General features: G+C 64.5%; 51 protein-coding genes (1 of these 51 running past the window's edge). 26 read left to right on the top strand and 25 right to left on the bottom strand.

Translation table 11 applies throughout. The annotated features are described in order from the left end of the window. The 12 genes from GWP04_00760 to GWP04_00705 all read left to right on the top strand — a co-directional run. Positions 1-497: the 3' portion of a phosphoenolpyruvate hydrolase family protein gene (locus tag GWP04_00760; GenBank protein ID NIA24078.1), read on the top strand. Its footprint begins 325 nt before the window's first position; 497 of the gene's 822 nt are visible here — the last part of the coding sequence; the start codon falls outside the window, past its left edge; the stop codon is at positions 495-497. Between the two features lie 31 nt (positions 498-528). Next, the gene (locus GWP04_00755; protein NIA24077.1) at positions 529-2,316 is read left to right on the top strand and encodes a PEP-utilizing protein; all 1,788 of its coding nucleotides are present in this window, start codon (positions 529-531) and stop codon (positions 2,314-2,316) included. Beyond that, complete coding sequence (locus GWP04_00750) at positions 2,313-3,023, top strand: FCD domain-containing protein (GenBank protein NIA24076.1); 711 nt, start codon at positions 2,313-2,315, stop codon at positions 3,021-3,023. The genes GWP04_00755 and GWP04_00750 overlap by 4 nt, the downstream gene beginning before the upstream one ends. Then, the gene (locus tag GWP04_00745) at positions 3,016-3,198 is read left to right on the top strand and encodes a hypothetical protein (protein ID NIA24075.1); all 183 of its coding nucleotides are present in this window, start codon (positions 3,016-3,018) and stop codon (positions 3,196-3,198) included. Before GWP04_00750 ends, GWP04_00745 begins: the two co-directional genes overlap by 8 nt. 57 nt (positions 3,199-3,255) lie before the next feature. Beyond that, a complete protein-coding gene (locus GWP04_00740; protein ID NIA24074.1) occupies positions 3,256-4,134 on the top strand; it encodes a hypothetical protein in 879 nt (292 codons plus the stop codon). 75 nt (positions 4,135-4,209) lie between these two features. Further along, positions 4,210-5,070 carry a xanthine dehydrogenase family protein subunit M gene (locus GWP04_00735; protein ID NIA24073.1) on the top strand — a complete coding sequence of 287 codons (861 nt, stop codon included), beginning with the start codon at positions 4,210-4,212 and terminating at the stop codon, positions 5,068-5,070. Between the two features lie 17 nt (positions 5,071-5,087). Continuing rightward, positions 5,088-5,546 carry a 2Fe-2S iron-sulfur cluster binding domain-containing protein gene (locus tag GWP04_00730; GenBank protein ID NIA24072.1) on the top strand — a complete coding sequence of 153 codons (459 nt, stop codon included), beginning with the start codon at positions 5,088-5,090 and terminating at the stop codon, positions 5,544-5,546. Continuing rightward, positions 5,483-7,789 (top strand): molybdopterin-dependent oxidoreductase, encoded by a 2,307-nt coding sequence (locus GWP04_00725; GenBank protein ID NIA24071.1) that lies wholly within the window; start codon positions 5,483-5,485, stop codon positions 7,787-7,789. Before GWP04_00730 ends, GWP04_00725 begins: the two co-directional genes overlap by 64 nt. Further along, complete coding sequence (locus GWP04_00720; GenBank protein ID NIA24070.1) at positions 7,786-8,676, top strand: cyclase family protein; 891 nt, start codon at positions 7,786-7,788, stop codon at positions 8,674-8,676. The genes GWP04_00725 and GWP04_00720 overlap by 4 nt, the downstream gene beginning before the upstream one ends. A 12-nt stretch (positions 8,677-8,688) precedes the next feature. Then, entirely contained in the window at positions 8,689-9,732 is a 1,044-nt protein-coding gene (locus GWP04_00715; protein ID NIA24069.1) for an alcohol dehydrogenase catalytic domain-containing protein, read from the top strand. A gap of 19 nt (positions 9,733-9,751) precedes the next feature. Beyond that, complete coding sequence (locus GWP04_00710) at positions 9,752-10,237, top strand: hypothetical protein (protein NIA24068.1); 486 nt, start codon at positions 9,752-9,754, stop codon at positions 10,235-10,237. A gap of 510 nt (positions 10,238-10,747) precedes the next feature. After that, the gene (locus GWP04_00705; GenBank protein NIA24067.1) at positions 10,748-12,958 is read left to right on the top strand and encodes a pyruvate, phosphate dikinase; all 2,211 of its coding nucleotides are present in this window, start codon (positions 10,748-10,750) and stop codon (positions 12,956-12,958) included. Positions 12,959-13,024: 66 nt separating this feature from the next. Here the strand turns inward: GWP04_00705 and GWP04_00700 are convergent, their stop codons facing one another. The 15 genes from GWP04_00700 to GWP04_00630 form a co-directional block, all read right to left on the bottom strand. Next, entirely contained in the window at positions 13,025-13,861 is an 837-nt protein-coding gene (locus GWP04_00700) for a TIGR03560 family F420-dependent LLM class oxidoreductase (protein ID NIA24066.1), read from the bottom strand. Further along, positions 13,858-14,757: a hypothetical protein gene (locus GWP04_00695; protein NIA24065.1), complete on the bottom strand. Its 900-nt coding sequence runs from the start codon at positions 14,755-14,757 to the stop codon at positions 13,858-13,860. Before GWP04_00695 ends, GWP04_00700 begins: the two co-directional genes overlap by 4 nt. A 162-nt stretch (positions 14,758-14,919) precedes the next feature. Next, positions 14,920-16,146, bottom strand: a complete 1,227-nt coding sequence (locus GWP04_00690; protein NIA24064.1) for an MFS transporter — start codon at positions 16,144-16,146, stop codon at positions 14,920-14,922. 33 nt (positions 16,147-16,179) lie between these two features. Next, complete coding sequence (locus tag GWP04_00685) at positions 16,180-17,034, bottom strand: MBL fold metallo-hydrolase (protein ID NIA24063.1); 855 nt, start codon at positions 17,032-17,034, stop codon at positions 16,180-16,182. Positions 17,035-17,061: 27 nt separating this feature from the next. Continuing rightward, on the bottom strand, positions 17,062-17,877 hold the full coding sequence (locus GWP04_00680) for an SDR family oxidoreductase (protein NIA24062.1): 816 nt from the start codon (positions 17,875-17,877) through the stop codon (positions 17,062-17,064). A gap of 27 nt (positions 17,878-17,904) precedes the next feature. Beyond that, entirely contained in the window at positions 17,905-18,858 is a 954-nt protein-coding gene (locus GWP04_00675; GenBank protein NIA24061.1) for a transketolase family protein, read from the bottom strand. Continuing rightward, complete coding sequence (locus tag GWP04_00670; GenBank protein ID NIA24060.1) at positions 18,855-19,721, bottom strand: transketolase; 867 nt, start codon at positions 19,719-19,721, stop codon at positions 18,855-18,857. The genes GWP04_00675 and GWP04_00670 overlap by 4 nt, the downstream gene beginning before the upstream one ends. Positions 19,722-19,752: 31 nt before the next feature. Next, positions 19,753-20,154, bottom strand: a complete 402-nt coding sequence (locus GWP04_00665) for a cupin domain-containing protein (GenBank protein ID NIA24059.1) — start codon at positions 20,152-20,154, stop codon at positions 19,753-19,755. A gap of 55 nt (positions 20,155-20,209) precedes the next feature. After that, on the bottom strand, positions 20,210-21,112 hold the full coding sequence (locus GWP04_00660) for an LLM class flavin-dependent oxidoreductase (GenBank protein ID NIA24058.1): 903 nt from the start codon (positions 21,110-21,112) through the stop codon (positions 20,210-20,212). 130 nt (positions 21,113-21,242) lie between these two features. After that, positions 21,243-21,647 (bottom strand): cupin domain-containing protein, encoded by a 405-nt coding sequence (locus GWP04_00655; GenBank protein NIA24057.1) that lies wholly within the window; start codon positions 21,645-21,647, stop codon positions 21,243-21,245. Between the two features lie 336 nt (positions 21,648-21,983). Continuing rightward, on the bottom strand, positions 21,984-22,499 hold the full coding sequence (locus tag GWP04_00650) for a hypothetical protein (GenBank protein ID NIA24056.1): 516 nt from the start codon (positions 22,497-22,499) through the stop codon (positions 21,984-21,986). Next, complete coding sequence (pgk, locus tag GWP04_00645) at positions 22,496-23,746, bottom strand: phosphoglycerate kinase (protein ID NIA24055.1); 1,251 nt, start codon at positions 23,744-23,746, stop codon at positions 22,496-22,498. Before pgk ends, GWP04_00650 begins: the two co-directional genes overlap by 4 nt. Positions 23,747-23,765: 19 nt before the next feature. After that, positions 23,766-24,785 (bottom strand): type II glyceraldehyde-3-phosphate dehydrogenase, encoded by a 1,020-nt coding sequence (locus GWP04_00640; GenBank protein NIA24054.1) that lies wholly within the window; start codon positions 24,783-24,785, stop codon positions 23,766-23,768. Positions 24,786-24,811: 26 nt separating this feature from the next. Continuing rightward, complete coding sequence (locus GWP04_00635) at positions 24,812-25,897, bottom strand: 3-isopropylmalate dehydrogenase (GenBank protein NIA24053.1); 1,086 nt, start codon at positions 25,895-25,897, stop codon at positions 24,812-24,814. A 240-nt stretch (positions 25,898-26,137) separates the two neighbouring features. Next, positions 26,138-26,770 carry an alpha/beta fold hydrolase gene (locus GWP04_00630; GenBank protein ID NIA24052.1) on the bottom strand — a complete coding sequence of 211 codons (633 nt, stop codon included), beginning with the start codon at positions 26,768-26,770 and terminating at the stop codon, positions 26,138-26,140. A gap of 127 nt (positions 26,771-26,897) precedes the next feature. Between GWP04_00630 and lpdA the strand changes: the two genes are divergently transcribed. The 4 genes from lpdA to GWP04_00610 all read left to right on the top strand — a co-directional run bounded on the left by lpdA (position 26,898) and on the right by GWP04_00610 (position 32,512). Beyond that, positions 26,898-28,277: a dihydrolipoyl dehydrogenase gene (gene lpdA / locus GWP04_00625; GenBank protein ID NIA24051.1), complete on the top strand. Its 1,380-nt coding sequence runs from the start codon at positions 26,898-26,900 to the stop codon at positions 28,275-28,277. Between the two features lie 36 nt (positions 28,278-28,313). Continuing rightward, entirely contained in the window at positions 28,314-29,675 is a 1,362-nt protein-coding gene (locus GWP04_00620) for a dihydrolipoyllysine-residue succinyltransferase (GenBank protein NIA24050.1), read from the top strand. 84 nt (positions 29,676-29,759) lie between these two features. After that, positions 29,760-31,430: a lipoyl synthase gene (lipA, locus tag GWP04_00615; protein NIA24049.1), complete on the top strand. Its 1,671-nt coding sequence runs from the start codon at positions 29,760-29,762 to the stop codon at positions 31,428-31,430. Continuing rightward, complete coding sequence (locus GWP04_00610) at positions 31,427-32,512, top strand: M24 family metallopeptidase (GenBank protein ID NIA24048.1); 1,086 nt, start codon at positions 31,427-31,429, stop codon at positions 32,510-32,512. The genes lipA and GWP04_00610 overlap by 4 nt, the downstream gene beginning before the upstream one ends. A 253-nt stretch (positions 32,513-32,765) precedes the next feature. Here GWP04_00610 and GWP04_00605 read toward each other — a convergent pair whose 3' ends face one another. From GWP04_00605 to GWP04_00595, 3 genes are all read right to left on the bottom strand, one after another. Further along, on the bottom strand, positions 32,766-33,533 hold the full coding sequence (locus GWP04_00605) for a 3'(2'),5'-bisphosphate nucleotidase CysQ (GenBank protein ID NIA24047.1): 768 nt from the start codon (positions 33,531-33,533) through the stop codon (positions 32,766-32,768). Next, entirely contained in the window at positions 33,530-35,293 is a 1,764-nt protein-coding gene (locus tag GWP04_00600) for an SLC13 family permease (GenBank protein ID NIA24046.1), read from the bottom strand. Before GWP04_00600 ends, GWP04_00605 begins: the two co-directional genes overlap by 4 nt. 350 nt (positions 35,294-35,643) lie before the next feature. Beyond that, positions 35,644-37,374 carry a bifunctional sulfate adenylyltransferase/adenylylsulfate kinase gene (locus tag GWP04_00595; protein ID NIA24045.1) on the bottom strand — a complete coding sequence of 577 codons (1,731 nt, stop codon included), beginning with the start codon at positions 37,372-37,374 and terminating at the stop codon, positions 35,644-35,646. Between the two features lie 166 nt (positions 37,375-37,540). Here GWP04_00595 and tkt point away from each other — a divergent pair, with 166 nt between their 5' ends. After that, positions 37,541-39,487, top strand: coding sequence for a transketolase (gene tkt / locus GWP04_00590; protein ID NIA24044.1), 1,947 nt, complete (start codon positions 37,541-37,543; stop codon positions 39,485-39,487). Positions 39,488-39,688: 201 nt separating this feature from the next. Here tkt and GWP04_00585 read toward each other — a convergent pair whose 3' ends face one another. Continuing rightward, positions 39,689-41,035, bottom strand: a complete 1,347-nt coding sequence (locus tag GWP04_00585) for a hypothetical protein (protein NIA24043.1) — start codon at positions 41,033-41,035, stop codon at positions 39,689-39,691. 418 nt (positions 41,036-41,453) lie between these two features. On the opposite strand from GWP04_00585, the gene rfbC reads away from it, so the two are divergent. The 8 genes from rfbC to GWP04_00545 all read left to right on the top strand — a co-directional run bounded on the left by rfbC (position 41,454) and on the right by GWP04_00545 (position 50,127). Next, entirely contained in the window at positions 41,454-41,999 is a 546-nt protein-coding gene (gene rfbC / locus GWP04_00580; GenBank protein NIA24042.1) for a dTDP-4-dehydrorhamnose 3,5-epimerase, read from the top strand. 7 nt (positions 42,000-42,006) lie between these two features. After that, positions 42,007-42,975, top strand: coding sequence for a dTDP-glucose 4,6-dehydratase (gene rfbB, locus GWP04_00575; GenBank protein ID NIA24041.1), 969 nt, complete (start codon positions 42,007-42,009; stop codon positions 42,973-42,975). Continuing rightward, positions 42,972-43,838 (top strand): glucose-1-phosphate thymidylyltransferase RfbA, encoded by an 867-nt coding sequence (rfbA, locus tag GWP04_00570; protein NIA24040.1) that lies wholly within the window; start codon positions 42,972-42,974, stop codon positions 43,836-43,838. The genes rfbB and rfbA overlap by 4 nt, the downstream gene beginning before the upstream one ends. Beyond that, positions 43,835-44,680, top strand: a complete 846-nt coding sequence (gene rfbD / locus GWP04_00565) for a dTDP-4-dehydrorhamnose reductase (protein NIA24039.1) — start codon at positions 43,835-43,837, stop codon at positions 44,678-44,680. Before rfbA ends, rfbD begins: the two co-directional genes overlap by 4 nt. 215 nt (positions 44,681-44,895) lie before the next feature. Beyond that, positions 44,896-45,441 (top strand): cob(I)yrinic acid a,c-diamide adenosyltransferase, encoded by a 546-nt coding sequence (locus GWP04_00560; GenBank protein ID NIA24038.1) that lies wholly within the window; start codon positions 44,896-44,898, stop codon positions 45,439-45,441. Next, positions 45,438-46,892 (top strand): leucyl aminopeptidase, encoded by a 1,455-nt coding sequence (locus tag GWP04_00555; GenBank protein NIA24037.1) that lies wholly within the window; start codon positions 45,438-45,440, stop codon positions 46,890-46,892. Before GWP04_00560 ends, GWP04_00555 begins: the two co-directional genes overlap by 4 nt. Before the next feature lie 54 nt (positions 46,893-46,946). Next, complete coding sequence (locus GWP04_00550; GenBank protein NIA24036.1) at positions 46,947-49,199, top strand: SpoIID/LytB domain-containing protein; 2,253 nt, start codon at positions 46,947-46,949, stop codon at positions 49,197-49,199. A gap of 58 nt (positions 49,200-49,257) precedes the next feature. Beyond that, a complete protein-coding gene (locus GWP04_00545) occupies positions 49,258-50,127 on the top strand; it encodes a hypothetical protein (protein ID NIA24035.1) in 870 nt (289 codons plus the stop codon). Between the two features lie 93 nt (positions 50,128-50,220). Here the strand turns inward: GWP04_00545 and GWP04_00540 are convergent, their stop codons facing one another. From GWP04_00540 to GWP04_00515, 6 genes are all read right to left on the bottom strand, one after another. Next, positions 50,221-52,131 (bottom strand): hypothetical protein, encoded by a 1,911-nt coding sequence (locus tag GWP04_00540; protein ID NIA24034.1) that lies wholly within the window; start codon positions 52,129-52,131, stop codon positions 50,221-50,223. A gap of 85 nt (positions 52,132-52,216) precedes the next feature. Then, positions 52,217-53,149, bottom strand: coding sequence for a hypothetical protein (locus tag GWP04_00535; protein NIA24033.1), 933 nt, complete (start codon positions 53,147-53,149; stop codon positions 52,217-52,219). Next, on the bottom strand, positions 53,146-54,006 hold the full coding sequence (locus GWP04_00530) for a glycosyltransferase (GenBank protein ID NIA24032.1): 861 nt from the start codon (positions 54,004-54,006) through the stop codon (positions 53,146-53,148). The genes GWP04_00535 and GWP04_00530 overlap by 4 nt, the downstream gene beginning before the upstream one ends. Continuing rightward, positions 54,003-55,661: a hypothetical protein gene (locus tag GWP04_00525; protein ID NIA24031.1), complete on the bottom strand. Its 1,659-nt coding sequence runs from the start codon at positions 55,659-55,661 to the stop codon at positions 54,003-54,005. The genes GWP04_00530 and GWP04_00525 overlap by 4 nt, the downstream gene beginning before the upstream one ends. Beyond that, positions 55,658-56,011: a DUF2304 family protein gene (locus GWP04_00520; GenBank protein NIA24030.1), complete on the bottom strand. Its 354-nt coding sequence runs from the start codon at positions 56,009-56,011 to the stop codon at positions 55,658-55,660. The genes GWP04_00525 and GWP04_00520 overlap by 4 nt, the downstream gene beginning before the upstream one ends. Next, positions 56,008-56,727: a glycosyltransferase gene (locus GWP04_00515; GenBank protein ID NIA24029.1), complete on the bottom strand. Its 720-nt coding sequence runs from the start codon at positions 56,725-56,727 to the stop codon at positions 56,008-56,010. The genes GWP04_00520 and GWP04_00515 overlap by 4 nt, the downstream gene beginning before the upstream one ends. 97 nt (positions 56,728-56,824) lie before the next feature. Here GWP04_00515 and GWP04_00510 point away from each other — a divergent pair. Beyond that, the coding region (locus tag GWP04_00510) for an IS110 family transposase (GenBank protein ID NIA24028.1) at positions 56,825-57,671 on the top strand (847 nt) is incomplete at its 3' end.

Below are 57,671 nucleotides of genomic sequence, written 5' to 3'. Positions count from 1 at the left end.
AGACGGGTTTCGCCGGTGTACAGAACTTCCCGACGGTCGGGCTGATCGACGGAACATTCCGCAAGAACCTCGAAGAGACCGGGATGGGCTATGACCTCGAGGTCGAGATGATCCGCCTGGCCCACGAGAAGGGCCTGCTGACGACCCCTTATGTGTTCGACGAGGACTCGGCCCAGGCGATGGCAGAGGCGGGAGCGGACGTCGTCGTGGCCCACATGGGGCTGACCACGAAGGGCTCGATAGGCGCCGAGACCGCCCTGACGATCGAGGGAGCGGCCGAACGCGTGCAACGGATCCGCGACGCAGCGGTCGCGGTGAGAGACGACATCATCGTCCTGTGTCACGGAGGCCCGATCGCGGAGCCGGAGGATGCCGCGTATGTCCTCACCAACACGACCGGTGTTGCAGGATTCTTTGGTGCATCCAGCATGGAGCGTCTGCCCACGGAGATCGCCATGACCGCAAACATGAAGAGGTTCAAGAGTATCAGTCGCTAGGAAACCGGCGCCGATCAACAAAGGAGGCAACATGGCGGACGAGAGCAAGATCATCAAGCAGTTCCTGGGCGATGAGGACTTCCCGATCGACTGGGACAACGAGGGGGAGAAGGGCCTCTTCTGGGTCTACGACGACCTGCACTGCCCGCAGCCGCTGTCGCCGATGTACTTCGACATCGGAGGATGGTGGCTGACCTGTGACCACATGTTCCGCAGGTTCGGCACCCCCTTCGCTTCGGACTGGATCGCCAAGAACGTCAACGGGTATCTCTACACCGCGGCGGTACCGGCCGATCCGGACTTCAAGGTCGAATCGATGGAGTACTCCAACGTCTACTACCCGCGGGTCCCCAAGGACGATCCGGAGTACGCGTCCAAGATCGGCGCCTATCTGGGCGCGGTCCTGCCGACGTATGGACAGAACTTTGCGGACTGGTGGCGGGACCGGTTGGTGCCGGAGATGCGCAGGAACTTCGACTATCTGGAGGATCGCATCGATCGCTGGGAGGAGATCCCGCTCATGGAGTGGGCGACCATCCTCGAAGATGCGATGGACATCCACGATCGTCACTGGAAGATCCACTGGATGCTGAACTTTGCTCAGCTCTCGGCGACGCTCAATCTTCAGGCCGTCATGGAAGAAGTGCGGGGCGAGGCCGATCCGGTGCTCTTGGGCCGGCTGCAGAACTCTGCCGAGGACCGCAACTGGGACTCGATCGGCGCCCTGTGGAAGATGAAAGAGGAGATCAAGGGCGACGCCGAGCTATCGGAGATGTTCTCCAGGGACACCGGTACCGAGGTGCTCGAGGCCCTCGAGGCTTCCGAGCGGGGCCAGAAGTTCATTGCAGAGCGGCTCAAGCCGTATCAGCGCGAGTTCGGCTGGCACGCCGTGTGGAGTCACGAGTTCATCTTCGCCACCCGGTTCGAGAGGGCCCAGCCGGTGCTCGAAGTCATCAAGGGATACCTCGAGACGGACTATGACTACCCGTCCACTGTGAAGCACCTCGCGGAGGACATCGCCGCGGCCTCGGCCGAGATCCTCGAGGGTCTCGAAGGCGAGGCGCTCGAGAAGATGAAGGCTGCCAACGAGATCAACCTGAAGATGGCTCCGCTGACACCGGATCACCACTTCTATATCGACCAGGGCAGCAACGCCCACTTGCGGTTGGTTCTCGTGTGCATCGGCCGCCATCTGGTAAAGATGGGGGTCCTCGACGAAGCAGACGACGTGATCTACCTGAAGTACAACGAGCTGCGGTACTTCCTGGGCGATCCGGAGAACTTCGATGCACGCAGCATCGTTGCCACACGCAAGGCGGAGCGAGAGGCTGCCTACACGGTTCGGCCGAAGGACTGGATCGGCACGGCGACCGAGTCTCAGCTCGAGTTCCCCTACCTGGGCCTCTGGGGATTCCCGGATCGGCTCTACATGGAACAGCCGGAGGCCGAGGATCAGATCGCGGGTCTGGCCGCATCGCCCGGCGTGTACCAGGGGACCGCCAAGGTGGTGCTCAGCGTCGACGAGTTCGACTTGGTCAACAAGGGCGACATCCTGGTTTGCCAGATGACCAACCCCGCCTGGGTTACCCTGTTCACAAAGATCAGCGGCCTGGTGACCGACGCGGGAGGTCTCACGTCACACCCGGCTGTACTCGCCCGTGAGTTTGGCATCCCGGCCGTGATCGGGACCTCGGTGGCGACGGAGAAGATCAGAACGGGAGACCGCCTTCGGGTCAACGGTTCGACTGGCGTCGTGGAGATCCTCGCCGAGGGGGACAAGGAGGGAGACGTTATCGGGTCTGACCTATTCAAGACATGAGCGGTCCAACCGGGCATCGTTCGGATCCCGTGGAGCGCAACGTACTGAGTGCGCAGGTGAAGGACCGGATCTTGCAGCAGATCCTCGAGGGCGAGCTGGCACCCGGGTCTCGTATCGTCGAGACCCGGATCGCCCGCGAACTCGGAACGAGCCAGGCCCCGGTGCGCGAGGCGCTCCGGGACCTGGCGACGCTCGGTCTCGTCGATATGGAGCCCTATCGCGGTGCTCGTGTCCGGCGACCGACGAAAGTCGAGCTCGTGGAGGCGATGGAGGTGCGCGCAGAGTTGGAGGCGCTCGCCGCCAGGCAGGCCTGCAAGCGCATCGATGACGGTGTGCTGGCAGATCTTCGAGGGCTGATCGACGAGATGCAGGGCTTCGCCGACGCCGGGGACGCCCATGCCCATGCGTTGAACAACACCGAATTCCACGCGACCGTGGTGCGAGCATCCGGCAACAAGACCCTGGAACGGATATGGTCGATGCTGGAGCCGTACGCCCGCACCTACGTCACCGCCATGGCCCCCGGAACCGACCTGACATGGCTCACGCAGCGTCATGCCGGCATCGTCGAAGCGCTCGAAGCTCGAGATCCGGAGAGAGCGGGTGAGGCCATGCGGGTCCATGCCCGTGAAGCCCAGGAGCTGATCCTGTCCATGGACGAATCGATGTTCGGTAAGAAGACCTCCGGCGCCAGGGAGGATGATTGAGTCCGACGAGTGGAGACACCCGGCACCGCCTGCGCAAGCCGTGCGCACGCTGAGCGGTCTCGTCGTCTCGGCCGTCCGCATCGCTCCGTCGATGAGCGACGCCCCGACGTCGCCGTCGGGGGCCTTGGGTCCGGAGAGGCCGACCGGTCTCGGTGGAGTGCTCACAACCGTTTGAGAAGAAGAGAGAAACGATGCGGTCATCACCGATGCGCCGCGATTAGGGAGCAGAAACATGATGCAACTATCGGAGGAGATGTCTGCTGGGGATGCACGCCTGCGGGTGGATGTCTACGGATCCCACCCCAGGGACCATGTGCTCGAGGACATGAGCTTCCTCAACTACCGGTTGGCCGATGTGCGCATCGAACCCGAGGTCACGTCGAGTGCTCCGGGCATCATCTGGAATCAGGACGGCGCCAAGGCGATCTCGTACGACGGCAGCGTCATGACCTTCGATGGTGACTGGGCAGAAGGACCGATCCAGAAGGTCATCGTGACCATGCTGGCGTTGAGGATGGAAGCCATCGGCCTGCACCCGTTTCACGCCTCCGCGGTGCGGTATCGTGACAAGACGGTCGTCTTCCTGGGAGGCGAGTCGAACCACGGCAAGAGCATGGGCCAGATCGAGGCGTGCAGGCGCGGTGGCCGGCTGGTGTCCACGGAGACGACGGTGATCGACGAGTCCGGAACCGCGGTCATGGGATCCAAGGACGTGTTCCTGAAGAAGCGGGCCAAGGGAACCGAACGAGCGGATAAGGCCGCCCCCAATCAGGGCGTGACCAAGTTCTTCGGTGAGATGCCCACGTGGGAGACCTGTGAGGAGCCGAGCAAGGTCGACGTTGTGGTGGTGCCGGCGATCGACGGCAACTTCGCACCCAGCCTGGTGGAGATGATTCCCTTCGAGGCGCAGTTTCAGACACTGCACTCGTTGCAGAACTACTTCCTGCTGAACGAGCTGCTCGCTCCGGGGTGGCCGATGCCCATCGTCGACACCGAAACTCTCCGCAAGAAGCGTGCCGCATTCGTGCAGTCGTTCTGCGATCTGCCGTACTTCTTCGTGCGCGCTGCCACACCCCAAGTGCTGATGGATGAGGTCGACAAGGTCATCTGAGAGGAGTCCGATGAAGGCGGGTGCAGACAACCCAGAGTCGGATCGACCGATTGCGCGAACCGGCGGATCGTCGTGATGCACACGTTCGAATACGCGCGGCCGGACAACCTGTCGGAGGCGTTGAGCCTGCTGAACGAGCACGGTTCGCAGGCTCGCGTCCTCGCCGGCGGAACCGATCTGATCGTCGGCATGCGGTCCGGGAAGCTGTCGGCGCGCATCGTGATCGATCTCAAGCGGGTGGCGGAGCTGCGACCCGGAATCACCGAGCACGATGGTGCCTTGCGGATCGGTGCGGCCGTCGTGCTCACCGACGTGATCGATGACGAACGCGTCAAGGATGCCTTCCCCGCCTTGGTCGAGGCGGCATCGGTGGTCGGATCGGTCCAGATCCGCAATCGAGCCACGCTTGCCGGGAACATCTGCAACGCATCGCCCGCCGCGGATACGGTCCCCGCGCTGATGATCTACAACGCGGTCGTGAATACGGTGAGCGGGTCGGGCGAGCGCCGGGTTCCGCTGGTCGAGTTCTTCGTCGGGCCGGGGCAAACGGTCCTGCGACCCGACGAGATCGTCACCTCGATCGATCTGCCGTTTCCCGAACGGCCGATCGGGGCTGCATTCGAGCGGATCGCCCGGCGCAGAGGGATGGATCTGGCCACGGTCAATGTCGCCTGTTCGGTCACAGGAGATGGCGTCACCCGCTTCGCCTACGGTGCGGTCGGACCGACGGCGTTCGTCGTCGACGATCGGAGCGGGCGCCTCGCGGACCCGGCAGTGGGCGAGGAAGACAAGGAGCGCCTCCTGAAAGATCTCGCAGCGCAGGCGAGCCCGATCTCCGATGTACGGGCAAGCCGCGAATACCGGCAGGCGATGCTGACGGTGCTCGGCAAACGGACACTCGCAACCGCTCTCGGACGGCTGAGGAGGGTGCTGTGACGCAGGCAGGGACCACGGTGGTCTTGACCGTCAACGGCAGGCGATGCTCGATCGAGGTGGCACCGCACCACACGCTCTTGGAGGTCCTGCGCGACCAGTTGGAGCTCACCGGCACGAAGGAATGTTGTACGGAGGGCGAGTGCGGTGCCTGCACGGTGCTCGTCGACGGCCGTTCGGTCAACTCCTGTCTCATGCTGGCCGTGGAAGCACAGGGATGCGAGATCATGACGGTCGAGGGTCTCGCAGGCGACGGCCGCCTCGGTCCGCTGCAGGAGGCGTTCCTCGACAAGGGCGCTCCGCAGTGCGGATTCTGCATCCCCGGCCAGCTGATGTCGGCGCACGCCCTGCTGAAACAGAACCCTCACCCGACCGTCGATGAGGTCCACGAGGCCTTGGCGGGCAACCTGTGCCGATGCGCGGGATACGTGCAGATCACCGAGGCGGTGCTCACCGCCGCCGAAACGGGGGAGCGATGAGCTGCAACGGCATCGGAAGCTCACCGCGCAGGTTTGGCGGACTCAGGCGGGTCACCGGCGCACAGGAGTACGTGGGCGACATCCGCCTGGCCGACGTGCTTCACGTCAAGCTGGTGCGTCTCGACCGTGCACGAGCCCGGATCCTCTCGATCGATGCGACCGCAGCGAAACAGGTTCCCGGGGTCCGCCTCGTTCTCACCGCCGCCGACCTGCCGCAGCCGGTCCCACGCTTCGGCCCCAAGTTCAAGGATCGGCCGATCCTCGCCGTCGGCGAGACCAAATACCATGGCGAACCGGTGGCGGCAGTGGCCGCCGAGACGCGTGACGCGGCCGAAGAGGCAGCGCGCCTCGTCCACGTGGAGTACGAGGTACTCGACGGCGGAGTCTTCGGTGTTGCCGCGGCGCTCGATCCGGCATCACCGCTCGTTCAGGATCACGCGATTCGCCCAAACGACCCGCTGGCCGATACGAACATCCTGCGCGAGCACCGTTTTGGCTGGGGCGACGTCGATGCAGCGGCGGCAGATCTCGTTGTCGAGAACACCTACTCGTTTCCGATGGTCACCCACTTCACGATCGAGCCTCACGGCTTCATGGCGGCTCCCGATGGCGACGGGATCACAGTGTGGAGCTCGATTCAGCATCCGTACCTTCTGCAGAAAACGATTGCCGAGCTCTTGGATCTGCCTTTGGCGAAGGTGCGTGTCTTTGCGCCGGACCCCGGTGGAGGTTTCGGAGGCAAGCAGATCCCCAAGTACGAGCCTCTGCTCGCGTTCATGGCTCTGCGCGCCGGCAGGCCGGTACGGCTGATCCTGACACTTGCCGAGACGTTCCAGGCAGTTCGACGAGCGGCGACAGAGGTCCGGTTTCGGACCGGTTTCCTGTCGGATGGCACGATTGCATTCCAGGACGTAGAGGCCAACTTCCTGATCGGGGCGTACGTCGACATCGCAGACCGCGTCGTGGGGAAGGCGAGTTATCTCGCCTGCGGTCCGTACCGTGTTCCCGCAGTTCGGATCATGGGACGAACACTGCTGTCTCACACGACGCCGAGCACCGCCTTCCGCGGATTCGGCATTCCGCAGATCACCTGGGCCAGAGAATCCAATATCGACGAAGGGGCGCGTGCGCTCGGAATCGACAGGGTCGAGATTCGCCTGCGCAACCTCGCCCGTCATGGGGAGACGTTCATTCCCGGTGACACACCGGCCGACGGCGACTGGTCCCAGACCGTTCGAAAGGCCGCCGAGCTGATCGGGTGGGGAACTCCTCTGGCGGCGCCCAAGCGTGGCCGTGGGCTCGCCGTGGGCCTCAAATCCGGACCGACAACGGGCCTCTCCTACTCGACGGTGAGGTTCTTGGCGGACGGGAGCGCTCTCGTCCTCAGCGGTACGTCTGACATGGGCCAGGGTGCGCGCACGGTCTTCGCCCAGATAGTCTCCGAGGAGCTCGGGATACCGCTCGACCGCATCTCGGTCATCATGGGCGACACCGGGGTGATCCCTTACGATCAGCAGACGTCTGCCAGCCGTTCATCGGTGCTCATGGGCACGGCCGTTCTGCGCGCCTGCCAGGACATCCAGGCGAAGTTGCGCGCCATGGCCTCGCGTCTCTACGAGGTCGACGAGTCCGAGATCGTCGTCGAGCGCGGTGTTGTTCGCCTTCCTGCTCGTGAACTCTGCGCGGTGGACGTGCTCCAGTCCGGCCTCGGTCGCCTCGGCGGCGAGATCGTCGGGAACGGGGAGATGCGCAAAGACGTCGAGCCCGATCACCCCCTCGGTGGTACTGCGGCGTTCTTCGAGTTCAACTGCACGGCGTTCGAGGCCGAGGTCGATGAGGAGACAGGCGAGATCCTTCTCGTGCGCCACGTGACCGTGAGTGACGTCGGCCGGGCGCTCAACCCGCTTCAGGTCGAGGGGCAGGACGACGGTGCGGCGATCATGGGTCTGGGACACACGCTCATGGAGCATGTGCTTCTCGACGGATCCGGCCGGATCCGGAATCTCGGCGCACTGGACTACCGGATCCCGACCATCAAGGACCTTCCGCTCGAACTCACGAGTGCGATGATCGAGAACGCCGATGGTCCGGGACCGTACGGCATCAAGGGGATCAGCGAAGGTGCCCTTCTGGCGGTCTCGCCGGCATTGGCCTCCGCGGTGACCGACGCCACGGGCGTGGTCATTCGCGATCTGCCGCTGACGCCCGAGCGCGTGTGGCGGGCACTCGAGGAGATGAGATGACTGTCTACGAAGAAGTCGGACCGATCGCGAACATGCCTGCCGGCAAGATCGTCGAGGCAGCACGACTGGTGAAGGAAGGCCGGTGGTTCTCGCTGGCCACCTCACGGTTCCCGGGCATGCCTCTCTTCCCGGGTCATCCGCCCTTTCAGGTTCTCAACTACCGGACCCCACCGGGGATTCGCGCCGAGGGCGCCCAACCGTGGGGACCTCCGAACGAGGTGGGCCTCGGGTATATGGCCGAATACGTGATGGCCACCTCCCACTCGGGGGCTCATGTCGATGCTCTCGCCCACATGACCATCGGTGAGGACGACCACTGGTATGGCGGCGGCAACACCGGTGAGCATTTGACCGACAAGGGCCCGTCGGTTGGCGACGCCGAGAAGCTCCCGCCCTTCTTCACACGGGGAGTACTGCTGGATGCGGCCGGGTATCGCGGTGTCGCGGCGCTGCCTGCCGGCTCGCCGGTAGGTGCCGACGAGCTCGAGGCGATCGCCGCCTGGGAAGGCGTCGAAGTCCGGCCTTGGGACACCGTCCTGATCCGCACCGGCTACCTGGCCTTCTGGCCGGACAGTGAAAAGATGGCCGAACACAAAACCGCCGGGCCCGATGCGTCCACCGCCGAATGGCTGCTCGAGCGGGGTGTGGTCGCGACGGGAACCGACACGGAGACCTATGAGGTTCAACCGGCGCCCGACCGAGGCACGCCCGCCAACCCGCAGCCGGTCCATACCCGGCTGCTGATCGAGGCCGGCATCTACCTCATGGAGAGCGTGTATTTGGAGGAGCTCGCCCAGGAGGGGGTCCACGAGTTCCTCTTTGTCGCGCTGCCGGTCAAGATTCGCGGTGCAACCGGGTCGATGATCGATCCGCTTGCCGTTATCTAGAAGGAGGTGGGGATGAGAGCGCTGGTCGTTACCGAACCGAACCGGTTCTCCGTAGAAGAGGTCGATCAACCGGAGCCGGGTCCGTTCGAGCTGCTGTGCCGGGTCCGCGCGGTGACCATCTGCGGCACGGACTCACACCTGCTGCGCGGCGACTATCCGGGTTTCTGGCCCCCCTCGTATCCGTTCATACCGGGTCACGAGTGGTCCGGCGAGGTCGTGGAGATGGGTCCCGGAGCCGAGCTTCTCGGTTGGAACGTCGGCGACAGGGTCGCAGGAACGTCTCACGACGCCTGCGGTTTCTGTCAGAAGTGCGTCGAGGGCCGCTACAACCTGTGTGAGAACTACGGGAACCCCCGTCTGCACCGCCAATACGGCCACAACTGGCAGGGTTCTTTCGCCGAGTATGTGGTGCACGGTGTGAAGAGCGTGTTCCACCTTCCCGATGCACTGACCTTCAGCGAGGGCGCCACTCTGGATCCGGCATCGATCGCTCTGCACACGGCCAACCGGGGTGGGAATCGTCCGGGAGACACCGTCGTGGTGATCGGTCCTGGCCCGGTAGGTTTGCTGGCTGCGGATGCGGCAAGAGCGAGGGGTGCGGGCCGCGTCATCGTTGCCGGCCGGGGCAGCCGACTCGCCAAGGCCGCCGATCTCGGCAACGAGACCGTCGACGTCGAATCCGAAGACCCGGTTCGTGCGGTCAGGAGCATGACGGACGATCTGGGTGCGGATGTCATCCTCGAGTGTGCCGGAGTTCCCCAGACGCTGCAGTGGAGCCTCGGCATGGCGCGAAAGGGTGGGCGAATCGCGGTGGTGGGCATACCCGTTGCAGGGGTCGAGCTCGCTCTTCAGAACCTCGTGCTGTACGAAAATGAACTGGTGGGCGTGCGTGCCTCGGCCGGTGAGATGCGCCACGTGATTCCGCTCGTCGTGGACGGACGCATCAGGGTGCGTGAGCTGATCACCCACCACTTCGCTCTCGACGACTTCGCCACGGCTCTCGAGACCTTCAACGAACGTCGCGAAGGCGCCCTCAAGGTCATCGTGGAACCGTGATACCGACTGGGGATGTGACGTGAGCCAGACGTTCGTGTTCGTCTGCACGGGCAACATCGGCAGATCACCGCTCGCCGCCGGTCTGGCCCGTCAACATCTGGCCGAGGCGTTGGGGATCTCCGAGACCGAATTGGGGGATCGTGGCATCGAAGTGACATCGGTGGGTACGAAAGCTCCTCCTCGTCTGCGCGCGGGACGCCTTGCCGTCGTCGCCGGTGATGAAGTAGGCGTCGACCTGCGAAGCCACCGGTCCAGGCGGATGAACCGAAAGCTCGCCGAGAGAGCGACTCGTGTGTATTGCATGGAACAGGGTCAGGTGGAGCGCCTGGTGGCGAAATACCCCGTGTTGGAGGGCAAGGTGCAGATGCTCCATCCCGACGGGAAACCTGTGCTCGACCCGCGAGGCGAGGACCTCGAGTTCCACAGGGAGGTCCGCGACCGCATCGCCGAAGCGCTCACGCAGCGAATCCCCGAACTCTTGGCGCTCGTCGACAACGACGTGTAGGAGCAACGCCGGTACGTGACCGACGAAGCCGGGAGGGGGGTTGTTGGTGCTGGCCCAAGACCCCCTCCGTCCTCGGCCAGAGCGCCGAGGACACCTCCCGGCACCCCCTCCGTCCCTGCGGGACACCTCCCCCAACGTCGGCCCTTCGGGCCTCCTGGGGGAGGAGACGGTCGGCCCGTTTCTCCCCCCAGAGAGCGAAGCGGCCCGTTTCTCCCCCCAGCGAGCGAAGCGGCCCGTTTCTCCCCCCAGCGAGCGAAGCGAGCGTTGGGGGGAGTACGGCGAAGCCGGGAGGGGGGCCGGCGTCAGCCGGAAAGGGAAGTACGGCGTCAGCCGGAAAGGGAAGTACGGCGTCAGCCGGGAGGCGGGCCTCCTGGGGGAGGGGAGGGACCCATCAGACGCCGATCCGCCGGTAGCCTCGGGCGTGGCAGGCCCGGCTGTCACGGTCCGAAGGAGGGCTCATTCGGGTTTTGGCTTCATTCGTTCTCGGTTCGATTCCAGGTTGACGCTGGGATGGCAAGACGCGTAGTCTCGGGTAATCGATTATCGAAGATCGGAGAGAACGTGCCCTACGTCTTTGCCTTCGACCACCCGCACGATCTGCCACATGCCGAGGTCAAGACCGTCATCGGGGGGAAAGCGGCCAACATCGCCGTGATGGCCGGCGAGCTTGGCCTCCCGGTACCTCCCAGCTTCACGATCTCGACAGAGGCGTGCCGCGCGTACCTGGCCGGGGGATGGCCCGAGGGGCTCGATGAGGAGATCCGCGAGCACCTGCGTCGAGTGGAGGCTGCGATGGGACGGCAGTTCGGCAGTTCGACGGATCCTCTGCTCGTGAGCGTCCGCTCCGGTGCACCAGTCTCGATGCCGGGGATGATGGACACGATTCTGAACCTCGGTCTCAATGACGCGACGGCGCAAGGGCTCGCCGCCGTGTCGGGTGACAGCGGCTTTGTCGAGGCGTGTCGGGACCGCTTCTCGACGATGTATCGACAGATCGTCGGTGTGGAGATCGTCCCCGTTGACCCGTGGCAACAGCTCCGCGGTGCGATCGAGGCAGTCTTCCGTTCCTGGAACAGTGACAGGGCCAGAAGCTACCGGGCACGCGAGTGCATCGCCGACGACCTCGGGACGGGGGTGACGGTGCAGGCCATGGTGTTCGGGAATCGGGGCGCCGATTCGGCCACCGGTGTCCTGTTCACCAGGAACCCCGCGACCGGGGAGTCCTGCCTCTATGGCGACATCATGTTCGATGCGCAGGGCGAGGATGTCGTTGCCGGGACGAGCCAGACAGAGCCGATCGCGGTGCTCGATGAGCGGATGCCTGCGATTGCCGAGGATCTCCGGCGATACGCCCACACGCTCGAGCGCCACTTCGTCGATCTGTGCGATATCGAGTTCACGATCGAGCAAGGTCGACTCTGGTTGCTCCAGGTTCGGGTCGGCAAGCGGAGCCCGCAGGCTGCCCTGCGGATCGCGGTCGAGATGTCAGAGGACGACGACTTTCCTCTCTCTCGCTCAGAAGCCGTCCGGCGGGTTGCCCGCTACCTGGAGGATCCCCCGACGACGGCCGGCGCGCGGCCCGCGGACGCTCGACTCGTGGCGACCGGCCTCGCGGCATCGCCGGGTATGGCGACGGGCGAGATCGCTACGACGCCCGAGGCCGCTGTTGCCGTGGCCGATGCCGGCCGAAGCGTGATCCTCGTCCGTCGAGAAACGTCGCCCGATGATGTTCACGGCATGGCCAGGGCAGCCGGAATCTTGACTTCGACCGGCGGCCTTGCCAGCCACGCGGCAGTGGTCGCCAGAGGATGGGGAATCCCGGCAGTCGTCGGCGTATCCGAGGTGAAGGTCGGGGATGGAACGGTATCCATCGGTGATCGCGTGTTCGCCGCCGGCGACATGTTGACAATCGATGGCGGCAGCGGTGAGGTATTCGCCGGTTCGGTCTCGAGCAGTGAGACGATCGTTCCCGAGGTGGAGAAGTTGCTTTCCTGGGCGCGGGAGCTCGGGATCGAGATTCCGGCTTCGGGTGAGGGCGGCGACACCTCCGAAGAGGGCGGCGACACGTCCGAGGAGTCCAGCGACACCTCGAGGGAGGGTGAGCTGACGGTCGAGATGGTCGTTCGAGCTCTTCTCATCAAGGGCTTTGCGATGCCGGACGGTATCGCGTCCACATTCTTTACGACAGAGGAAGAAGCGAGCCAGATCCTCGATCGGATGACTGCCGAGGGACTCGTCGAGTCCTCAGGCGGCATGTTCCAGCTGACCGCGGAAGGCAAGACTCTCGGTAGAGAGCTGATCAACGCCGATCGGGAGTCCTGGGGAATGGAGAATGCCGTAGAGGCACTCGACGCGTTTCTGCTGCTCGACTGCAGGCTGAAGGAGATCGTGACCTCCTGGCAGATGCGCAAGGTCGAAGGTCGGCAGCTGCTGAACGATCACTCCGACCCGTCCTACGACGCGTCGGTGCTGGCCGAGTTCGGTTCCCTGCACCAAGACGCTGCCGCGCTGCTCCAATCGCTCACCGATGGACTCCCTCGACTCGATTCCTACTTTGAGCGGTTGGAGCGGGCGGCGGCTCTCGTTCACGCCGGCGAGCATCTCTACATCGCCTCACCCAGAGTGGACAGCTACCACGGCGTCTGGTTCGAGCTTCACGAGGACCTGATCCTTCTTGCCGACCGCAACCGCGCCGACGAGGTGGCGGCCGGCCGCGCCTGATTGTCGCGAGACGAGTCAGAACCGACATCCACCGCCGCGGCAACAGATGTCCGGGCGGGGCCTGGGTTATCGGACCGCCTGCGCAAGGCTCTCGGCGTAGGCTCCCAGCGTCGCCGGATCATGAGGCGCCGGGAAGTGGACGATGATGTGCTGAGCTCCCGCTTCTCGATAGGCGGCGGCGAGCTCGGCGAAGGCGGCCGGTTCTTCGGTAGCTTCCGCCTTCACTGAGACCTCGATCTGCGACGGGTCCCTCCCGATGTCGGCGCAGTGGGCGTGCAGCACGTCGATCTTGTGGCGGAGTTCTGCCGGTTCTCCGAACGGGAAGTTCCACTGGTCGGCCCATCGCGCGGCGATACGAAGGGTCCGCTTCTCGCCCTTGCCCCCGATCACCAGAGGTGGGCGTGGCTTCTGAATCGGCTTCGGTTCGCACAGGGCATCCGTGAGCCGGTAGTGCGTTCCCCTGAAGGTCGTGCGCTCGCGCGTCAAGAGGCTGTGGATGATCTCGCAGGACTCTGCGAGCCGGTCGAATCGTTCCGGCCAGGGAGGTAGGGGTATTCCGTAGGCCGCGTGTTCCTCTTCACTCCATCCGGCGCCGAGGCCGATTTCCAGACGACCTTGCGATGCGACGTCCAGCGTCGCCGCCATGTTCGCGAGCAGCGCCGGATGCCGGTGCGTGTTTCCGGTGACGAGCACACCGAGGCGTATCCGATTCGTTGCCGCCGCCAGATAGGACAGCATGGTCCATGCTTCGAAGCAGGGTCCGGTGGGGTCGGAGAAGATGGGGTAGAAGTGGTCGAAGGTCCAACCGGCGGAGTACAGATCGATGCGATCGGCCTCGAGCCAGAAGTCGATCATCGGCTTCCATTCGGTGTGTTGAGGCCGGGTCTTGAACGACACTCTCATGGGCTCTCTCCGATTCGATGTGGTAGGGGCAGCTCGTATCCGTTGCGGGCGGTGAATCGCAAATGATGCGTGTATCCGGCGGCTCTGGCGGCCTGCACGACCTCGATGTGCCCCCAGGCGGCTTCATGGGGGGCGTGGGCATCGCTGGCCAGGGTGATGGGAACGCCGGCCGTGTGGAAACTCCGGAGGAGGCGCGGCGCGGGGTAGATCTCGGCAACCGGTTTACGCAGGCCGGCACTCGAAACTTCGACTGCCACACCGGCGGTGGCCGCCGCAGCCACCAGCGGGGCGTACAGGTCGTCGAGGGGCCCCTCCGGGCGGATCCCGATCTTCTTGATGACGTCGGCATGGGCCAGGACGTCGACCATGCCCGAGGCGGCGAGCTCGGTTTCGAGTTCGAAGTACTGCTCGTACGCGAGTCGTGCTCCACGTTTGGCGAACTCCGGGGCCGCGGATGCGCGGTCGACGGCCCAGGCATCGATCCAATGAACGGAACCGATCAGAAAGTCGAACGGATAGCCTCCGAGCAGCTCCAGCACGGGACCAACGGTTCCCGGCTGGAAGTCGACCTCGAGACCGAGCTTGACCGGGAGACCCCGTTGTTTCGCATCGAGCACCACGTCGACGTACGCGTCGAGCGACAGGTTGCGTTCGCGTGCGACGATCTGCTCCATCTCGGCCGACAACCGGGGGTCGGGGTCGTGCTTCCACCATGTGCCCAGGACCGGCGCGGATTCGACGCACCGGTAGAGATGCTCCGTGAAGCCGAGTTCGGTGACCCCTCGAGACAGGGCCGTGTCCACGTATCGATCGATGTAACCGGGTGGATAGACGCCCATGGGTGGCGCATCAGGGGTTGGGAAGTGAGGATGCAGGTGCAGGTGGTAGTCACTCATGATCTGAACCCATCGGGTAACAATTGCGGCGGGTCACCGGATCGCCCGGCATGTGTTCTCCAGCCGGTCGTCTGCGGAACGAATGGATAGGAAGTCTCTGTGGCTCTCCATATGTCTTGGCGAGTCGTCGCTCGCGAAGTGTCGGAGATCCCTGCTCTGCGTTCATGTGGCAGCCCGCCATGTCGACGCCAACCCTAGGTGCGTGTGGCGGCGGCTACGCACGAAAAGGATGATGGCGGCCGCTGCAACCAGTGCGGCTCCGGTTGCCCACCAGGCAGCGGCAAATGAGATTCCGTCTGCCACCAAGCCGAAGATGGGAGGGCCTATCGCCGCTCCCAAGAAGACACCTGACTGCGTGATTCCGGTGGCCGTGGCAGGGGCCTCGGGATTGTCCTTGACGATCGCGAAGGTGAAGAGCCCTGACCACCCCCATCCGGCGCCAAACGCCATCAGACCGCCGAGGATGAGCCCGGCATGTGTCCCGATGGCGATACCGGCCACGCCCAGGGCGCCCACGGTCAACATCGATGCGACGGCGGTGAGGTCGGCGCGGTCGGTTCGGTCGATCAACCATCCGGCGATCAGCCGTGCTGCGATGCCGGCCAGGCTGCCGCCGGCCAGCAAGAGTCCGGCGGCGCTCTCATCGAAGCCAGTGTTCACGGCGTAGGTGACGGTGAACGAGGTGAGGGCGTCGATCCCGCCGATGCCGAGCATCCCGGCGATGGCGAGAGCAATCAACAACCAGAGGGGTGTGCTCGGGCGTCCGACCTTCTCGGCGGTGCGGCTCGGGGAATCGACTTCGTGGTCGGCGCATCTGAGCGGAACCGCAAGCGCGGTCAGAAGAGCGAGAGCCGACCCTCCCCAGAACGCCCATTCCCATCCGACCGTCAGCGCCACCACCGGCACTGCCAAGCCACCGAGGAGCGTCGCGGCGGGAACGGATGCGTGTTTCGCGCCGAACAGGAACCCCCGGCGCCGGGCACCGACGCAGCGAGCAACGGTGAGATTCGCAGCAGGTTGCGCCAGCGAGGCGGCCAACCCACCGAGGATGAACCACGCGCCGAATGCGAAGGGTGTTGGCGCAGCGAAGGCGATTCCCGCCAGCGCGATGGCCGCCATGAAGCTTGACAACCGCAAGCCACGAGCCCAGCCCGCTCGTTGGACCAACGCCCCCATCAGTGGGGATCCCACCGCAGAGGCGGCGAAGAAGATCCCGATCACCACTCCCAACCCGGTGAGGCCGAGACCGATGTCCTTGCTGATCTGGACGGCCAGACCGGCTGTCAGGAAGCCCGGAAGGACGCTCACCGTCACTGTCGCAAAGGCCGGGACGACCGCGCGCCAAGCCACATGGACCGACGGAACGCCGACGCGAGAGGGTGGGATCACCTCACACTCCTCGAATGGTCGTAACGCTCGATCTCAGACTGCGGTGAGTTTGTCGTAGAGGGATCCTGCGTTGAGGTTCTGGATGTAGTCCATCATGTACTCCTGGCCGATGTCGACCGGGTACCGATCCGAGAAGTTGACCCGTTCGATCGTTTCTTCTTTCGACCAGCCCTTGGCGATGCCGACCGCCACAGCCGTCTTCCACTCGAGCAGCACGGCCCGCTGCATATCGAGATAGGTCTTGGTCGTGACCGGCCCATGGCCCGGAATGATGTGATCGACGTCGAGTGCTCGGATCGTGTCGAGGGCGTCCAGCCACTGGTCCACATTTGAGGCCATCAGCCACGTCTGACACTGGCAGAAGACGGTGTCGCCGGCGAACACGACTCGTTCTTCGGGGACGTGTACCGCCACCTGGCCGGGCGTGTGGCCCGGGGTGTGGATCAGCTCGAAGGTATGGTCTCCCACTCGCAGCGTCAGGTTCCCGGAGAAGACGATCTGACCTTTGTTCGGGTCCGAGTAGTACTCATCCCGATTGGGGAAGATGGCCTCGCCGTCCGGGTCATCGGTCGGGATCGCCTCCGCGGCGTACGCGAAAGGGTCCAATTCGGGGCCGACGACCATGAAATCGTCGTAGACACCTTGGTGGTGCACGACGGTGCCTGCGCCTTTGAAGTAGTAGTTGCCAAAGATGTGGTCGACGTGGTGTTCTGTGTTGATGAGGTAGCGGATCGGGCCGTGAGATTCGGCCTCTTCACGCATGGCGACCGCCTTGGTGGGGAGCTGGGGCGTATCGATGACGACCACGCCGTCCGATGTCGTCACATAGCTCGGGTTGCATCCGCGGAGTTTCGTCTCCGTGAATACGTTGGGTGTGACGTTCTGCATTTCTCTGGCTCTCCCTGTGATTGGTGGTTACTGCGTGGCGGTCAATCCGCCATCGATAGTGAGGATCTGCCCGGTGATGAACGACGAGGCGTCCGAGCAGAACAACAAGCTCGCGCCGATCAGATCCGTCGTCTCGCCGACCCGGTGGAGTGGGATGCGGCCAACCACGCCGGCTTTGAAGTCTGGATCTTCCAGCAGCATCGCAACCTGGGGTGTGTCGACGAAAGTCGGGGCGATTGCGTTCACGCAGATTCCGTGCCGGGCCCACTCTGTAGCCCACTGTCGCGTCAGCGAATCGATTGCACCTTTTGCGGCAACGTATGCCGAGTAGCCGGCATTGATGCCGAGTTGGCCCCGGACCGATGAGATGTTCAGGACCTTGCCGCCGTGTCCAGCTTCGATCATTGCCTTGACCGCCGCCTGTGTGGGGAGCACGGTGCTGCGAACGTTCAGCTCGAAGATCCAGTCCCACTCGCGAATCGGATAGTCCTGAGCATCGAACAGGACCTTGCCGGCCCCGCCTCCGACCGCGTTGACGATGATGTCGAGACGGCCCCACCGGTCTACGGTTTCGGCCACGGCGCGGTCCGCTTCTTCCTTCTGCGTGACATCGGCCGCGATCGCCAGCGCCTGCCCGCCGGCATTGAGCACTCTGTCGGCCACGGCCTGGGCGCGTTCCGCCGATCGACCCACGATTGCGACGCCGGCTCCGGCTGCCGCGAGCCCCTGCGCCAGGGTGGATCCTATGCCGCCGCTGCCACCGGGAATGATGGCAACCTTGCCGTCGAGCCTGAAGATATCCAGTTGGCTCACTTGCGTTCCCTCTACCTTCTCCAGTTCCATTCTGGGCTTCACCGACTGCCCTTCCGGTCACCTCTTGAGCGAGCGGACCGTCTCACGCACCGTCTCGGCCGTTCTCGACGCCGAAATACCATACTTCTCGAGGAGATCCTCGTTGGGTCCGGACTCTCCGAACACGTCCTGCAGGCCGTGTCGTTTGATCGGTACCGGGTGATACTCTGCCAGAGTCTCGGCGATCGCCCCACCAAGGCCGCCCACGATGGTGTGTTCTTCAGAGGTCATCACCAGGTTCGTCTTCCTTGCAGCGCTCACGATGGCATCGATGTCGAGTGGCTTGATCGTTGGCACGTGAACGAGGTGTACGTCGATGCCTTCGGTTGCCAGCACCTGCGCGGCCTCGTACGCACGGACGCTTTGCACCCCGGTCGAGAAGACGGTGATATCAGACCCCTCGCGAAGGGTGACTGCCTTGCCGATCTCGAACCGGTAGTCGTTGTCGAAGAGAACCGGCGAGTTGGAGCGGGTCAGCCGCAAGTACACGGGACCGGGATGGTCGATGATCGCGGGCAGTGCCCGGCGAGTCTCGACTTCGTCCGCGGGGGCGACCACCGTCATGTTCGCCATTGCCCGCATGATGGAGATGTCATCGAACATGAGGTGTGTCTTGCCGGTCATCCCGGCAAGCAGGCCGGCGTATCCGCCCATCAGTTTGACGTTCAGTTTCGGTTGAGCGATCAAGACCCGAATCGAGTCATGTGCCCGAGAGACGATGAAACAGGCAAAGGTGCTGACGATCGGGATCAAACCGAGCGTTGCCATGCCGGCTGCCATGCCGAGCATGTTCTGTTCGGTAATCCCCATCTGGAAGAACCGCTCCGGGTGCTCGTTTTCGAACAAGTCCGTCCGGGTGGAACTCCCGGTATCGCCGTCGAGGACGACGAGTCGGGGATCGGTTCGTGCGAGTTCGGCGATCGTTTCGCCGAAGGCCACTCTCAAGGCCTTCCCCGGCGTGAGACTGGTCATCGTTCACCGGCTTTCGTCTCGCCGAGTTCCTGCATCGCGGTGGCGAACTCCTCCTCGGTCGGCACCCTGCTGTGCCACCTGTAATTGTCCTCCATGAATGAGACCCCTTTGCCCTTGATGGTGTGGGCCACGATCACCACGGGGCTTTCGGAGACGGCTTGGGCTTTCTCCACGGTGTTCAGGAACGCTCCAATGTCGTGACCGTCCACCTCCAGGACGTGCCATCCGAATGCTCTCCAGCGGCCCGCCAGCTCGTCTCCAACATACGGGGTGAGGCGTTCGGTCGCCGTGTCGCCACGCCAGCCGAACTGCTGGAGGTTGTTCTGGTCGACGATCGCCACCACGTTGTCGAGGTGATAGCGGTTGGCCACATGAGCCCCTTCCCACACGATCCCCTCGTTGCACTCGCCGTCGCCGAGCATCACATAGGTGGTGAAGTCCTTGCCCAACGCACGAGCTCCGAGGGCGATGCCGAGCGCACCGGCGAAACCAAGGCCGAGTGAACCAGACGACATGTCGATGCCCGGGGTGATCGTCATGTCCGGATGGCCCTGGAGTCTCGAGTCGATCGCGTCGAAGGTCGCCAGTTCCTCGATGTCGAAGTAGCCCCGCATCGCCAGGACGGTGTACAGGGCGATGGAGCTGTGCCCCTTGGAGAGTACGAACCGGTCTCGGTCGGGCCAGTCCGGTTCATCGGGGCGAACATCGAGGACTCGAAAGTAGAGGGCGGCCAGCATGTCGACCGCCGAATATGGGCCACCCACATGGCCGCCCTTGGCATGGGCGACCGCTTTGAGAATCTGGATACGAGCCCGGCGGGCGATATCGGCAATCTCGGCGACGGTCGGAGCGGTCGTCATCATTCGGATCTCGGTCTGGGCGGTGCGCCGGCGCTCATTCGTCGTCTTTCTCGTATGAGCCGGGGACAACGGGGGGAGAGAAGGAGGTGACCATTTCCAGGGGACCGGGGCCGTGGGAAACCGTCTGATGGTGCAGACCCGGAGGAATGTACACGCAGGTGCCAGGTTCGAGGAAGGCCGTGCCTTCGGGTGTCACCAGCTCACCCTTGCCCGAGACGATGTAGATGACCTCTTCCTGGGTCGGGTGGACATGCCCCTCGGGGGCCGAATTCGGTGGGAACACGGAGTAGCCGACGGTCAGATTCTTGGCATCGCCGATCTCCGGACCGATGTAATGCAGCCAATCCCTGCCAGGCAGATTGAAGACCCGCGCTTCTGTTTTCGTCACGGCTTTGAGTTCCACCGTCGCCTCCAAAGCCAGGTCGGTCGGTCCCACCTGGCCAGATCATCGATTATCGAGTATTTACGATAGTCCCTCCCGGAGAGGGTGGTCAAGAGGCGGGCCTCGCCGCTTCGAGACCGGCCCAGTCGGCTCGAGAACCCTGCGGAGATATGGGTATGACGGCCACGTGGTCGGCTCCGGCCCCGTGCATACGCGCAACGGCCGCCTGAAGATCCTGGCGTGATCCGTGAGCGACGAGATCGTCCACAAGCCGGTCGCTTCCTCCGTCGTCGAGGTCGGCTTCTCGATATCCCATGTGGATGAGGCTTGCCCTGTAGTTGGGTTGGCGGAGATGCCCCGCCAGGTAGGAGCGCGCAGCAGATCGGGCGCGAATCGGGTCGTCGTCGGCGACCACCGCTTGGGTGACGATGAGTGCCGGCCGGTGGAGTCGGTCGTCGTGAGCCGCGTCGATGACAGACCGGGCCCGGGCCACGTATTCGGCGGTTACGAGGTAGGGAAAGACGCCGTCGGCCGTGCGTGCGGCCAGCCGCAGAGCGCGGGGACGCAGGGCGGCCACGACCAGTGGCGGCTCATGGTCGGGGAGCACGGCCCGATAGGGTGCCTCACGGTATTCGCGCAGGTACCGTTCCAGTGTCGCGAGCGGGGACGTGTAGTCATGGCCCCTGGCGGCCGCCGACGAGGCGTGTGAGACTCCCAGGCCCATGATGAACCGGCCGCCCGTGGCCTCGGCGATGGTTCTCGCCCCCGCATGCGCTGCGGTGGCGTCGCGGGCATGGATCGGTGCGACCCCCAGGCCGAGTGGGATGCCGGAGGTGGATGCTGCAAGCAGGCCGAGCAGAGCGAACGGTTCCCGACCCAGACTTTCGTTGACCCAGAAGCAGTCATACCCGAGTTCTTCGGCCCGGCGCGCATAGTCGACGATTTGGCCGACACTCCAGTGGTCAAACGTTCCCCAGACCCCGGTCGGTCCCAGCCAATCCTGCAGGGGCATTTTCCTCCTCACGGATAGGAGACCAGGTTACCGCCGGCACCGGCCACGGCCGGCCCTGCGATCGTACGGGTGACAAGGCCGACCGCCGTCAGTCGGCCTTGTCACCCTGCAATTGTCGACCGAGTGGCGGTCAGCGAAGTGAAGCCCAGGGCTCCTCTTCGGCCACGTCGACAAGCTCGTATCCGGCCTCGCCGACGCAAGGACCGAGGATGGCCAGCAACTTTGCGTTGCCATCGAAATCGTTGAACGAAGCATGGACTGTGCCCGTCGGGACGAAGCAGGCGTCACCCGCTCGCATGATGTGCTTCTCGTCGCCGATCCACTGCTCGACCGCCCCTTCGATCACGAAGAGGACTTCCTCTTGATCCGGGTGTTTGTGGAAATTGTGGCAACCACCGGGATCGAGCCGAACATCGATGACGACGAGCTGTTTCGCTCCGGTGGACGCCGGCCGAGACAGCCAACCGAGCTGCCCCCAGTCCAGTGTTTCGAATTCGACCGATGCATGCGGCACAAAGGTTCCGGCCATGTCCATATCCTCCTTGTTTGGCCTGTCGGCGTTTGGCCTGTCGGCGCCTCAACCTAGTGCCTCGACCGGCAACCTTTGCGGCGTTCTGCCGGCCAGGAACGCCGCTTGCTACGTTCTCCGCCTCGACGCACCTGCAGGTGCGCCTTCGTTGTGCGGGTCTTGCGATCGATATCGGATCGACCCGACAACTCGACGCGAACGAAAGGGACGGGTCGATCCATGTCGACCAGATGCCCCCGACTCGGCATCGACACCACAAATGTTGCCTGCCAAGGCATTGACGTCCATTGTGCCAGGAGTGCGCCGGACATGCCGTGGCCGGTGAACCGGCGCCCGGACAGGTCACGCCGGTTCGTTCAACTCCGCGATAGCCCGACTCCAGACACTCTCGTCTGCCAGATCGGACAAGTTCCAGACCGAGAACTCGATCAGATGCATGCAGGTAGCTCTCCAGACTCCGCTCTCGATGAAGGCGTCGTGCTCTTCGGGAATGGAGAGCTCGTAGTCGATGAGGTCACGACAATCGGCCGAAGCGAACTCGGACACGAAAGCTGCCATGAGCTTCTGGATGAGCCGGCGGGTCACGCGTTTCGCGGCCTGATGGTCGTCGATTCGGCTCTCGACGAGGCGGCCCACTGCCATCGCCGCGCCCGAGATTGCCCCACACACCCCACCCGAGTAGGCCACTCCGCCGTTCAGCGCCATGGCGGCGGACGAATCGTCGGCGCCGGGGAGACCAAAGAGCGTCTGGAGTGCGACCAGCGTGCTCTCGGCACACCCGTAGTAGTTGTCGTCGCGCAAGAACAGAGAGCGCGCCAACTCCATCGCAGGGAGCAGGTACGCGCCGTCGGCGCTCATCGTGGCAGGTCCCTTTCGGCGGCCTTCTCCATCGATGCCAGGAGGGGGAGAGGCTGGCCGCTCAGATACCGGATCAGTGCGCCACCGCCGGTGCTCACGAAATCGATGTCGTCCAGGTCGATGAAGCGGCGTGCACTCGCAACCGTGTCTCCGCCTCCGATCACCGAGCGTCCCGATGTGGCGGCCACGGCCTCCCAGACAGAGCGCGTGCCGACGGCGCCGATCTGCGATTCGTACACCCCGGCCGGACCGTTGACGAAGACAGTGGCGGCCTCGCCGATCACCCGGCGGTATTCGGCGATGGTCTCGGGGCCTATGTCGATGATCATTCGGTCGGTCGGAAGGTCCGACACGGCCACCTCCCGCCGACGGCCCTGGTCGTCCACGGCGACGTCGATCGGCGCCCGTATTCGATCACCGTACCGCTGCAGGTAGTCGACGGCCTGGGGGACGAAGGCGTCGAGCGACCGATTCTGGATGAACTGCACCGAGGGCGGCCCCAGATCGACGCCGGCCGCCATGAGCATGATGTGTCCGGTGATTCCCGCCGTGAGCACCGCATCGGCCGTGCCCTCGGCGAGGATCTTCGTCATCATTCCGAAGGCATCGGAGATCTTCAATCCGCCGAGAAGGAAGACGCACGGCTGAGCCGGATGTTCGGCAATGCCCGACAGGGCGGTGACCTCCTCGATGAGGAGACGTCCTCCCGCCGTGGGCAGGAGTTCCTGGAACGCGACCATCGATGGGGCGTTTCGGTGCGCGGCGGCGAACGCATCGTTGACGTACAGATCGAAGAGCGGCGCAAGGTTGCGCACGAGGTAGGTCTTGGTCATTTCCTCCGGTGTCAGCTTGACCGCGTTCTCGAACGTGGAGACCTCCTCGGTGAGGAAGCGAAGATTGTCGAGAAGGAGTATCTCCCCGTCCTCCATGTCGAGGATCGCCTGCCGTGCGGCCGGACCGGCCACGTCGTCGAGAAACGACACGTTGCGGTTCAGCTTCTCGGAGAGCTTCACAGCGTGCTCCTCCAGCGAGACGAGGTTGTGGTAGTCCAGCGTGTCGCCTTGGTGAGCGATGACTACCGTCTTCGCTCCGGCGCGCGTCAGGTCCTCGATCGTTGGAAGACTCTTGTTCAGTCGGTTGTCGTCTGCGATCGTGCCGGTCTCCTGATCGATCGGAGAGTTGATGTCGACACGAAGCAGGACGCGAGAGCCGCGAACGTCGAAATCGTCGAGCGATGCGATCTTCATGACGCTTCCGATCTCTTGTTCAGCCGATACCCAGGTATTTGTTGGTCAGCCCGACGGCTTCGAGACGGTCGGTCTGCAGTTCGAGGGCCGCTCGGATTCCATCGATTGTTTCCGGGATGACCACGGACTCTTGGGGGATGTTGATGGCGAATACCACGTCGTCCCCCGACATGCCGACCGTCTCTTCGAACAGTCCGATCTCATACATGTCTCCGCGAGGGTGACCGAGAAAGCGGGCGTAGTTGAACAGGGACGTGTTGGTGGTGAACCCGTCGGCAATCCTCACGACTCGAATGCGGGGATGTGCCTGGAAGGCTTCGATGACCGTGTCCGTGTCGATCTTGCGTTTCGGGGTGGCGACGATGCTGATGATGTGGCCGTGGGTGACCGGAGTGTGCACCAGCAGGCCTGTCGCGTCGATGTGGGGCATGATGTTCATCAGATCGACCGCCTGATGACTGGGAATCGGCTCCATACGGAGAGAATCGACCAGACCGCGATGTGTATCACCCGGATCGGCGACGCGTCGGATGATCGTGACGGCGATCTTCTCGATGCCGGTGGCACGATCGAGACAGTCGACCGCCCGTATCAGGCCGGTCGTGTTGCAGGAGGTGAGTTTCAGGTAGTCGCGCCCCACACCCTTTTCGTAGTTGGCGTAGCCGTGGAAGAACACGTCTGCCACACCGCCGGCTTCTCCTCCCTGGAAGATCGCCTTGATGCCGTGTTGAACGTATCGCTCCTTGTTCTTGGCGCCGATACCTGCCCCGGTGGCGTCCAGCATGATGTCCACTTGCCCGAGGAGGTCGTCGAAGTCTCCTGTGACCGGGATGCCGGCCTCCTCCAGAGCGGTCCGTCCGTCCGAAGTGGCGGCGTAGAGGTCGAAGGGCATGCCGCGTTCGGCGAGTGCCCGTACGGCCAGGGTGGGGGCGACATCGGCGACACCTACGACCTGCATGTCTTCCTGCCGGGCGGCGCCATCGGCCAGACGCTGGCCGATCACGCCATAGCCCGCAACACCTACTTTGACCTTTGCCATCGCTGGGACCTCCTCGCGGCGTCTGTTTACGCGGTCGCCCTCATCGCCTTCTCGACGGCCAGGCCGACTTCATCGGTTGTGTTGTTTCCACCCATGTCCTTGGTGCGGACTTCGCCCTTTCCCAGGGTTGCTGCAACTGCCTGCTGAACGTTGTCCGCCGCTTCTTTCTCGCCGAGATGTTCGAGCATCATCCTGACCGCTTCGATCGAGGCGATCGGATTGACGATGTGCTTGCCCGTGTACTTGGGAGCGGAACCGTGGATGGGTTCGAACATCGATGGATAGGTTCGTTCCGGATTGATGTTTCCGCCGCCGGCGAATCCCATCCCGCCTTGGAGCATGGCGCCGAGGTCGGTGATGATGTCGCCGAATAGGTTCGAAGCCACGACCACATCGAACCAGCCGGGGTTCTTGACGAACCACATCGTGAGGGCATCCACGAGCGCCATGTCCGTCTCGATGCTCGGGTAGTCCTGAGCCACCGATGCGTACACCTCGTCCCAAAAGACCATCGAATAGTTCAGTGCGTTCGACTTCGTGCAGTTGGTGACGCGACCGGGGGAGCCGATGGTCTCCTTTCGCCGGACGGCGGCGTCGAACGCGTATCGGATGACACGGTCACATCCTTTCCACGTGAACACACCTGTCTGCAACGCGAAGCTTTCCGGTGTTCCCTGCTTGAAGATGCCGCCGACTCGCGAGTACTCGCCTTCGGTGTTCTCACGGATGACGAGCATGTCCACGGTCTCCGGGGTGGCCGTGGTGATCGGAGTGCGCACTCCCGGGTAGAGCTTGATCGGGCGAAGATTGACGTACTGATCGAAGCCGGTGCGAATCGCGAGGAGTAGCTGCAGCGAGATGTGGTCGGGAACCTTGTTCGCGTCCCCTATGCAACCAAGGAAGATGCTGTCGAAATCCGCCAGCGTCGGCAGGGCGTCGTCCGGCATCATCACGCCGTTTTGGAGGTAGTAATCGCATGACCAATCGAACGATTCGAGTTCGACGTCGAAACCGTGAATCTGGGCAGCAGCGTTCAGAATGCGAGTGGCCTCCTGGGTGATCTCGGCGCCCACTCCGTCCCCAGGGATTGCTGCTATGCGGTATTGCGGCACTGTGGCCTCCTCACGTCTCGCTCTGCTCATCGCCGGTAGGCTCTTTATCGGCCAACAGCCGGGAGATTACCGGGCAGCACTCACAGAGCTGAATCTCGCCGTGAACCTTCGTGAAGTGGATGGAGAGCGGCGCCCGACCCTTGTCGCGACGGGCCGGTGCGATGCATCGACCAGGGCGCGACGTGATGGGCCCGTTGTGGGTCGCACCTTCGGATGGTGGCTGGTCGTCGGGAGGCTGTTCTACTGCCCGAGTTGTCGAGTGAGCGTCTGGGCGACGATCTCGGTCACGCGGTCGTGTCGGAACGTGAAAAAGTGGTCGCTGCCTTCGAGGACTTCCACCTTCGCTCCGATCGTGTCCGCGTATGCCCGGGTCGCCTCGACGTTGGCGAACTGGTCACGGTCTCCGATGATCAGCACTCTGGGCGCCGGGGCCAGTCGTTTCGGCTGGGCGAACATGCCGACCGGCAGTGCGATGCCGGCGTAGGGGGAGTCGTCGCCGGACCGTCCCTGCCAGCGAAGCGAAGTCAGGGCGCCGAACGACCATCCCGCCAGACCGAGCGGGAGATCGGCGTGGCGTTGTCGAGCGTCCTGCACGGCGGCGGCAACGTCGTCGATCTCGCCCTCTCCCCGGTCCCAGGTCCCGGTTGATGCCCCGACTCCCCGGAAGTTGAAGCGCAGCACTGCAAAGCCACGTTCGACCAGTCCATGCGTCACATGATGCATCAGGGGTGCGTGCATGGTGCCGCCGGCCTGCGGGTGCGGGTGACAGAACACCACCACGCCGGTGGCGACGTCCGGTTCGTCCCAGCGTGCCTCGAGACGGATGCCGTTCCGGGTGTCGATCGTGTGGTTGGAGGAGGGGAGTTGGACCACGGCCAAGCACAGTAGTCCCGTTCTCGTCAATGCTGGCTGTACCTGGTCCTGCCAGCATTGACGAGAAACCGTCCTGCAGACACTGCACCCGACAGAGGGCACTATCCTCGGGCTTCCCACACGGAGGATTTCCTTGTACGACGTCGTCATCATCGGTGCCGGTCCCGGGGGGTACGCGGCCGCGCTATACGCTCACAATTTCGGTCTCAGTGTCGCCATCGTCGAGAAAGACCAGCAAGTCGGTGGGACCTGTCTCAACCGCGGATGCATCCCGGCCAAACACTGGCTCCACACCGCCGAAGTCTTCACCACCGTCAAAGACGCCGCCACGTTTGGCGTGACGGCCGGTGAGCCGACACTCGACTGGGGCACCGCCCACGCCCGCAAGAACGACATCGTCGGTGGCCTGACCAAAGGCCTTGCCGGCCTCCTGCGATCCCGCGGCGCAGAGATCGTCTCCGGGTTCGGCCGCATCGACGCTCCCGGCAAGGTGCGGGTGGCCGGTGCCGACGGCGAGCAGGTTCTCGAAGGCCGCAACATCATCGTCGCCACCGGATCCGGTCCTCGCTCGATTCCCGGGTACGAGTTCGACGGAACGAAGATCGTCACCTCCAACGACGCCCTCGACTGGCAAGCACAGCCCAAGCGGGTAGCGATCATCGGCGCCGGGGCGATCGGGTGCGAGTTCGCCTCGATGCTCGTCGACGTCGGCAGCGAAGTGCACCTGTTCGAGATGATGGACCAGATCGTTCCCGGAGCCGACCCGGATGCATCGAAGGAACTGACCCGCAACCTCAAGCGTCACGGCGTCAAGATCCGCACGTCGGTGCAGGTCGGACCCGCGCAGATCACCGATACCGGGGTGACGGTTCCGTTCGGCGACGACTCCGTCGACGTCGACATCGTGCTGGTCGCCGTCGGACGCAAGCCCCTCACCGACGGGATCGGCCTGGAAAACACCAAAGCCGTGGTGGACCGCGGGTTCGTCGAAGTCGACAAGGCGACGATGCAGACCGCCGAACCGGGCATATACGCGGTCGGCGACATCGTTGCAGGAACCCCGCAGCTCGCCCACGTCGGGTTCGCCGAAGCGATCGCCGCGATCACCTACATCGCCACCGGCGAGACGCAGCCGGTCGACTACCGGGCAGTTCCGCTCGTCGTGTACACGCGCCCCGAGATGGCCGAGGTCGGCTACTCGGAGGCCAAAGCGAAACAACTTGGCTATGACGTCGAGGTGACGAGCCACGGGTTCGCCGCGGTGAGCCGCGCAAGAATCATCGGGCAGAACCGCGGCATTGTGAAGATCGTCGCCGAGAAGGGCGGCCCGATCTTGGGAGTGTCGATCGTTGGGCCGCAAGCAGGTGAAATGATCCATGAGATGATGTACGCAGTGGGCTGGGAGGCGCTGCCGTCCGAGGCGGCCGCGTTCATTCATGCCCATCCGACACTTTCCGAAGCGGTGGGCGAAACGCTGCTCAGCGCAAGCGGGAGAAGTCTGCACTGAACCGGCGGCGCCGGCCGCCACGTGAGAGGAGCGAGGATGGCCACGACGGTCAACATGCCGCAGCTGGGTGAGACGGTCACGGAGGGAACGATTCTCTCCTGGCCGAAGAAGGTGGGTGACACGATCCACGAGGACGAGGTCCTCGTCGAAGTCTCCACCGACAAGGTGGACACCGAGATCCCGTCCCCGGTCGCAGGGACGATCCTGGCGATCCTCGTCCCCGAAGGCGAGACGGTGAAGGTGGGCACGCCGATGGTCGTGGTCGGTGAGGCCGGTGAACAGGTCGCTGCGGAGCCTCAAGCGGCCCCCGAACCCGTTCCCGAAGCGGCCCCCGAACCTGAGCCTGCGCCGGCGGCCGAGTCGGCACCGGAGCCGCCGGCCGCCCCCGTTTCCGCACCGCCGACCGGCGCGCCCGTGCCGCCGACGGCAGTCGAGGAGCAGCGCTTCCTCTCACCGGTCGTGAGGAAACTCGCCAGGGAGAACGACCTGGATCTCTCCCAGATCCAAGGCACCGGACGCGGAGGACGCATCACCCGCAACGACGTGCTCGCCTATCTCGAACGCCGGCCTGCTCCAGCGACTGCTCCCGAACCCGTGACGCCACCTGCACCTGCACACGAACCGGTCGCAGCTCCCGCCGGCCCGGCTGCCACGCCCGCAGAGGTGCCCACCCTTCCCGGCGACGAAGTGCGCGACCTGAGCCGGCTGCGGGCCCGCATCGGCGAGAACTTGACCCGGGCCAAGCAGACCGCCGCGCACGTGTGGACATCGGTCGAGGTCGACTACGAGGCGGTCGAACGGGTGCGGCAGCGTCACCGGGCCGCGTTCAAAGAGCAGGAAGGTTTCTCGCTCACCTACCTGCCGTTCATCGCCCGGGCGACCGTCGACGCGCTCAAGGCGTTTCCCGTCGTCAACTCTTCGTTCTATCTGGAGCAGAAGAAGGCGGTGTTCCACAACGCGATCAATCTCGGCATCGCCGTCAATGTCGAGGGCAAGGGTCTCATCGTCACGTCGCTGAAAGACGCCGACGGGTTGCGGCTGGTCGGCCTGGCCCGTGCGATTCGAGACCTCGCCGACAAGGCTCGCGGTGGAGGGCTGCATCCCGACGACGTGGCCGGCTTCACGTTCAGCATCACGAACCCGGGGCCGTACGGGTCGTTCATGTCTGCGCCCATCCTGCCGCTGCCGAACGTCGGGATCCTGTCGACCGAGTCGATCGTGAAACGCCCGACGGTGATCACCTCGGCCGAAGGCCAGGACATGATCGCCATTCACCCGATCGGATACCTGGGCTTCACCTGGGATCACCGTGCATTCGACGGCGTGATCGCCGTGCAATTCCTCAACCGGATCAAAGAGAACCTGCAGAGTTGGGATTGGCAGCAGGAGCTGTCGTGAGCGTCACCCGCCCAGCGGTCTCGGGTTCGATGTGGTCGCGATACGAAGTACTTCGTACTTGGTGCCTGGTAGGTGGCATCAGCCATGACACCTGACACTCGTCTCCGCCTCCGCTGGCTGGGGCGGCTCCCGTACGCCGAGGCGTGGGACCTGCAGAAGGCCATCTGGGAGGGCCGCACGACCGGCCGCACCTTTGACGACTACCTGCTGCTGCTCGAACATCCCCACGTCTACACGATCGGACGTCACGGCGACCGGGCCAACATGCTGATCTCGGACGAACGGCTCGCCCAGCTGAACGCGGAGGTGTTCGACATCGACCGGGGCGGCGACATCACCTACCACGGTCCCGGCCAGCTCGTCGGCTATCCGATCGTCGCACTCGACGACACGAAAAAGGTCTCCGCCTACGTGCACGGCCTCGAAGCCGTGCTGATGGCCACGCTTGCCGATTTCGGGATCGAATCGTGGACCGAACGTGACTTCACCGGAGTCTGGACCACCGAAGGCAAGGTCGCTGCAATCGGCATCAGGGTCGCCCAAGGGGTGACGATGCACGGGTTCGCGGTGAACGTGAACACCGACATGTCGTACTTCGGCCACATCAACCCGTGCGGCATCACCGAGCGGGCCGTCGTCTCGATGCAGGACGTGCTCGGTACCGACATCTCCCTCGAAGAGGTGGTCGAGCGCCTCATTCCGCATTTCGTCGAGGCGTTCGAGTATGCGAACACCGAAACACAGCTCGGCGCATTCACACGAGGCCAAGGCCGTGCCCGAACCTTCGAAGTCGACCAACTCCTCGCCTCCGGGACGTTCTCACCCGACCGGCACGAAACCACCCCGATCACGCTCAAAGGCGGGCGCCTCCCCGGTGAGCCCGAACGCCCGGACTGGATGCGGGTGAAGGCCCACATGGGCGCCGAATACGCGATGTTGAAGTCGATGATGCGTGATCTCGAGCTCCACACGGTCTGCGAGGACGCCGGCTGCCCGAACATCTTCGAGTGCTGGGAATCGGGGACGTCGACACTGATGATCCTCGGTGACCGCTGCACCCGCGCGTGCAGTTTCTGCGATGTCGCAACCGGCAAGCCGACCGAGCTCGACCTCGAGGAACCCGATCGTGCCGCAGAGGCGATCGAACGAATGGGGCTGCGCCACGCGGTGATCACCTCGGTGAACCGTGACGACCTCGACGACGGAGGCGCAGGCATCTTCGCCGCAACCATCGAGGCGGTGCACCGGCGGGTCCCCGAATGCGACGTCGAAGTGCTGATCCCCGACTTCAAGGGTTCCAGAAAGGACCTGCAGACGGTGATGGATGCCGGACCGGCGGTGCTGAACCACAACACCGAGACGGTGCTGCGACTCCAAAGAGACGTCCGAACCGCTGCGAACTACGGACGGTCGCTCGCCCTGCTGGCGAGGGCCAAGTGGATGCGCCCGTCCGGTTCGGTCAAGTCGGGACTCATCGTCGGGATGGGCGAGACGAAGGACGAGATTCTGGGGACGCTCGCCGACCTGCGGGCCGTCGGCACCGACATCGTCACGATCGGTCAATACCTGCGCCCAAGCGCGAAACATCGTGCGATCCACCGGTACGTTCATCCGGACGAGTTCGCCGAATACAGGGACTACGGCGAGAAGCTCGGGCTGGCCCATGTCGAGTCCGGGCCGCTGGTGCGTTCCAGCTACCACGCCCGTGAGGCCACCGAGGCTGCGAGAGCCGGCACTCCGGTCGGTGTGCGATGAACCATGCAGCCAGGATCCAGTCGGCCAGGACGCTGATGGAGAGTCAAGGCCTGGATGCGATGCTGCTGTCGGTGGGCGCTGATCTGCCGTACTTCACCGGATACACGGCGATGCCGTTGGAACGGCTCACGATGCTCGTGCTTCCCGTGTCGGGGCCGGCAACGCTACTCGTACCGGAGCTGGAGGCCCCGCGTGTCGTCCAGAAGCCCGGCGTGTTCGAGATCCGCCCGTGGGGCGAGACCGAGGATCCGGTGCGCATCGTTGCGGACCTTGTGCCGGGAGCGCGTCGCGTTGCGATCGGTGACCAGACCTGGTCGACGTTTCTGCTGCAACTTCAGGAGCAGCTTTCCCAGGCCGTCTTCGTGCAGGCTTCCGTTCTCACCGCAGAGCTGCGGATACGCAAAGACGCCGCCGAAATCGACCTGCTGCGCCAGGCCGGCGCCGCCGCGGACCGGGTGGCGGCCCGGCTCGCCGACATGCAGTTCTCCGGGAAGACCGAACGAGAACTATCCCGCGTGATCGTCGGCATGCTGCTCGAAGAAGGCCACGAGGAGGTCGACTTCGCGCTCGTCGGGTCGGGACCGAACGGGGCGTCGCCGCATCATGAGGCATCGGATCGGGTGATCGAAGCCGGCGATGCCGTCGTGTGCGACTTCGGCGGGGCTCTCGGCGGGTACTACTCGGACACCACCAGGATGTTCGTCGTCGGCGAAGCCCCGGAAGGGTTCGCCGAACCGTTCGCGGTGCTGCGCCGGGCACAGGCAGTAGCCGTCGACGCCGTTCGACCCGGTGTGACCGCCGAGTTCATCGATGCAGCCGCCCGAGGCGTCATCGCCGACGCCGGGTACGCAGAGTTCTTCATCCACCGGACCGGCCACGGGATCGGCCTCGACGTGCACGAACATCCCTATATCGTCGAAGGCAACGACACGGTGCTGGCGCCGGGGATGGTGTTCTCGATCGAACCGGGCATCTACCTGCCGGGCCGCTTCGGGATGCGCATCGAAGATATCGTCGCGGTGACCGACGACGGTGTGGAGCGCCTGAATCAATCGTCGCGAGATCTCGTCACGGTCACGTAGCCGGCTCCTTTCCGAGCACTCGGCAGGACCCCCTCCGTCCCTGCGGGATACCTCCCCCAACGCTCGTCAAAGCCCTCGCTGGGGGAGGAAACGAGTGTTTCTCCCCCCAGGGAGCGAAGCGAGTGTTGGGGGGAGTACGGCGAAGCCGGGAGGCGAGTACACACCCGACCCCAGGACCCCCTCCGTCCCTGCGGGACACCTCCCCCAGCGTCGGCCTCCGGCCTCCTGGGGGAGGAAACGGGGAGGGGAGCCTTCAAATCCCGAGCAGCTCGCGAACAGGCCCTTCGATGCCCGGTGCGGTCGCTACAAAGCCGGACAGCAACGGGTTCGGCCGGTTGAACCGCACCGGTTCGCCGTCGATGCCGAACACGACCCCGCCGGCGGCAGTGACCAGCGCCGCACCGGCAGCGACGTCCCATTCGTTCTTCGGCACGAGCGTCCAGGTGGCATCGGCCGATCCCACGGCGACGAGACCGAGCTTGTAGGCGACCGACCCGAGGTTCCGTACCGAGATCGGCGACGTGTGGAACCGATCCCACTCGCCCCGCTTCGTCTCGCTGCGTGAGGCCAGCACGAGTGCTCCGCGTATGTCTGTGACCGGGGAGATACGTGCCGGCTCTCCGTTGAGGGTCACACCCTCACCGACGGCGCCGAGGATCAGCCGGTCACTCGTTGGCACATAGATTCCTCCGGCGACCGGCACCCCGTCTTCGACGAGGCCGATCGAGACGCACCACTCCGGGATGCCGGCGATGAACTCTCTCGTGCCGTCGAGCGGGTCGACGACCCATACCCGTCGGCAGGTCAACCGTGCCGAGTCGTCGGCCGTTTCCTCCGACAGCCAGCCATCACCCTGCTCGGGGAGGATGTCGGCGAGTACCTCGTTGACGGCGAGGTCCGCCGCGGTGACCGGATCGCCGCCCTCTTTGAGGACCGACTCGATCTCTCCGGCAGTGAACGCGTCGAGGGTCTCACCGGCGCGGCGCAGCGCCTTCTCGATGCGGACCAGGTCGTGCCTCATAATGGCCAGAGGATAGGGATCCCGACGAGCAGCATCGCCACGACGGCGATGGTGAGCGGCACGCCGAGCCGCAGATAGTCACTGAACCGGTACCCGCCTGGCCCGTACACCATCAGGTTCGTCTGATACCCGATCGGGGTGAGGAACGGTGTCGCGGCTGCAACGGCGACACCGAGGGCGAACGCTCGGGGGTTCAACCCGAGTCCCGTCGCGGTGGCCAGCGCCACCGGGAGGATCAACAGCGCAGCCGCATTGTTCGTCACGATCTCCTTGAGGATCACGGTCGCCACGATGATGCCGGCGAGCGCACCGACCGGCCCGAACCCGCCAAACGTGCCGATCATCCAGGTTGCGGCCGTGTCGGCCAGCCCGGACGTCTGCATCCCTGCGGCGATCCCGAACGCGGCGGCGATCGTGATGATGACATCCAGGTCGACGGCCGTGCGCGCCTCGGCCGTCGTGACGATCCGCAACGCCACCAGAGCTGCTGCTCCGAGCAGCGCCGCGGTGACGAGCGGTACGACACCGGTGGCCGCAGCGGTAACCATCGCGGCGACGACCAGGCCGGTGAGCGGCGCCCGTCGTCCCGCGACGGGCGGGGCGGCGTCCAGCCGTGCGATCAACGCAAAGTCGGGACGTTCCCGCCAGCGGCGGCCCCAGTCGTGGTCGGCGACGACCAGCAGCGTGTCGCCGGGGCGCAGCAGAACGTCGCCGAGTTTCGCGTCGATGCGTTGCCCTGCGCGGTGGATCGCAGTGACGACCGCCTGGTAGCGGCCCCGGAACCCGGCCGACCGCAACGTCGCGCCGACGAGCGGCGACGACATGCCGATGACGGCCTCGTAGTGGGCGACGTCGGTTGCGTCGAGGCGAGCCATCTGGTGCTGCTCGGTGGAGGTCAGCCCGGGGACCGCGACGAGATCGACGACCTGGTCGACCCTGCCGATGAACCGGAGCACATCGCCGGTGTGCAGCACAGTGTCGCGTCCGACCGGAGTGACCAGCTCGCCTGCCCGTTCGAGCTGGGCGAGAAACACGCCGCGCAGATGACGCAGGCCGGCTGCCTCGACGGTGAGACCGTCGAGGTCGCTGAGCACCTGCATCGTGATGTTGAACTGACGGAACTCCTCATCGTCGGCCGTGGCGGGGGACCGCCGGGTCGGCAGCAGTTTCGGTGCAAGGAGGACGATCAGGGCGATCCCGACGATGGCCACGGGCAGGCCGATCTTGGTGATCTCGAAGAAGCCGAGCGGGGCGTACCCGTCGGCTTCGAGCAGGCCGGAGACGACGATGTTCGTGGCGGTCCCCATCAACGTGACCACCCCACCGAGGATCGCTGCGAACGACAGCGGCATCAGGTACCTCGACGGTGACTGGCCGCGTGCCTCCGCCCACCGTTCGATCTGTGGGGCCAGCATCGCAACGATCGGCGTGTTGTTCAGGATCGACGACGCAGCGGTCGTGGGCACGGTGAGTCGGGCGAGGGCGGTGTGAGGATGGTCACCGTCGCCGAGGACGGTGCGAACCAGCGGCGCCAGAACACCGGTCTTGGCGACCGCGGCGGCGACGATGTAGAGAGCGGCGATCGTCGCCGGAGCGGGATTGGCGAATCCCGAGAGCGCCTCGGTCGGGCTGATGATCCCGGCGGTGAGCAGCGCCACCGTGGCAGAGCCGACCGCCGCGGCGGGAGGCAGCATGTCGCGCACGAGCACGACGACGACGGCGACGACGATCCCGAGGGTGAACCACGCCTGCCAGATCATTCAATCGGCTCCGCGGGTATCACTCGGACCCCCTCCGTCCTTGGCCAGAGCCCCGAGGGCACCTCCCCCAACGCTCGCCAGAGCCCTCGCCGGGGGAGGAAACGGGACCCCCTCCGTCCTCGGCCAGAGCCCCGAGGGCACCTTCCCCAACGCTCGCCAGAGCCCTCGCCGGGGGAGGAAACGAACGTTTCTCCCCCCAGGGAGCGAAGCGACCGTTGGGGGGAGTACGGCGAAGCCGGGAGGGGGGAGTGTTGCTCGTAGTCGGGACCCCCTCCGCCGCCGGGGCGACACCTCCCCCAACGCTCGCCAGAGCCCTCGCCGGGGGAGGAAACGGGGAGGGGGGTGGGGACTCACCTGTCTCCGTTGACATCCACGTAGCCGAGCTTCTCCAGCTCGATGATGATCTGGTTTGCTGCCTCTTCAGGGCTCATCGTGGCGGCATCGATCACGACGTCGGCGTCATCGGGCGCCTCGTACGGATCCGAGATGCCGGTGAACTCCTTGATGATCCCGGCTCGGGCCTTCGCGTACAGGCCCTTGCGGTCCCGCTGCTCGCACACCTCGATCGGTGTGCTGACGTAGACCAGCACGTACCCGCCGTACGTGGAGATGGCCGCACGGTTCTCCTGGCGGATCTTGTCGTACGGGGCGATCGGTGCGCAGATCGCGATGCCACGGTGCTTGGTGATCTCAGACGCGACGAACCCGATCCGGCGGATGTTGATGTCGCGATGCTCCTTGGAGAACCCGAGTTCCGACGACAGGTTCTTTCGCACGATGTCGCCGTCGAGCAGCGTGATGGGACGGCCACCGATCTCCGACAGCTTCACCAGCAACGCGTTCGCGATCGTCGACTTGCCCGATCCCGACAGGCCGGTGAAGAACACGGTGAAGCCCTGCTTGGAGCGCGGCGGGTGGGTGCGACGCAGCTCGGTCACGACTTCGGGATACGTGAACCACTCGGGGATCTCACGACCTTCGGCAAGGCGTTCACGCAGTTCGGTTCCGGAGATGCTGAGCGTGCGGGCGCCCTCGGGAACCTCGTCGATCGGCATGTAGGTGTCCTGGTCTTCGAGGTACACCATCAGTTTGAACGGGACCATTGTGACGCCGAGCTCCGCCTCGTGCTCTCTGAGGAGGTCCTGGGCGTCGTACGGTCCGTAGAACGGAGTCCCTGACGAGTCCGATCCCGGGCCGGCGTGATCGCGGCCGACGATGAAATGCGTCACCCCGTGGTTCTTGCGGATGATGGCGTGCCACAGCGCCTCGCGGGGTCCGCCCATCCGCATCGCCAGCGGCAACAGGGACAGCATCGCCGTCTGGCGGGGGTAGCGTTGGAGCACCGCCTGGTAGGCACGCACCCGTGTGTAGTGGTCCACGTCACCGGGTTTGGTCATCCCGACGACGGGATGGATCAGCAGGTTCGCCCCGACTTCCAGTGCGGCGCGACGGGTCAGCTCGACGTGGGCACGATGCATCGGGTTGCGTGTCTGAAAGGCCACCACCGTGCGCCAACCCAACTTGGCGAACCGGGCTCGCACTTCGGCGGGGGTCAGTCGGAGCTGACGGAAGTCGTAGTGGACCGGTCGCTGCACACCCTCGATCGTCCCACCGACGTAGACCGGGTTCGCAGTGTTGAACAGGTAGCCGACGGCCGGATGCTCTGGGTTGGACGTGCCAAAGACCGCCTCCGCTTTGTGGTGTTTATCAGGTGTCCACACGTCCGAGACGGTGAGGACGGCGAGCATGACTCCTTCGGAATCTCGAAGGGCGATCCTGTGGCCGGTCTCGAGGTCTTTTGCGAAAGATTCGGTGACGTCCAGGGTGATAGGCATCGGCCACAGGGTCCCGTCGGCGAGCCGCATCGTTTCCAGGACCGGTTCGTAGTCGGCGCGGGTCATGAATCCTCGCAGCGGTGAGAAGCCGCCGCTCAGCAAGAGTTCGAGGTCGTGAACCTGTCGATCGGTCAGATCCCACGACGGCCAGTCGCGGGACGCTTCCTTCAATTCGGTGGCTCGGGCTTCGTCGACGAGCAGGTCGACGAGGGTGCCCCCGTGGGGCGCGATGAGATGATCGGTCATGAATCAGTCCTGGATCTCGGGATGAGGAGGAGTGTAGGGGATCGCCATCCGTTGGAACACCTCATGTCCCTACGTGGTTGGCCCGTGAGTGCGCCGATGCGCGTCACAGGGTGCTCGACGGGCCGACAGACCTCACTACGCTTGCGTAAAACCACCGGGAGAGCCGATGAGCATCGAACAACTCGCCGTCGACACGATCAAAGGTCTTGCCATCGACGGCGTCCAGAAAGCGAACTCGGGTCATCCCGGCGCACCGATGGGCATGGCCGACATCGCGACGGTGCTCTGGGCGAAGTTCCTGAACGTCGATCCTGACGATCCGACGTGGCCCGACCGAGACCGGTTCGTGCTCTCCAACGGCCACGCATCCATGCTGCTCTATGCGCTGCTGCATCTCAGTGGCTTCCCGGTCACGATGGAGGATCTCCGACAGTTCCGCCAGTGGGGGTCGCACACGGCGGGGCATCCCGAGATCGACCAGGCCAGAGGGATCGAGATGACCACCGGGCCGCTCGGCCAGGGGTTCGGCACAGCGGTCGGCTTGGCGATCGCCGAAGAGCACCTGCGGGCCGTCTTCGGGCCGGAGCTCGTGAACCATCGCACATGGGGGTTCGTCTCCGACGGTGACCTCATGGAAGGCATTTCCGCGGAGACCGCGTCGCTCGCCGGGCACCTGGGACTCGGCAAGCTCACCTACTACTACGACGACAACCACATCACCATCGACGGGAACACGTCGATCACCTTCACCGAGGACATCCCCGCACGATTCGCCGCCATGGGATGGCACACGGTCTCCGTCGACGGCCACGACAGGACAGCGATCGAGGAAGCGACCCGTGAAGCGCTCGTAGTCGCCGACAAGCCGTCGCTGATCATCGCCCGAACGCACATCGGTCATGGTGCGCCCACCAAACACGACACCCCGGGGGTGCACGGATCCCCGCTGGGCGAAGAGGAGCTTCGTGCGACCAAAGAGCTGATGGGGTTCCCGCCCGATGAGCCGTTCTACGTCCCCGACGGGGTGTACGAGTTCTTCTCGAACGCCATGGATCGGGGCCGCGGAGCGCGTGCGGCGTGGGAGAAGCGGTTTTCGGGTGTCGACGCCGAGACGAGTGAACGCTGGGCCGGCTACTTCGGTGATGTTTCGGTTCGACTGGAGACCCCGGCGTTCGACGGCAAGATCGCAACCCGGGCGGCCGCAGGCAAGGTGTTCGACCAGATCGCCGAGAAGATCCCTGGTTTCATCGGCGGCGCCGCCGACCTGGTCGCGTCGACCAAGACCGAGATCTCGTTTTCGGCCGGCTTCTCGAAGGAGGATCGGGCGGGTCGCAACATTCGCTACGGGATCCGTGAGCACGCGATGGGCGCGATCACGAACGGCCTGGCCGTACACGGTGGGCTGCGACCGTACGGGGCGACGTTCTTCGTGTTCAGCGACTACATGCGACCGGCCGTGCGCCTCGCTGCGCTCATGGAGGCGGCGAGCATCTTCATCTGGACGCACGACTCGGTGTTCCTCGGTGAGGATGGGCCGACCCACCAGCCGATCGAACACCTGGCGTCGCTGCGAGCCATGCCCAACCTGTGGGTGCTGCGTCCCGCAGACGCGACCGAGACCGTCGAGGCGCTGGAGCTGGCGGTGAACCGGACCGACGGACCGACCGCGCTGGTGCTGACCCGACAGGGGCTTCCCGTGCTGGAGCGTCCGGGCGGAGGCGTTGCCCGCGGCGGGTACGTGCTGCGCGACGGCGACGACGTGGTGCTGGTCGCGACCGGGTCGGAAGTTCATGTGGCGTTGGGTGCCGCCGAGGTGCTCGCCGGCGACGGCGTGTCCGCTCGAGTCGTGTCGCTGCCGTCGTGGGAAGCGTTCTTCGCCCAGGAGAAGGCGTACCGGACATCGGTGTTCGGCAACGGTGTGCCGATCGTGTCGATCGAGGCGGCGTCGACGTTCGGATGGGAGCGCATCACCGGCTCGGACGGCCTTCGGATCGGGATCGACCATTTCGGCGCCTCGGCACCGGCGGGCGTGATCGCCGAGCAGTGGGGGTTCACGCCCGGAGCGGTGGCGGCACGGGTCAACGAGTGGCTTGGGCCGAGAAGTCGGCGATGATCCGCAGCCGCCGGGTGTGAGTGTTCGCCGGAGGCTGTTTCTCCGCGCCGATGCCGACTATTCCTCCTGATGTGCCGGAGCGAGCGGCCGGGTTCACCTGTCTGCAACGGGTGTCTCAGATGCGGGACCTGCGAGCCGGGGCGACGTCATCGGCCATAGGGGAGTCCGGCGAACCGGACCCTCCTATGGCCGACGTTGGCGTCAATCCGGGGACGGTACGAACAGCTTGACCTGAATCGAGTCGCTGCCTGTCGCACCGTACGAGTCGGTGACGGTCACCGTGATCGTCGGCTGCGAGGAGTCTTGTCCCCACGGGATGAGGAGCTCCGGGCTGATCGCCTCGGTGGTACCCAGCGCGCCCTGGACGCTCGAAGTCCATACGACGGTCGTGGTATCACAGTTCGCATCCGACGTTGTCGATGTGAAGTCGACGACGGCGCCCCAGGCGGTCCCGTTCCAGGTGGTGACATAGGTCGACAGGTTCGGAGGAGCGGTGATCTTCACCGTCGGTGCGTCGTTGTAGGTCGACAGGCCGAGAAGCGTCTCGAGGGCCGTTTCGGCCGCGTCGGAAATGACGCCTGTTCCACCGAGGATCACGACCTTGGTGGCGCGAAGTCGCCGGATCTCGTTGTAGGTCGCCGTCGGGACGATGTCGGAGTTCATCAGCAGCATCGGCGCGTTGTCGAGATACGCTGCGGGCCCGCCTGCGAGTGCGTCCGGGTAGTTGAACCCGTAGGTCACATACACCGTGGTCGAACCACACGGCCACTTCTCCTGGCTGATTATCGCGGCCGTGTCGAAGCGGGTGGCGCCTCCCCAACGATCGACGCTCGTCACGCCCGGCAGATTCGATACGGCAGTTTCCACAGCCGTCGACACGGCTGCGGTTCCACCGAGAATCACGACACGGGATGCTCCAAGAGCGGTGATCGCCGTGGCGGTCGTCGATGGAAGCGACTCGGTGAGCGTCAGGAGCAGCGGCGCGGTCATCTTGGCTGCCGCAGGCACGGCGGCCACGGCGTCGGGGTAGTTGAACCCGTTGGTCAGCACGACTGTGTCGGATCCGGACGGGAACGTATCGGAGGCGATTGCCGCAGCCGTCGCGAACCGGTCGGCTCCCCACAACCGGCGAACCGTCGTTGCGTACGAGCCGAGTGCCGTTTCCACGGCGGCGGATACGACACCGGTGCCGCCGAGAATGACGATCTCGTCAGGGGCCAGCCGGGTGAGCTCGGTGGCGGTCACCGTAGGGATCGAGTCCGTTCGCACCAACAGGATCGGTCCGGGAGCCATGGCTGCGGCAACTCCGCCGGCAAGGGCATCGGGGAACGAGAACCCGTATGCGACGAACACCGTTGCCGCTCCGGAGGGGAACGCATCTTGAGAAACCGCGACTGCAGTTCCGAACCGGTCTGCGCCGGCCAGGCGATCGACCGTCGAACTGCCGGCTCCTTGCGCAGCAGGTGCGAGCAAACCGCCCACCAGCAGTGCTGCCAAGAGCACCAACGTGAACCGTTTTCCCACTGTTGTCGTGATCCGTTGCAGCATGAGTTTCCCCTCTGGGTGCGTACCGACACCCTATTACGCTTGGCGGGCCTGCGTGCGTTGGGCGTCGTATCAGACACTACTCGTTCGGCCCTGGTGTGTGGCGACCAATCGAAGTTCCACCGGCATGGCGAGGGTAGCCGGCACCGGTGACCGAAGCCGGAACGCAGGCGGCCCGCCACTATCGGTGCGGTCCGGTTCGATCCCGGCCGGTACGAGGCGGAGATTCTGCGGCCTGGATCCGAACGGGTGGCGCGCCTGGTCACCGATCTACCCAACGGCATTACTCAGCAGCCTCCTGGGCCATCGGCACGACCCGGCTCCGAACCGCCGGACACACGACTTCAACCCACACCGACACCGCAACCCGACCCGATCACAACCTCTCATGAACGATCAGGGGTAGCTACCATCCCAGCGGATGCACGTCACGCCTACCCATCTTCCTGACGTCCTGATCCTCGAGCCACGGGTGTTCGCGGATGACCGTGGTTGGTTCTGTGAGTCGTTTAACGTTCGCACGTTCCGTGAGGCGACGGGTCTGGATGTGACGTTCGTTCAGGACAACCACTCGCGTTCCAAGGCCGGCGTGCTGCGTGGTCTGCATTGTCAGGTGGATCCTCCACAGGCGAAGCTGGTTCGCTGTACCGTTGGGAGGGTCTTCGACGTTGTGGTCGATATACGTCGTTCCTCACCGACGTTGGCCCGGTGGACCAGCATTGAGTTATCGGCCGACAACCATCGCCAGCTGTGGGTCCCGGCGGGGTTCGCGCACGGTTTCTACGTGCTCGACGGGCCCGCCGAGGTGCAGTACAAGACGACGGACTTCTACCATGGTCCTGGGGAGCGGTCGATCCGCTGGGATGACCCGACCATCGGCATTGAATGGCCGTTCGATGGCACGCCGTTCCTGTCGGACAGGGACGCGGCGGCGCCGCTGCTCACCGACGCAGGTATCTTCGAGTGAGGACCCGATGACCCGCTATCTCGTCACCGGTGGTGCAGGTTTCATCGGTTCGAACTTCGTGCGGACCGTCCTCAGCGAGGAATCGGGCGCGGCGGTGACGAATCTGGATCTGCTCACGTATGCCGGGGTGAAGGCCACCGTCGGCGAGCTCGACGAGTTGTCGGGCCACCGGTTCGTCCACGGCGACATCCGTGACCGGGACCTGGTCGAGGAGTTGATGCCTGGTCACGATGTGGTGGTGAATTTCGCTGCCGAGAGCCATGTGGATCGGTCCATCGACGGTCCGGTGGTCTTCGCCGAGACGAATCTGGTCGGCACGGCGGTGCTGATCGACGCTGCCCGCCGGCACGATGTGCCGTTGTTCGTGCAGGTGTCGACCGATGAGGTGTACGGGTCGATCGAGGATGGTTTCGCCTCCGAGAGCGGTGTGCTGGAGCCGTCGTCTCCGTACTCGGCGTCCAAGGCCGCCGCGGACCTGTACGTGCGTTCCTACGGGGTCACCTACGGGTATCGGGCGATCGTGACCCGCTGCACGAACAACTACGGGCCCTACCAGTTTCCCGAGAAGGTCATCCCGCTGTTCGTGACGAACCTGATGGAGGGCCGCAAGGTGCCCCTGTACGGTACCGGCCGCAACGAACGGGACTGGCTGCACGTCGATGACCATGTCGCCGCGCTGCGCCTGCTGATCGAAGAGGGCACTCCAGGCGAGATCTACAACATCGGGGCGAACGCGCAGGTGACGAACCTGGAGTTGACCCGCAGGATTCTGGCGGCGTTCGGCAGGGACGAGTCGTCGATCACCTACGTGACCGACCGGCCCGGACACGACCTGCGATACGCCGTGGATTCGTCCAAGATCCGGGCGCTCGGGTGGGCGCCGACCGGGACGCTGGACGAGCGCTTGGCCGAGACGATCGACTGGTACCGGCGTCGCGAGGACTGGTGGCGCCCGTTGAAGGGGGAGCGAGGATGAAGGGCATCGTTCTGGCGGGAGGAGCCGGGAGCCGCCTGGATCCGATCACACGGGTCGCTTCGAAGCAGCTCCAGCCGGTCTACGACAAACCGATGATCTACTACCCGCTGTCGACACTCATGCTCGCAGGGATCCGCGACATCCTGATCATCACGACTCCCGCAGACGTACCCCGGTTCCGGCATCTGCTCGGGGACGGGTCCCAGTGGGGCATCGATCTGGCCTACGCCACCCAGGCTGAACCGAAAGGAATCGCTCAGGCGTTCCTCGTGGGTGAGCCGTTCATCGGCGGTGACCCGGTGACGCTGATCCTCGGCGACAACATCTTTCATGGACGGATCGGCCTCGAGGACGTTGTCGAGTCGTTCACTGATGGGGCGGTGATCTTCGGCTATCCGGTACGGGATCCGCAGCGCTACGGCGTCGTCGAGTTCGCCCCGGACGGACAGGTGCTGTCGCTGGAGGAGAAACCGGAGCAACCCAGGTCGCGGCATGCGATACCAGGCCTCTACGTGTACGACAACGAGGTGGTGTCGGTGGCCAAGTCGATGCAACCGTCGGCTCGGGGCGAGCTGGAGATCACCGACGTCAACCTGGCGTACCTGAAGCGTGGCCGACTCCAGGTGCATCTGTTCGATCGCGGGGTCGCGTGGCTCGACAGCGGCACGCACGACAGCCTGCTGGAAGCGGCGAATTTCATCGCCACCGTCGAACGCCGCCAGAGCCTCAAGATCGCTTGTCTCGAGGAGATCGCCTTCCGCAAAGGACTCATCGACGAAGACAAGCTCCGTCGGGTCGTCGAGACGATGCCGGTCTCGTCATATCGCGCGTACCTCGAAGAAATCCTCGCCGAGCGGCGATGACGCCCCGAGTCGCAGTCACCGGCGCATCGGGCCAGCTCGGCACCGCGTTCGCCAAACTACTTCCTGAAGCCACACTGTTGACCCGCGCCGACCTGAACCTCGCCGACGTTGCGTCGATCGTCCCGACCCTCGATGAGCTGGCACCCGCCACACTCATCAACTGCGCCGCCTACACCGCCGTCGACGCCGCCGAGACCGACGAGCAGACCGCGTTCACTGTCAACGCCGCCGCGGTGGAGGCGATGGCCGCCTGGTGCGCGTCGCACAGTGCACGGTTCGTCACCTACTCGACCGACTACGTCTTCGACGGCACCGCCGAGCGCCCGTACATCGAGTCGGACCCGACCGCCCCGATCAACGCCTACGGACGTACGAAGGCCGCCGGGGAACGCCTGGCCCTGGCCGCCAACCCACAAAGCCTGATCGTTCGCACTTCGTGGCTGATCTCCGGCACCCACCCGAACTTCATCTCGACGGTCCTGGAGCGAGCCGGAAAGGGAACCGTGCAGGTAGTAGACGACCAGTGGGGCTGCCCCACAATCGCCGACGACCTCGCCGTCGCCACCCTGCGAACCCTCGAAGCCGACGCGACCGGAATCCTGCACCTCACCAACCAAGGAGTCACCACCTGGTACGGAGTTGCCCGCCGAGCCGTCGAGCTGGCAGGTCTCGACCCCGACCTGGTGCAACGCACGACCAGTGACGCGTTCCCCCGCCCTGCACCGAGACCCCACTGGTCCGTGCTCGGCTCCGAGCGCCTGGCAGAGCTCGACATCGAACCCCTGACACTCTGGGAACAATCACTTCCGTACATCGTTCAAGCCATCATCGACTGGCCATAGCCGAACACCCACCCGACGGCTACGCCCTTGGCACCCAGCCCTCACCGCTCGCCGTGCCCACTCAGGGGAACCATGGGAGGGCGTCACAAGTCACTTCTCTGAGGGGGAAGGATTCCGAACGGGGGATCCGACGAGGGCGTCGACCCGTTCGTTTCGGATCGCAGCGTCGGATGTAGGCCCATTGCTTCACCTCGGGCCCAAGTACACTCACCGGCGTGAAGATCTACACGAAGAAGGGTGACGACGGCACCACCGGGCTCTTCTACGGGGGCCGTGTCCCCAAGGACGATCTCGCCCCGGAAGCGTACGGAACCGTCGACGAGGCGGTGGCGGCCCTCGGTGTCGCGAGGACCCAGGCCGGGGGTCTCGTGGGTGAACGGATCCTCGCCGTCCAGCGTGACCTGTTCGTGATCGCAGCCGAGCTTGCGACGGCACCCGGCAACCGTCACAAGCTTCAGCCGGGGACCAGTGCGACGACCTCCGAGATGACCGAACGCCTCGAGTCCTGGATCGACGAACTGGTCGACGAGGTCGGCCTGCCCGGCGAGTTCGTCGTGCCGGGCCAGGCGCCGCTACCCGCCTTGATCGAGCACGCCCGCACGATCGTGCGCCGTGCAGAACGCCGCTGCGTCACCTATTCGCGCCAGGGCGGCCTCGAAGAGGCGCTGCGTTACCTCAACCGGCTCGCCGACTACCTCTACGTGCTCGCCCGGGCCACCGAATCCGAATGGGAACCCAGCAAACAAGGAGACGAGAAGTGAACATCACCGCAGGAGGCCCGCTCGAGTCCGAATCGGGAGAGGCGCTCGCCGTCCCCGTGTTCGAAGACCGCACCTGGGGTCCCGGAGCCGACTGGGCAGCAGAACAACTCGGTGACTGGCTCGACGAGTACCTGGACGAACAGGACTTCTCCGGCAAGGCCGGCGAGATCCTCGCCGTGCCCACCGGCGGGCGACTTGGATTCCGAACCTTGTTCCTCGTTGGTCTCGGATCGGATGTCGACCTCGAGGCGCTCCGAAAAGCGGCCGGCTGGCTGGGTCGCAAGGCCGCCAAGACGGTGGATGTGGCCACGACTCTGCATCAGGTCGATCTGGACGGTACGGCCGGTGCGGTCGTCGAAGGGTTCCTCCTCGGCCAGTACCGGTTCGACACGTACAAGTCGGAGCCGAAACCCGCCAAGACCGAGTCGCTGAGATTCGTTGGCGAAGGTGCCGAAGATGCTGCCGGGCGGGCAGGGGACGCAGCGGTGATCGTCGATGCGGTGGTGCTCGCCCGTGATCTCATCAACGAACCCGCACTGGCGAAGGCCCCCGCCGTCCTGGCGGACAAGGCACGCGAGATCGGCCGATCCGTGGGGGTCACCGTCAAGGTCCTCGAGCCCGACGAGATCGAGGCCGAACGTCTCGGAGGACTGATGGGTGTCTCGATGGGAGCGCACAATCCTGCGCGTCTGGTCGAATTCGCCTACGAACCCGCCGATCCGAAAGCGTTCCTGGCTCTGGTCGGCAAGGGGATCGTGTTCGATTCCGGCGGCCTGTCGCTCAAGACCGGCACGGGCATGGAGACGATGAAGACGGACATGTCGGGAGCCGCCGCGGTGTTCGGGGCGGTCCAGGCGATCGCCTCGCTCGGCATTGCGGTGAAGGTGATCGGGATCGCACCGCTGACCGAGAACATGCCCGGCGGAGGAGCGATGCGTCCCGGCGACGTGATCCGTCCTCGCAACGGCAAGACCGTGGAGGTGCTCAACACCGACGCAGAAGGCCGCCTGGTTCTGGCCGACGGCCTCTCACTCGCCAGCGAAGCCGAACCGGACCTGATCGTCGACGTGGCCACTCTGACGGGAGCGTGCAAGGTGGCGCTCGGCGAGAAGATCGGTGGTCTGTGGGCCAACGATGACGACGCAGCCGAGCAGGTGCTCGCCGCCGCGGCGCGGGCGGGGGAGCGGTTCTGGCACATGCCACTGCCGGACGACTACCGCAAGAACATCGACTCGGATATCGCCGACATGAAGAACACCGGGATCCGCTGGGGCGGTGCGATCAACGCCGCGCTGTTCCTCTCAGAGTTCGTCGCTGAAGGCGTGCCGTGGGTGCATCTCGACATCGCCGGTCCGGGTCGCTGGCCCGAGGACGAGCACTACCAGTTCAAGGGCGGTTCCGGGTTCGGTGTGCGGACTTTGATCGCTCTCGCCGAAGACCTGGCGTCCTGAACCCTTCAAGGGAATGACACCATTAGTCGATACCTGAAGAGGAGAATGGTCCATATGCACGTCCGGCCGACGCTGGTGCTTCTGCTTGCCGCCGCGATGGTGGCTTCGCTGGCGCCCGTCGCCGGCGCCGTTCCCGCCGACGGTGAGGTCGAGTTCGCCGGTGGCGGCTATGGGCATGGCATCGGTCTCAGCCAGTACGGCGCGCAGGGCATGGCCCTCGACGGCAAGACGGCCGGCGAGATCGCCACCCACTACTTCTTCGGCACGTCGATTGGGCAGGTCGCCGATATGCTTCCGGCCGACAACTTCCTGCTCGCCTACGACCAGCCGTTGTGGGTTGGCCTGCTCCAGAGCAGGCTCACCTTCCAGTTCAGGGCGATCGGCGGCGATCTCGAACTGTGCCAGGCAAACGACGGCGAGGGAGCCTGCCCGAAGTCGGTCACCCCGCGCGACGGTGAGCTGTGGTCGTTCACGTTCAACGGCAGCCAATGCCAGTTCGAGTTCGGCGGGGTGCCCCAGGGCAACCCCGGGGATTGCTCGGCGAGCATCTCGTGGACCGAAGGAACCAGGGTGGAACTCCCGGACCTCGGACTCAGCTTTGCGCATGGCACCTTGAAGATCCGTCCCGTCGGCACGCTGCCGACGCTGAAGTTCCACGTGTCGCTGGCGGTCGACGTCGAGGACTACATCGCAGGTATCGCCGAGATGCCGCCGTCGTGGGAAGCGTCCGCGTTGCAGGCCCAGGCGATCGCGGCCCGCAGCTACGCGATCGCCAAAGCGCAGCAGCGTGAGACCGGCGATCGGGTCGGCACCCTCGCGGATGCGGGTCTGAGCAGCTACTGGAAAGACAAGTGCTGGTGCCACGTGCGGCGAACCTCCGTCGACCAGGTCTACAACGGGTGGGATCAGGAGCAACAGTCGTCCTGGGTGGCTGCGGCGACCGCAACGGCCGGGAAGGTCCTCACACACCCCGACTCCGGCTTCACTCAGAACGGGGTCATCGAAGCCTTCTACACCTCGTCGTCATCCGGTGTGACGGAAACCAACATCGGCGGGTTCGGATCGTTAGTCCAGTACCCATACCTCGTTTCCGTCGACGACTCGTGGGCGTCCGATCCTGCGCTCAACCCGCTGGCCGTCTGGTCCAAGACGGTTGCCGCATCGACCATCGTGTCGGCCCTGGCCACAACGACCCGGGAGTGGCACGCAGACTTCGACACCCTCACCGGGGCGTCGCTCATCAACGGACCACCCGAAGCTTTCGTCCGGTTCAGCGGGACGACCGGCGGTATCGCGAGCAGCGTCGACGCCCCGGGCTGGTGGCTGCGCTCGGTGTTCGGGCTGCTGTCTCCTCAGGTGACCGGTGTCACGATGGGCGGCGATGCGCCGCCACCGCCGGGTGAAGTGCAACGGCTGTGGGGCGAGGACCGATATGCCACCGCGGCGGCCCTATCGGAGGCGACGTACCCGGACGGTGCCTCGGTCGTGTACATCGCCACAGGCGAGAACTTCGCGGACGCGCTCACCGCGGCGCCGGCCGCTCACCAGGAAGGCGCACCGATCCTGCTCACCTTGACCGACCTGCTTCCTTCCGCGACGAAGCTGGAACTGACGCGTCTGAATCCGGGCCGGATCGTGATCCTGGGCGGCCCTGCCGCCGTGTCCGCCTCGGTGGAGACGGAGCTGGCGGCGTTTGCTCCCCAGGTCGTCCGCCGTGAAGGCCCGACTCGTTTCGAGACGGCGGTCGAAGTGTCGAGAGCAGTGTTCGCCGCCGGGGTTCCGGTGGTCTACGTCGTACCCGGATTCGACTTCCCCGAAGCCCTCGCAGCCGGACCGGCGGCGGCGGCCCAAGGAGGCCCGGTCCTGCCGATGCACCCGGCCGTGATCCCGACGGCGGTGAAAGATGAGCTCGCGCGTCTCGAACCTGCCCGCATCGTCATCGTCGGTGACGAGGGGGCGGTCAGTGGGGAGATCGAAGCGGAGCTCGCCGCCTACACGACCGGTGCGGTGGAGCGGATCGCCGGGGCAGACCTCTATGAGACCGCGGCGCTCGTATCGGCACAGGTGTTCGGCTCGGGGGTGGCGACGGCATACGTGGCGCGCGGTGACCTGTTCCCCGACGGGCTTGCCGCTGCACCCGCGGCTGCAGCGATGGGTGCACCGGTCTTGCTCGTCGCCTCCGACGCCATCCCGGATTCGGTAGACGCCGAACTCGTCCGGCTGCTTCCCCACGACATCGTCGTCGCAGGCGGCGAAGGTGCCGTCTCGGCGGAGGTCGAGCAGGCGCTTCAGGCGTTCCTGCAATGATGATCCAGGGTGTTGTGGCCCGACACCGGTGTATGTACGACATGGGAAGATCCGTGATATGAAACCAAGCAGGACGCCTCCTGTCATTGTCATCGGGGCACACCGTTCCGGTACGAGCCTTGCGACCGGTCTGTTGGAGCGACTTGGCCTTTTCTCGGGCTGGTGGAAAGAGGCCAATTCCGAATCGCGAATGTTCCTGCGGTGGAACATGATGTTGCTCCGCAAGAGTGGAGGCAGGTGGGACCATCCGGCTGCGGTTCGTCACCTGCTGGCAACCGAGAGCCTCAAGGCGTCCTACGCCCACGGTATTGGGTCGCTGCTGGATTCGCCGTTGCTCGTCGCGTACCTCGGTCCCCTTCGATACGCCCGGTATCGTTCGCTGTCACGATTGGACTTTCCATGGGGCTGGAAGGATCCTCGAAACACATTCACGCTGCCGCTGTGGCTGAACCTGTTCCCCCGGGCGAAAGTCCTTCACGTGCGGCGACACGGTGTCGACGTGGCTGCGAGCCTTTTCGAACGGAGCCTTGCTCACCGTGAGCGAAGCGATCGGCTGGAAGCTCGAGGTGCAGCACTCTTTGTTCTTGGCGCCTATGCGGGACCGTACGCACGGTCATCGCCGGCCGACCGGCTGTCGGGAGCCTTCGAGATCTGGGAGGAGTACATGGCGGAGGCAAGCGGGCAGATTGCGCAGCTGCCTCCAGAGCGAGCACTCGAGATCGACTATGAGGACATCCTGTCCAGTCCCGTCGAAACCGTGAGGGCAGCGGCCGACTTCTGCGGACTGGAGGTCGGCGAAGACGCGCTTCACGACGCCGTGCGGTCTATTGATCCGCGTCGAGGATTCGCATATCGACGAGATCCGGCGTTGGTCCGAATGGCCGAGGAGATGGGGGATCGGCTCCGCCGGTTTGGGTACGATTCGTAGTCGGATCGCCGAAGGGTTCGCGAGACTTGTTCGGGGCTCCGCTGACGGCTCTCGGAGCGATCACGTCATACATCGCGACCGCGGACATTCCCGCTACGGGCGGGGCGCATCCCGATCGAAGACGGCCCAGTTCGCCGACTCCGCCACGATGCTCCAGCGACTCGATGCATCTGCGAATCGGTCGTCGGAACGCTCTAGAACAACGAAACGTACGTTGTAGTCCTCCAAGATCGTCAGATCGTCCTGATCGAGCATCGGCGATGTGCTTGTGTAGAACTGCTCGAGTGCTTCTTCGCGTCTCACTCCGTCGTCCACGTGCTCACGAGGGAAGTGCCATCGGGTGCCCTGAGGGCCCCGGAAGGCGAGGAGGGAAACCTCCGGGACGTAGGAGGGAAGGCGCACGCCGATCGGGTGGTTCGGAGCGATCGCGAAATCTCCCGGCTGCGCGTGGCGGTTGATCTCGAGGAACATCGGCGTGAGTTCTACATCGGCACGAAACTGTGATCGAGTTCCGCTCCAGTCCGCGTAGGCGGTGGGGATCAGAGGCATCTGAACCGCCAGAGCGAGGACGACCGCGACCAATGGAGCGGCTGCGAGCTGCTTTCGATCGGCAACCCCGAGCGCGTCGGCTGCGGCCGGAGCCACGTAGGGAATAGGGAGGAGCCATGTGAATCTCCAGAGCATTCCCACTCCAAGGAGATGCCCCAGGAACGGCGTGATGAGGGGGTTGAAAGCCAGTAGCACCGTTGCCAGCGTGAGCGATGCAACAAGCGTTGTGCGAGCGTTCCGCCGGAACAGGAGGAGCATCACCGAGAGGCTGGACATGCCGAGGGTGAGGGGGTTCATGACGAGGAGGGGATGAACCGAGAGAAGCTTGGAGTGACGAATCCAAAGCCGGCTCATGTTCGACCGGAGTTGAACCGAGCTCAATTCGAGGGCATCAGGAGATCCGGGAGCCGGACCAACGGTCTGAAGTCGGAAGTAGCCGATGAGCGGGACGACGAGTGCTGCTGCGAACGACAGTCCCGCAACGATGAGAACTTTGCGTTCCTCCACTCTGAGGATGAAGCCCAGCGCGGCCCAGGATCCCAGCCCCGCCATCACGATGAGGTAGGTGATGGGGTGAACGGCAGCGAGTCCGAGTCCGGCGAGCATACCGAACAGGGCGACACGCTTGAGCGACTGGTGACGGAGTTTGAGGATTGCCGCAAAGATCAACGGGGCAAGAATGAGCATGGCCGCGAACTTGTCTTCGGTGATTCTGAACAGCAGTGCATTGCCGGGTGCCGAGTGCTGGGGGGTCGTGAGGAACCACGCGAGTTGAACGCCGACGGCCGCCGTTCCCCAGGCCGGCCGTCCTCCGAGTGTCTTGCCGAGGACGTATGTCGAGAGGAGGGCGATGATGGCAAGGAAGACCGGGAGGTGGTCCTGGAGCAGGACGGGGACTTCCAGCGAGGAGGCGCGGGCGCCAACGCCCAGCAAGCCCAGCCACAGGTTCAAGGACTGGCGGGGGAAGACCGGGACGTCGGTACCGAGTACCGGATCCGACGCCATGAGCGGCATGTTGGCTGCCGAATCTGCGATGTACGCGCCGTAGGCCCAGTCGTCGGAATCCCTTCCCGAGAGGAACACGGTTGCAGCACCGGCAACGAGGAGCACGATGAGCATGACTGTCGGAACGAGCTTCGGGGGCGATGGTTTCTTGACCGGGGCGACGTACGTTTGGGCAATGTATGCGCACAAGCCCAACCCGATGGCTGCCGTTCCCCACACGGCCGGGGACCAATGCATCGTGGTGGCAATGGCGAAGAGCGGAAACTGGATGCCGAAGGCCATGGGCAGGCCAAGCATCGTGGAGACGACGATTCCTCCTTCGAATCCGAAGAACCGGCCGAGAGACATGGCGGGCAGGACGATGAGGGCTGCGAAGACCAGGATCCAACCGTAGGGCTGTGAGCGCGGTACGCCGACGAGACATGTCACTGCCCCTGCTGCGACAGCCATCCCAAGGAGGATCGGCAGCGTCTTTCTGCCACCGGTCGGCAGTGATGTTCGGGTTGCGTGCATAGGCGGGTTCGCGTTCTCGCTGTCAGAGGTGTGTGTCGACACTACTCGTGGACCTGAGAGAGGCCCAGGCAATGCCGACAACGAGGCGTGCGGTGACTGTGACCGCAAAGACTGCAACGGAAAGAGAGAGGGCTGACGCAGACGGGTAGCCGATCAGGGCGAAGAGGCCAATCATTGACAGATCGCGAATGCCAAGCCCGCTGATGGATATCGGAAGAAAAACCACGGCTCCGACGAACGTCATGATCGCAGACATCTCCAGCAAAGAGATAGGAATATCGAGTCCCAGTGCGAGAAGCCACACGAACGTGAACTGGGCGAAGCGGGCCCCAAGACTCAGAGCGGCGACGGCAGTGTGGTGCCGCGGCCCCATGCGGTCACCGAGAGAGCCGAGGCCGGCGAGCTTCGGTCGTCTTGGGAACAGACGTGCCAGCAGCCGACCAAGAGTCCTCATCCCAGCGGGCGAGAGAGCCAGAATCGCCAAGCCGAGAACCGCAAGAACGAGGAGTGTGATCGTCGCAGGGGTCAGCCTTGTCGTGTCCGATGGAAGCACGATGGCCGCGACCGGCGCGAGGGCCACCAGAACGAGAACGTCGTAGGCCTTGTCGAAGACGACTGCGAAACCAGTCGTCTTGGCATCTGCGCCGGCAAGTCGCATGTCGTAGAGACGACCAAGAGATCCGAGGCCTTCTCCGAGAAGCGCACTGCCTGCAAACCCAAGGGCAAAGGATCTCACCACGACTGCCGTCGGTGTGTCGATCCCGAGGAGCCTCACGACGATCAGCCACCGCCATGCCCGCACAGCCAACATGACCGAGAAGGCGATCAGTGCAAGTCCGAAGAACATCGGGTCGATGCTTGCGATACGTTTCAGCGCCTCGCCGAGATCGAATCGCAGAGCGATCCATATCACGAGGATGGTCGGGACGAGGAGACGCCCGAGTTTGCGTTTCACGAGGAGGTCCGCGGAAACAGGGCCCACACGTAGCCGACAGCGGTGGCGACCGTCAGGCCGAGGGCCCTGGGAAGCGTCCAGCGACCATCAACGGATGCTTTCCGGAATCCTGCAAGCAACAGCATCGGTAGCCTCCGAACGGTATTGCTCCACCCGTGGGCATATGCAAAAGCGAGAAGTCTCTCCCTCGAGATCTGGACGGCCCGCCGGAAATCGTCTGCGACGTTCTCCGTCGACGGCCGTGAATCATGCGTCACCGAGACCGAGCTCACGGCGCGGATTTCCATGCCAAGCTCGTGTATCCGAAGAGAGAGGTTGATGTCTTCGGCGTAGTGCCGCATGCGAACGTCGAATGGGACACCTCCGAGTTGCTGCAACATGTCCTGATGCAGCGCAAAGGCGCCCCCAGAAAGCGCCGAAGTCGGCTCGAATGGATCGGACGGCCGTCTCCATAGCATCGCTCCGGACCAGTCGAGCCATGGGATCAGGGGGACGCCGCTCCAGGGGAAGATCTGGGCGAACGTGACGGCCGTCTTGGGTCCCGCAGAGCGGGCGGCCTCTTCGACGACACCGGCTGCCGGAACGGTGTCCTGGTTGAGGTAGAGAACGACCTCACCGCGGGCCTTACGAGTCAGCAGGTTGTTCCCACCGACGAAGAGGAGGTTGCGGTCCGAGAGCACGAGCTGGGTATCACTCCAGTTGGACTCGATCCAGTCGGCGGTACCGTCGGTCGAGTTGTTATCGAGGATCAGGACTTCGTCTTTCTCGCTCAACTGAGCGTCGAGTGCCTCCTTGAGCTTTGGCAGATATGAAAGCCCGTTGAAAGCGACGATCACTACCGAGACTCTTGGGTTCATACGTAGCCGAGGCCGCGCAATCGTTCTTCGATTGCAGCCTCCTCTTCCTCTGTGAACGTCGGCTCATCTCCGTTGACCGGTGCGGAGTCCCTTGCTGCCCGCACCACGTCGCGATCCTCGATCAGGATCTCCTGCAGGACTCGGCCCTGGGTCGATGCCGGGATATCTTCCCCCATGGCGTGGATGATGGTGGGGGCGAGATCTTCGAGGTGCTGGTCGACTGCTCTCGCCTCGGCGGTGGGCTCGGTCGTTCCGGGCCCCCACCATATTCCTATGCCGGGCATCCGGTGTGTCCCGGAGATGCCTTGTTTGAGATCTTCGAACACTCGGTTGGAGCCGAACTCGAATTCTCCGAAGCCGAAGAATTCGAGCCCTTTCGGCAGGAACAGGATGTCCGGTCCGTCATCGACGTGCTCACCCGACCAGATCTCATCCGAGAAGACGACCTGCTCGACGACCGGCTCGCCGTCGCGCATCCATGCCTCCAGGCGTTGTCTGATGTCTCTGCGGACGGAGTCGTAGTCATCGGGGCTGACGGTTCCTTGCGGCTCCCGCCCCTCGACGTTGAGGAACACTTGCCCCACGTTGCCGATCGAATACGCGGAAGTTTTGGTCCAGTCGACGTCTCTGAAGGAGAGAAAGAACGTCGTGAGAAGTGATCGCCCGTGCCCGCGAACCACCTCGCGCTTCAGCTTTCCGAGGCCGAGGCGTATGAGGACGCCGTACAGCGCCATCGGGGTGAATCCCAGACGATAAAGGCGATAGCGGATCCTGCTCGTGAGATTCGATTTGAGCCGGAGCAGGCCTTCTCCCAGAAGCCAGTTGTTGACGTGGATGAGGCCCTTGAGGGGACCTCCACCGTGATCGCTCATGACGAGCAACATGCGATCCTCGCGTTCTGCGGTGTCCATGAACTCGCCCAGGTAGCCATCTATGCGTTGGTAGTAGTCGCAGATGGCGCCGCGGTGACGCTCGGGCGCCGACGGATCGTGTGCCGGGTGGGTCTCGTCCATGAGGTGCCAGAGGGCGTGCTGTGCGGTATCGGTACCGTTGAACGCAACCATCTCGAAGTCATACTCTCGTTCCTCGCGCAACAGCCGCCAGGTCTGCATGCGACCCTCTGCCGCAAGATGCAGTCGCGTGATGAAGCCCTCGGTGCCTTGGCTGCTGTACGCCTCGCCGGGATCCGGATACAGGACGTACGAAGGGACGCGCTGTGCGATCTCTGCAAAACGATCCGCCGGAGACACCGCAGAGGCATCCCATTTCGGCGCGGGCATTCCTGCGATCATCACACCGTCGATGGGTTTCGGCGGGTAGGTCATCGGCACGTTGATGACGAGAGCGGATCGCCCTCTTGTCGCGAGGTGTTCCCAGATGGTCGGGACGGCGATATCTCTTGCCGAGAAAGGCGTGGTCTCATAGGAGCCGCTTCGGCGATAGGTCCAATCGAAGATTCCGTGTGACCCGGGTGTCACTCCCGTTGCGAACGTAACCCACGCCGGCGGGGTCATGGGAGGAATCGTGGATGGGAGTACTCCGCCGTGGCTTTCAGCCAGGAGCCGAGCGAAGTTTGGCAGGAGGCCTTCAGCGGCCCAAGGCTCGATGAGGTCGAGCGTTGCTCCGTCCAGTCCTACGACGAGAACCTTGTTCATTCCTTGTCTTCCCTTTGCTGATTCTGTTCGGTTTGGAGCCGGAGTATGGCGAGCTCTTGGGTCAACATTCGGGTTTGATCGCTGAGATGTGATATCTGCACTTGTTGGCGGAGACTCACAAACGCCAGGATGAAGACCGTGGCGCCGAGCAGGAGGTTCGGAGGATTCTTGACTCCCACGAAGTCGGCAACTGTCTCGATGACGCCTGGGAACGCCGATGCTGCTGCAATCACACCGCTGCCGATGAGCCAAGCGAGAGCATGCTCCTCGTGGAGCGTGCGTCGTCTGACGAGTACGAGCACGAGAGCGAAGATGAAGAGTGAAGCGCCGACGGCGAGAAGTCGAATCATGGCGAGTCTCGGAATTTGCTCTTGCCGAAGGTGAGTACCGCGAGTGCCAGCAGGACCTTCACTGCATAATAGGCCGCGCGAAAACCGGTGATCGTGGAGGTTCCGTGTGAACGGTCGCGCATGACGACGGGAACCTCGACGATCTTGAAGCCGGCTTGTGCGTAGTGCACGACACTCTCGACTTCCGGAAAATCATACGGGTGGCTGCGTGCAGAGAAGGCTGCGGCTCTCTGGTTGACGCAGCGGAATCCAGAAGTGGGGTCGAGGATCGGTTGGTGTGTCATCGCGCTCACCACTCGTGAGAAGAGAAGTATGCCGAGCCGTCGAAGTGGAGGCGGCTGATGGTTTCCCTGGAGACGTTTCACGAAGCGAGATCCGATCGTCACATCCGCCTCACCCGAGAGGATGGGTTGGACGAGCGCGTCGGCCCATGCCGGATCATGCTGTCCGTCTGCGTCCAGGCGAAGCACGACGTCGTAGTCGTGGAGTGTCGCCCAACGGTAGCCGGCCTGCACGGCTCCTCCGATGCCGAGGTTCAAAGGGAGTACGAGCACTGCTGCTCCGGCTCTTGCCGCCGCAAGAGCAGTCGTGTCTGTCGAACCATCACAGACGACGAGGACGTCGCCCTCCGGCAGGGCCTTGCGTATATCGGCAACGACCATGGCGATGGACGACTGCTCGTTGTAGGCGGGGATGATCGTGAGGAACCGTGGCACGGTTCAAGATGCTAGTCATTATGGGGTGGTCGGCCCCGTCCGCATACTGTCGTGGATTGTCTGCGGGAGGTGCCCGCACATACGGAGGAGGCCGACCATGAGTGACGTTACGCATCTGGGTCTTGATGTTCATAAGGAGACTACGGCGGTGGCGTTGCTTCGCCCTGGCGTTGTGGAGCCTGATCATCGGGTGATTCCTACCACGGTGGAGGCGTATCGCAAGCTTGTTACCCGGGTGGGAACCGAGGGTCTGGTGGCTTGTTACGAGGCGGGACCGTGCGGCTATGAGCCGTACCGGATCCTGTCTTCTCTTGGGGTGCGTTGTGAGGTTATTGCTCCATCGCTGATTCCGCGCAGGTCTGGGGACCGGGTCAAGACTGATCGTCTCGACGCCCGTAACCTGGCACGGTTACATCGCGCTGGTGAGCTCACTTCGATCCGGGTTCCTTCTCTCGAGGAGGAAGCGATCCGGGATCTGGTGCGGGTGCGTGAGGACATCAAGGAAGACCGCCGCCGAGCCATTCAGCGTATCAAGGCCTTCTTGTTGCGTCACGGCGTACGGTTCCCGTCGCGTCGAGGTTTCCATACCGGCCATGAGGCCTGGGCGAGGGGTCTACGTTTCGATCAACCCTGGGTCCAGGAGACCTTCGGTGAGCTACTGGCCGCCTATGAGACCCGTACGGTGCAGCTCCGCTCGTTGGATCAGCGTCTCGATGAGATGGCAGCCGTGACGCTGCTGGCTGCCCCGGTTGGGCGGCTGCGGGTCCTGCGAGGCGTCGCCACCCTGGCGGCCACCACCCTGTGCGTCGAGGTGTGTGACTTCCGCCGGTTTCGCCGTGCCCGCTCGTTTATGGCTTTCACCGGTTTGGTTCCCTGCGAGCATTCTTCGGGAGAACGCACCCGGAGGGGGTCGATCACCAAAGCCGGCAACGCCCATGTGCGCC

The sequence above is a fragment of the Gammaproteobacteria bacterium genome (genome assembly GCA_011682695.1).
Classification (GTDB): domain Bacteria; phylum Actinomycetota; class Acidimicrobiia; order Spongiisociales; family UBA4744; genus BMS3Bbin01.
Note: the sequence above shows the minus strand (reverse complement) of the source record. Positions and strands in the feature narration are given on the sequence as shown.

Bases quoted from the DNA above. Each gene is read 5' to 3' on its own strand.
- GWP04_00755 (NIA24077.1), top strand. From the start codon at position 529: ATGGCGGACGAGAGCAAGATCATCAAGCAGTTCCTGGGCGATGAGGAC.
- GWP04_00750 (NIA24076.1), top strand. From the start codon at position 2,313: ATGAGCGGTCCAACCGGGCATCGTTCGGATCCCGTGGAGCGCAACGTA.
- GWP04_00745 (NIA24075.1), top strand. From the start codon at position 3,016: ATGATTGAGTCCGACGAGTGGAGACACCCGGCACCGCCTGCGCAAGCC.
- GWP04_00740 (NIA24074.1), top strand. From the start codon at position 3,256: ATGATGCAACTATCGGAGGAGATGTCTGCTGGGGATGCACGCCTGCGG.
- GWP04_00735 (NIA24073.1), top strand. From the start codon at position 4,210: ATGCACACGTTCGAATACGCGCGGCCGGACAACCTGTCGGAGGCGTTG.
- GWP04_00725 (NIA24071.1), top strand. From the start codon at position 5,483: ATGCGCGGGATACGTGCAGATCACCGAGGCGGTGCTCACCGCCGCCGA.
- GWP04_00720 (NIA24070.1), top strand. From the start codon at position 7,786: ATGACTGTCTACGAAGAAGTCGGACCGATCGCGAACATGCCTGCCGGC.
- GWP04_00715 (NIA24069.1), top strand. From the start codon at position 8,689: ATGAGAGCGCTGGTCGTTACCGAACCGAACCGGTTCTCCGTAGAAGAG.
- GWP04_00705 (NIA24067.1), top strand. From the start codon at position 10,748: ATGGCAAGACGCGTAGTCTCGGGTAATCGATTATCGAAGATCGGAGAG.
- GWP04_00700 (NIA24066.1), bottom strand. From the start codon at position 13,861: ATGAGAGTGTCGTTCAAGACCCGGCCTCAACACACCGAATGGAAGCCG.
- GWP04_00695 (NIA24065.1), bottom strand. From the start codon at position 14,757: ATGAGTGACTACCACCTGCACCTGCATCCTCACTTCCCAACCCCTGAT.
- GWP04_00685 (NIA24063.1), bottom strand. From the start codon at position 17,034: ATGCAGAACGTCACACCCAACGTATTCACGGAGACGAAACTCCGCGGA.
- GWP04_00680 (NIA24062.1), bottom strand. From the start codon at position 17,877: ATGGAACTGGAGAAGGTAGAGGGAACGCAAGTGAGCCAACTGGATATC.
- GWP04_00675 (NIA24061.1), bottom strand. From the start codon at position 18,858: ATGACCAGTCTCACGCCGGGGAAGGCCTTGAGAGTGGCCTTCGGCGAA.
- GWP04_00670 (NIA24060.1), bottom strand. From the start codon at position 19,721: ATGATGACGACCGCTCCGACCGTCGCCGAGATTGCCGATATCGCCCGC.
- GWP04_00660 (NIA24058.1), bottom strand. From the start codon at position 21,112: ATGCCCCTGCAGGATTGGCTGGGACCGACCGGGGTCTGGGGAACGTTT.
- GWP04_00655 (NIA24057.1), bottom strand. From the start codon at position 21,647: ATGGACATGGCCGGAACCTTTGTGCCGCATGCATCGGTCGAATTCGAA.
- GWP04_00650 (NIA24056.1), bottom strand. From the start codon at position 22,499: ATGAGCGCCGACGGCGCGTACCTGCTCCCTGCGATGGAGTTGGCGCGC.
- pgk (NIA24055.1), bottom strand. From the start codon at position 23,746: ATGAAGATCGCATCGCTCGACGATTTCGACGTTCGCGGCTCTCGCGTC.
- GWP04_00640 (NIA24054.1), bottom strand. From the start codon at position 24,785: ATGGCAAAGGTCAAAGTAGGTGTTGCGGGCTATGGCGTGATCGGCCAG.
- GWP04_00620 (NIA24050.1), top strand. From the start codon at position 28,314: ATGGCCACGACGGTCAACATGCCGCAGCTGGGTGAGACGGTCACGGAG.
- lipA (NIA24049.1), top strand. From the start codon at position 29,760: ATGACACCTGACACTCGTCTCCGCCTCCGCTGGCTGGGGCGGCTCCCG.
- GWP04_00610 (NIA24048.1), top strand. From the start codon at position 31,427: ATGAACCATGCAGCCAGGATCCAGTCGGCCAGGACGCTGATGGAGAGT.
- GWP04_00605 (NIA24047.1), bottom strand. From the start codon at position 33,533: ATGAGGCACGACCTGGTCCGCATCGAGAAGGCGCTGCGCCGCGCCGGT.
- GWP04_00600 (NIA24046.1), bottom strand. From the start codon at position 35,293: ATGATCTGGCAGGCGTGGTTCACCCTCGGGATCGTCGTCGCCGTCGTC.
- GWP04_00595 (NIA24045.1), bottom strand. From the start codon at position 37,374: ATGACCGATCATCTCATCGCGCCCCACGGGGGCACCCTCGTCGACCTG.
- tkt (NIA24044.1), top strand. From the start codon at position 37,541: ATGAGCATCGAACAACTCGCCGTCGACACGATCAAAGGTCTTGCCATC.
- GWP04_00585 (NIA24043.1), bottom strand. From the start codon at position 41,035: ATGCTGCAACGGATCACGACAACAGTGGGAAAACGGTTCACGTTGGTG.
- rfbC (NIA24042.1), top strand. From the start codon at position 41,454: ATGCACGTCACGCCTACCCATCTTCCTGACGTCCTGATCCTCGAGCCA.
- rfbB (NIA24041.1), top strand. From the start codon at position 42,007: ATGACCCGCTATCTCGTCACCGGTGGTGCAGGTTTCATCGGTTCGAAC.
- rfbA (NIA24040.1), top strand. From the start codon at position 42,972: ATGAAGGGCATCGTTCTGGCGGGAGGAGCCGGGAGCCGCCTGGATCCG.
- rfbD (NIA24039.1), top strand. From the start codon at position 43,835: ATGACGCCCCGAGTCGCAGTCACCGGCGCATCGGGCCAGCTCGGCACC.
- GWP04_00550 (NIA24036.1), top strand. From the start codon at position 46,947: ATGCACGTCCGGCCGACGCTGGTGCTTCTGCTTGCCGCCGCGATGGTG.
- GWP04_00545 (NIA24035.1), top strand. From the start codon at position 49,258: ATGAAACCAAGCAGGACGCCTCCTGTCATTGTCATCGGGGCACACCGT.
- GWP04_00540 (NIA24034.1), bottom strand. From the start codon at position 52,131: ATGGCTGTCGCAGCAGGGGCAGTGACATGTCTCGTCGGCGTACCGCGC.
- GWP04_00530 (NIA24032.1), bottom strand. From the start codon at position 54,006: ATGAACCCAAGAGTCTCGGTAGTGATCGTCGCTTTCAACGGGCTTTCA.
- GWP04_00525 (NIA24031.1), bottom strand. From the start codon at position 55,661: ATGAACAAGGTTCTCGTCGTAGGACTGGACGGAGCAACGCTCGACCTC.
- GWP04_00520 (NIA24030.1), bottom strand. From the start codon at position 56,011: ATGATTCGACTTCTCGCCGTCGGCGCTTCACTCTTCATCTTCGCTCTC.